Genomic DNA, 55231 nt, shown 5'->3' on the forward strand with positions numbered 1-55231 from the left:
GGTTACGATGTGGGTCGGGCGTTCCACTGCGCCCAAAGCGTCCGCGGTGACATACCCGACATACCCATCGGATCGGGCCTGCACATAGGCCCATCCGTCTGCTTCATCCAGCAGCGTCACATCGGCCCCATAGATCAACTGCCTGTCGCGTGGCCCATCAGGCCGGCGGCGCAGATCGCAGAGCGGCAGGGCGATACGGCGGTCTTGTTTGCAGGTGACCCGGGCCGGGTCCGGGGTCAGGCGCGGATCGCTCACAGGTCCAGCAAGGCGGGCAGGGCGCCGTAAAGCGCGCGTGTCGCCTGACCGACCCCGCCCTTGGCGCGCGCCGGGGCCTCGGCAGGCTGCCAGCCGTAGATATCGAAATGCGCATAGGCGCTGTCGGTCACAAAGCGGCGCAGAAAGAGCGCGGCAGTGATGCAGCCTGCGAACCCACCCTTGGGCGCGTTATCAAGATCCGCGATGCCGGGTTCGATCATGGTTTCGTAAGGCGCGTGAAACGGCATTCGCCAGACCGGGTCCGCATGCCGGGCCGCAGCCTCTTCCAATGCCGCGACAAAATCGGGTTCATCACTGAAATAGGGCGCCAGATCGGGGCCGACGGCCACCCGTGCGGCACCGGTCAGCGTCGCCATCGAGATGATCTGATCCGGCGCTTCCTCGTCGGCCAGCGCCAGCGCGTCCGCCAGCACCAGCCGCCCTTCGGCGTCTGTATTGTTGATCTCGACCGTCAGACCCTTGCGCGAGGTCAGGATGTCCTGCGGGCGAAACGCATTGCCGGACACGGCGTTTTCAACCGCCGGGATCAGCACCCGCAGCCGCAGGGGCAGCCCGGTGCCCATGATCATCCGCGCCAGTCCCAGCACCGCCGCCGCACCGCCCATGTCTTTTTTCATCAACCCCATCGAGGCGCCGGGTTTCAGGTTCAGACCCCCGGTATCAAAACACACGCCCTTGCCAACCAGCGTCAGCCGGGGCCCCGCATCACCCCACCGCAGATCAATCAGCCGGGGCGCCTGATCAGCCGCGCGCCCGACCGTGTGGATCATCGGCAGGTTCTGTTCCAGCAAATCATCACCGGTTATGACGTTGATCTCTGCACCGTAATGCGCCGCCAGGGCGCGCGCGGCTTTTTCAAGATCGGCGGGCCCCATATCAGAGGCCGGGGTGTTGATCAGATCGCGGGTCAGCGCCTCGCTGTTGGCAAGTGTCTCGATCCGGGCCGCGTCAATGCCATCTGGCGCTACCAACAACCGGTCCGCGGCGGATTGCTTGGCATAGCGGTCAAACCTGTATTGCGACAACAGCCATCCGAATGCTTCGGTCTCGCGCTGATCTTCGGGCAAACCAGCGGCAATGCGGTAGGTGCCAGCGGGCAGCTTGCCCGCCGCCGCCGCCAGATGAAACCGCCCGCGCGCCCGGGCCCGGGCTGTCCCGAACCCTGCCAGCGCCATCTGCGGCGCGCCGTCTGGCCCCGGAATGCTCAGCCCCTGACCAAGGCTGCCTTTGAAGCCCTGCGCGCGCACCCAGCCCTGCACCGCAGCATCGCTCTCCGACACCCACGCCTCAAAACCGTCTTCGGTAATCACGAAAAGGGGGATGGCCCCATCTTCCGACGGAGCAAACGAGAGGGACATGGCAGGCCTTTCAGCAAATGACGCGATGCCCGCAGCCTATCTGTTCTGCCACAACCCGCAAGCGGTCACGGCACCGGATCGTCGAAATCCCAGATCGCCGTCAACGACCGCTCCCCGATGCGCAGCAGGCGCGACAGGGTTGCCGCAAGCGCCGTGGCGTTCCCTTCATCAATGCAGTGGGTCACGTCACCCGCGACCTTGGACAGCATCAGCATCCCGATCTGATCCGCAATCGCGACCAGCGAGCGGGTGTTCTTGCGCAGGGCAGGCCAGTCTTGCGCATGATACAGCTCGTCGCACTGGGTCAGTCGCAGCGCCAGTTCCTCCAGCGCGCGGCACACGACGTCTTCGGCGCTGGATTCACCCAGCTGCGCATACAAGGACCCCAGCCGGTCCGGGTCCAGACGAACCCGTTCCGTCGGTCGGAATTGCAGAACCTGCGTCATCACTCACCCCTTCATCCACCCCCACGGCAGATCCGCATCATGCGCCTATCTGATGTGCAAATCATTGAGCCGTCGCCGCATTTGCCCTCGAAATGCAAAAGATTTTAAGTTATCGCAGGGAAAATTCCGTGTGGGGACCGACGTCATGAAAAGGATCAAACCGCTCCCGCCCTATCTGGTGCAGCGTTACCATGGCTGGAAAGCGACGGGCTATGCCGAGAACGCCGCCTGGCATCGCCACCTCGCTGCCGAAGGGCAGCACCCGCGCGCGATGGTCATCTCGTGTTGCGACAGCCGCGTTCAGGTCACCGCCATTCTGGGCGCCGATCACGGAGAGCTGTTTATCCACCGCAACATCGCCAATCTGGTGCCGCCCTACCAGCCAGACGGGCAGCAACACGGCACCTCGGCCGCGATTGAATATGCGGTGACCGCGCTGAAGGTCGCGCATGTGATCGTTCTGGGCCACTCAAACTGCGGGGGCGTGGCGGGCTGTGCGGCCATGTGCCGGGGCGAGGCACCGGATCTGGAAGCCAAAAACAGTTTCGTGGGCCGCTGGATGGACATCCTGCGCCCCAAATTCGGCAAGGTCGCCGATATCGCCGACGAAGCAGAACAGCTTCGCCTGCTGGAGCGGCAGGCGGTTGTCGTATCGCTTGAGAACCTGCTGACCTTTCCATGGGTCAAGGATGGCCTGACCGCCGGCACCCTCAGCCTGCACGGCCTGTGGACCGATATCGGCGAAGGCTGGCTTGAACAATATCTGCCCGAAGAAGAAACCTTCAAGCCGCTTTGACGCTTGACCCGGCCTGTCGCTTGGGCTCTGAACAAGGCGCGCGGGGGGGCGCGGCATCACCATGGATCAGATACTTTCGCTCGCGGCGACGAACCTGCTGTCCCCCATCATCCTGTGTTTTGTGCTGGGCGTGCTGGCCGCACTGGCCCGGTCCGATCTGCATTTTCCCGAAGCCGTGGCCAAGGGGATGTCGATCTATCTGCTCTTTGCCATCGGGTTCAAAGGCGGGGTCAGCGTTGCCGATCATGGCATTGACCTGAACCTGGGCCTGTCGCTGCTGGCCGGTATCTTTCTGTCGGCGCTCCTGCCGCTGATTGCCTTTGCGATCCTCAAGGCGCTGACCTCTCTTAGCAGGCTTGATGCCGCCGCGGTCGCCGCGCACTACGGGTCCATCTCCATTGTGACGTTCGTCGCCGCCACCTCTGTGCTTGAGGCCAGCGGGATCACATCCGAAGGCTACATGGTAGCCGTTGCCGCCGCCATGGAAGCACCCGCAATTCTGTCCGCCCTCTGGCTGATTTCCAGAGGGGGCGATGCGGAAGACGGTGCGCGCCGCATGGACAGCGCACTGCTGCGTGAAATCATGCTGAACGGCTCTATCGTCCTGCTGGTCGGCTCTTTTGTCATCGGCGGCATCACCGGTGCAGACGGCATGGCCCGGATCGAAAGCTTCATCGTGAACCCCTTTCAGGGCGTTTTGTGCCTGTTTCTGCTGGACATGGGGCTGGTCGCGGGCCGGGGCCTGCGCGAAGGCGGCGCGGTGCTGCGGCCGGGCCCGCTGGCCTTTGGGGTCATCATGCCGCTGGTGGGCAGCAGCATCGGGCTGGTGACCGCGCTGCTGCTTGGGGTCAGCACCGGCGGCACAGCACTCTTTATGGTGCTCAGCGCCTCGGCCAGTTACATCGCCGTGCCCGCCGCCATGCGCGTGGCCCTGCCCGAAGCCAATCCATCAATCTACCTGACCCTGTCGCTTGGGGTCACATTCCCATTCAACCTGACACTGGGCATTCCGCTGTACGTGGCCATCGCCCAGACCTTTGGCGGAGGCTGATCCATGAAGACACATCAGGCAAAACGGGTGGAAATTACCATCGAGGCGGTCATGCAATCCCGCCTCACTGAGGCGCTGAACAAGGCGGGGGTCACCGGCTATACCATTCTGCCCGTCTGGGGCGGATCAGGGCGGTCCGGCAACTGGACACGGCAGGGCCAGGTCAGTCGCGGGCAGGGCATGGTGCAGGTGATCTGCATCATCAAACCCGACCGGCTGGATACGCTGCTTGAGGCCGCCTTTGCCGTGGTTGAGCGGCACATCGGCGTGGTCAGCGTGGTCGATTGCGAGGTCCTCCGGGCAGAGCGTTTCTGACATCCGGGCGGCGCAATCAGCAGTCGTCATCTGGGGGAAAAAGCCGGTTCGATCATCGTGCGAACCCGGCACCAGCGCGGCCTTGCACGGGGGCAAGGGCCTGCCGGACCGAACGATATCCGGTCCGGCATCAGGTCAGGCAGCGATACGGTCTTCCATCAGGTCCATGCGGCAGGACTTGAACATCGGATGTACGATCCGGTCGACACGCATGGAGCTCAGGCAGAACACATTGTTGTTGGCTTCCAGCTTGGCGCGACGGGCCTTCAGCGTTTGCAGGGCGATGACACGGTTGTTACGGGCGGTTTCGAGCAGAGTGGCAGACATTTGATATTCCTTAGCAGCAAGAGGTGATTAAGAGAGAAGAGAGATCACTGGAGGGGCGTGATCAGGCAGCGTGCAACGGGGCACCACCGCCTGCGGTGATGAAGAAGATGCCATTGGGTGTGCGCAGTGCACGGGGCTTGGCTTTCCATTCAATCAGCGAAACGACATTGTCAGTTACCCGCTTTGCGACGGTGCTTTTCTGGGGCTTCTGGGCGTTCTTGAAGGTGATGATATTCGTCATGTCGTTTCCTTTCAAAGGTCAGGCGTTGAACCTGTCTTCCTGGTTGGTCGATCGCTGGGTGAGGAAACGTTTGTACATTCAAGGTACGTGCGTGTCACAACCAGCCATCAAGGCATTCTCATTGAACTTGGAGAACCACTGCTGCCCGTTAATCTTTGTTGTTGCGCCCCCCGGTTTGTTGGGGTGTTAGCGCTACCTCGAAGTGGGCAGGTACCGAATACAGTTATAATTTGGGTTTCGATCTGGGCGCGAATGGTGCGAGAATGTGTTCACATTCGGGCAAAACACAAAATTTGCACGTTACTGTCATCAATTATGCGCAAAAAGGGCACTGCTGTGCCTTCATTTTTCTTAATTCGGAAACAGCCTGTTTTTCCGCAAAGCTGCAGAACTTAACCGATTCTTAGTCGATTCGCGGATAGCGAGTAGAATTCGATGGCCGGAATGTGTCCCGCACGCCTTGATCCAGGGCGTGCAGGAAAGGGGCCTCAATAAGGCAGTTAGCCTTTTTTCAGAACCTCACGGCCCAGCAGCTCTGCGATCTGAACCGCATTCAGGGCAGCGCCCTTGCGCAGGTTGTCGCTGACACACCACAGGTTCAGGCCGTTATCGATGGTGCTGTCCTGCCGGATGCGGCTGATGAACGTGGCGAAATCACCCACGCATTCGATCGGGCTGACGTATCCACCGTCCTCGCGCTTGTCGATCACCATGATGCCGGGGGCTTCGCGCAGGATATCGCGGGCCTCGGCCTCGTCCAGATGCTCTTCAAACTCGATGTTGACCGCTTCGGAGTGTCCGACAAAAACGGGCACACGGACACAGGTGGCCGTAACCTTGATCTTGGGATCGACGATCTTTTTCGTCTCGGCGACCATCTTCCACTCTTCCTTGGTCGATCCGTCTTCCATGAAGACATCAATATGCGGGATCACGTTGAACGCGATCTGCTTGGTGAACTTCCGGGCCGGCTTGTCATCGGTGGGGTTGTAGATCGACTTGGTCTGGTCCCACAGCTCATCAATGCCTTCTTTGCCCGCGCCCGATACGGACTGATAGGTGCTGACCACCACCCGCTTGATCGTTGCGCGATCATGCAGGGGCTTCAGGGCCACAACCATCTGTGCGGTCGAACAGTTGGGGTTGGCGATGATGTTCTTCTTGGCATAGCCATGCACGGCCTCCGGGTTCACCTCGGGCACGATCAGCGGGATGTCGGGGTCGTAGCGATACAGCGACGAGTTATCGATCACCACGCAACCCGCCTTGGCGGCACCCGGCGCGTACTTCTTGGTCGCGTCAGATCCCACGGCGAACAGCGCCATGTCAAAGCCCGTGAAATCAAATGTATCAAGGTCTTTGCATTTGAGCGTCGTGTCCCCAAAGCTGACTTCCGTACCCAGGGAGCGGCGGCTGGCCAATGCGACCACTTCGTCCACAGGGAACTGGCGCTCGGCCAGAATGTTCAGCATTTCGCGGCCCACATTGCCAGTGGCGCCCACGACGGCGACGCGATAACCCATCTGAATTCTCCAATATATATGGGGTTGGTGCGCGGGCTTTAGCGGATGGACCGGCCAAGGGAAAGGCCCTGCGGCCAGATATCACGCCCGTGTGCTGTCCCGCGAAAAGAGATAGACCACCAATCCGACCGCCAGCGCGCCGCTCAGCAGGGTGAATACTGCCACATAAGGGGCCGCCACCGTCTCGGGCGGCAGCGCCGCGCGATATATGGCCCCAGACATGAATTGGAATATCCCGACGCCGCCGATGCTGAAAAGGTTCAGCATCGTTACCCCCCGCCCGATCAGATGGGGCGGCAGAAAGCTGCGGCCATGGGCCATGATCACCGGATAGGTCGCGCCAAAGAACCCAATCGCGCACAACAACGCGATCGATACCGCAATCGAGGTCGCAGGCAAAACGATCAGGCCAATCCCCGCCAGCAACGTCAATGCCGTACCCCCCGCGATCATCCACTTGCGCGACGGCAACACCCGGTCCAGCGGCCCGTAGGCCAACGTCCCGAGGATCATCGCGATCCCCATCAGCAGCGTCGCCTGCCCGATGCTGCCCGTGGTTGCGGCAAAGACATCCTCCAGATAGGGCCCGATCCACAGTCCCCGGGTCGCGCCGGAAATGGCATAGCAGACAAACATCAGCGGAAAGATCGCCCAAAGAACCCGCAGGCGGAAAAGCTCCAGCAGCGATCCTTGCACCTCACCCTCCACCCGCGCGGGATCACGCACCAGCAGCAGCGTGCCCAGAGCCACGGCAGCACAGATGCCCCCCAACCCCCAAAGGGCCGCGCGCCAGCCCATCGTTTCGGCCGCCAGCGCCATCGGATAAGAGGCCACCAGATTGCCCAGACTGCCCAGCCCAACCATCAATGAGGCCAGCACCGCGAACTGCGCCGGCGGATAGTCCCGCGCAAAGATATAGTACGACGCCATCAGCACCGGCGCGCAGCCCACCCCAATCAGCGCCATCGCGATGTTGATATGCAGCGCCGATGTCGCCAGCGCGAAGACGGCAGAACCTCCGGCCCCGCCCACAAGCAGCAACCAGGCCGCCGTGCGGCGCGGGCCAATCGTGTCCAGCGCCCAGCCCACAGGAATTTGCATGACGGCAAAGGCCAGAAACCACATGCCCGACGCATCCGCCAGATCATCCGGCGTCGCCCCGATATCGGTGCCCAGCACCGGTGCCAGAACCGCCAGAAAGGCGCGGAAGAACTGGCTCAGGACATAGGCAAGGCCAAGAAGGAAAATACCTGCATTCATAAGGTGCGTGCGATCCATTTTTCGGCCAGCGCCCGGGCCGTCTGACCCAGGATCAACACATCCGCCCCAACGGCCACGAACTGCGCGCCCGCTTCCAGTGCCGGATCGGTCATCGCGTCCACGGTGCTCAGCAGCCCCGGCGCCTTGCCTGCCGCCCGGATACGCGCAATGGCATCAAGAATGGTCGCCTGCACATCGGCGTGCATGGCGTCGCCCATATGCCCCATATCCGCCGCCAGATCAGCAGGCCCGATAAAGACCCCATCAACCCCGTCCACCGCAAGAATGTCATCCAACGCGGCCATCCCTCTGAGGTTCTCAACCTGAACCAGCAGACAGATCTGTGCGTCCGCCGTCGTGCCGTAATCTGCATTCCGTGAAAACGCACCCGCCCGGCTGACGGCATAGCCAACGCCGCGGTCCCCGTGCGGAGGATAGGTGATATCGCGCAACAACTGCCGCGCCTGTGCTGCACTTTCCACCATCGGGACCAGGACAGTCTGCGCGCCCAGATCGAGAACCTGTTTGATCAGATGGGTCTGACCCACCGGCACCCGCACGACCGGATCGACATCAAACGCTGCAAGCACCTGCAACTGTGCCAGAATGGACCGGATATCATTTGGCGCATGCTCTCCGTCGATGACCAGAAAATCAAAGCCCGCGCCCCCCATGATCTCGGCGGCATAACTGTCAGCCAGTCCCAGCCAACAGCCAAAGCTGACCTCACCTGCTTTGAGGGATGTCTTCAGGCGGTTGATCTTCGCGGGCATCGGTGTCGTCCTGTTGGTCGGCGTCACCGCACCCTAGACCCGCGTCGTCGGAATTGACCATAGGGGGCGATCCCTCTGGCTGCATTTCTGTTCTGACCCAGTCGCCCAGCCGCGTCGTGGCCTTGCGCGTCGCGGCGGGCTTGATGCCAGAGCCTGGCAGGGGGTGCACCGCCCGGGCCACCCCTGCCACCCCCGGTGCACGCAACACACCATCGCGGACCATCTTACCAAAAAGCTGCGTCGCCTCGTCTATACTCAGATGCAGATGCCGCGCCAGCATCGCCGGGCTACAGGTGGCCTGAGCCCGTGCGATCAACTGCCCCCAGGCATAGGCCCCCGGCGGCACGGCTGCGGGGGCGGTTGCAGAGGGCGCGGCGACCGGCAGGGCAGGTGACGCTGCCAAGGCAGCCAGCGAGGCGGTGAATGTGCGTCTGTTCATGCAGGTAATATAGAGACCTAGCGATGAAATTGCGAGTCGTTCGCAAGTGGATGCGTTGGAAATGAGTTTAACTGGAAAGATGAAGAGGGGCCCAAGGACTAGATGACCTTGATCACATCCTTGTCGATCGACAGCATGTAGCCGCGACGCGCGATATTCTTGACCAGCAATTCGCTGACGATCTGGTTGCCCAGCGTGTCGCGCAGCCGTTTGATCCGGGTGGCCCCGGCGGCTTCATCGCAGTCGGCGGCATTGCGCCCCGAAATCATGCCCTCGATTTCGGACCCCGACAGCACGTCATCATCCATACGCGCCTCGGCCAGCACGCTCATGGTTTCCATGGCCGCAGCGGTCAACTTGAATCCAAGGTTGTTGAGATAGACGGTGTTCTCTTCCCGGCTGATCAACAACGAAGATACCTGAATACCGGCGCGTTCAATCTGCGCCATGCGACGGTTGAACCCGACCAACATGATCAAAAACACCAAGGCCGCAATCAGCATGGCCGCGGCAAACACCAGCAACACGACAATCACCAGCCGGTAGCTGGCAAGCGTGTCGGAGAACGCGGTGCCGGACTGGGCGAGGATCTCCAGCAGCTTGATCTCGGAACCGGCAGTCAGGTCATCGTTTTCAACAAAGATCCGTTCAACCTGTGCGTTGAATGTATTTGCATCCGGCAAGGCCCAAAGCAGCAGGCCCGCGCCGACAAGCAGCACAAGCACCACGGCGGCAATCCCGCCACCCACAAAGCGCCCGCCAAAGCGACGCATGTCAGAAGCGGAGGTAGAACTGTCCTGCACTGTCTTTCCTTTGCGCCAACCCATCATCCCCGAACACCGAAAGAACATTCAGCAATGTCCATCCCTGCGCGGCCAGCCGTCGGGCCAGTTCAGCCCGCGCGGCCCCGGCATCGCAGGCCCCGGTGATCTGCGCCACACCGTAATGCAGGCGCAGCGGATTGTCCTGTTTTGCCTTGTAATCGGCATAGCACCCCGCCGCCGAAACCGGAACGGCAAGGCCGATCAGCACGGCAGCAAGAAGGGAAAGCGTTATATGTTTCATGATACCTTCATGCGCAGTTCCGACCTGTTATTCAATATCCAAAGGCAGTTAGCGCGGCTGATATCGGATAACAGGGCCCTGTTATTGCCTGTCTGACGCCCCCGACCCCAGATTGATCCCACGAGCTGACTTGTACGGCTCTGGCACGGGAGGTCTCCCCCCCAACCGGCGGTCTCCCGTGCCGTTCAACAGAAAGGATCACGCACATGTACCGTCGTTTCATTGGGATTATCGCCGCCGCTTCTATCGCGATCACCGGGCTGGGTGCTACACCGGCGTTTGCGGAACGCGACGACGAACTGGCACGCGCACTGGCCATTGTTCTGGGGGCCGCCATTGTCGGCAAGGTGATCCACGACAAGAAAAAGAAGAAACGACAGCACGTCACACGCCACGATCAGGATCCCTATTACACCCAACCGCGCCCGCGTCATGTAGAACCGTCCTATCCGCGCCATGTGCAACCGCATCGTCCGCGCCACGTTGATCCCTATCGTCCGCAACACATCCAACCCTACCGCCCATACAGCGAACCCGGCGTGCGCCCGCGCACCCATATCCAGCCGCATGTGCAACCACGCCCCTTGCCGCGCGCTGTGAACCGGCGCCTGCTGCCGCAGCAATGCTTCCGCAGCTTTCGCGGCCGCGGTGGCGATCACCGGATGTTCCCGCTGCGCTGCCTGGAAAACAACTATGCCTATACCCAGCGCCTGCCGCAGCACTGCTACGCCACCTTCAAGACCCCCAACGGCAAACGCCGTGGCTATAACGCCCGCTGCCTTTACCGCGAAGGGTACAGATTGGCGCTCCGGTAACGGCGCGTCATGACCCGGGGGGCACGTCCCTGCACCCCGGCGACAGGAGGGGAGGGACGTTCGGGCGTCCCTCCCCTCTCTTCCTTAATGAGTAGCTGCTTACAGACGGCCCGGACCTTGCGGTCCGGGCCGTCTTGTTGTCTGGATCAGGAATGGAGCCTGATTTCACCTTCGAACGTGCCGCCCATGACCGTGGCTTTCTACGGGTCGCCGGGGTGGATGAGGTCGGACGCGGACCGCTGGCGGGGCCGGTGACGGCGGCAGCGGTGGTGCTGGACCCCGCGCGCATCCCCGATGGCCTGCGCGATTCCAAGAAATTGACCCGCCGAGGGCGCGAACGGCTGTATCACCAGATCAAAGAGGTGGCCGACGTGAGCATCGCCCACGCCTCAGTCCAGGAAATCGACACCATCAACATTCTGCGCGCCAGTCACCTGGCGATGGAACGTGCGATTGCGGGGCTGAAAACCCCGGCGGACTATGCCCTGATCGACGGCAACATGCTGCCGCGCAACCTGGCGCTGCCGGCAGCGGCCATCGTCAAGGGCGATACCCGATCGCAATCGATCGCAGCGGCCTCAATTATGGCGAAAATCTGTCGAGATTATGTCATGTTGTCCCTGGCGCAACAGCACCCCGGTTACGGCTGGGAGACCAACGCGGGATATGGATCAAAAAGCCACATGGATGCGCTTCGAAATCTCGGACCAACCCCACACCATAGACGTTCGTTCAAGCCCGTCCACAACATGTTGTGACAAGGTTTTTTCTCAACACATTGATTCAAAAAAGAAATTGACCCGCGAATCTGTCTGACTCATCCTGAGGCCAACCAACGAGCACAAAATGTGCCGGGGACAGAGGCAGATAAATGAACGTGATGACAAAGGGCGCAGACGCGCTTCCCTTGAACCAAATACTTGCGGGTGACTGCATTGACGTGATGAACAGCCTGCCTGCGGGCAGCGTTGATCTGATCTTTGCCGATCCGCCCTATAACCTGCAGCTCAAGGGCGAACTGCACCGCCCCGATAATTCACGCGTCGATGCCGTCGATGACCACTGGGACCAGTTCGACAGCTTCCGCGTGTATGACCAGTTTACGCACGCCTGGCTCAAGGCCGCGCGGCGGCTCTTGAAGCCCAACGGCGCGATCTGGGTCATCGGCAGCTACCACAACATTTTCCGCGTCGGCGCTGAATTGCAGAACCAGGGATACTGGATCCTGAACGACGTGGTCTGGCGCAAGTCCAACCCGATGCCGAACTTCCGTGGCAAACGCTTTACCAATGCCCATGAGACGATGATCTGGGCGGGCAAGGATGAAAACGCCAAATACACCTTCAACTACGAAGCCCTGAAAGCATTGAACGAAGGCATCCAGATGCGCAGCGATTGGGTGCTGCCCATCTGCACCGGGCACGAGCGTCTCAAGGATGATGCCGGCGACAAGGCGCATCCGACGCAAAAACCCGAAAGCCTGCTGCACCGCATTCTGGTTGGCTCCACCAATCCGGGCGATGTGATCCTGGATCCGTTCTTTGGCACGGGCACCACCGGGGCGGTGGCCAAGATGCTGGGGCGTGATTTCATCGGGATCGAACGCGAAGAGACCTATCGCAAAGTTGCTGCCAAACGCATTGGCAAGGTCCGCAAGTTCGACCGCGACGCGTTGCAAACCACCACGTCAAAGCGCGCTGAACCCCGCGTGCCCTTCGGCCAGCTGGTCGAACGCGGCATGCTGCGCCCGGGCGAAGAGCTGTATTCCCTGAACGGACGTCACAAGGCCAAGGTGCGCGCTGACGGCACGCTGATCGGCGCCGATGTCAAAGGCTCCATCCATCAGGTCGGAGCCGCCTACGAAGGCGCGCCAAGCTGCAATGGCTGGACCTACTGGTGCTTCAAGAAAGATGGCAAACGCGTGCCCATCGACCTCCTGCGCCAGCAGATCCGCGCCGAAATGGCCAACTAGCCCCCAGATTTACCGAACACCGCCGGTGCCTGCGGCCTCCACATGAGGTCCGCCTTCAAAGGCACTTACCTTGACCCCGCTTTTCAAAGCGGGGTCTTTTTTGTGGATAACTGTCCGGCCCAACTGGCTATGCTGCACCTTGCAGCAACGTCTGCTTTTCCGTCTTTTGTCGTAGGCGCGCCTTACTTAGTCGGGATGAAAATCGCGTCGACTGCACCCAGATTCCAATACGACTGCGATCCAGTTTACTTTTGCCCGAAGACCACGTTCTCGCAGCCAATTATCCTGTAGGCGGTAGGCCGCTTCTTCCTGCGCACCGGGACAAAAGTAAAATCGTCCCACCTGCCGGGCATGTACGAGTTCATGAAGCAGAACGCTGGCGTCGTGTGGCTTCTTTCGGTCCCATGGAAGGATCAAGTAGATTGTATGCGTGTCCGGATCAAAAAATCCCCGTGTTCGACCAGAGCTCGACGCTGAGGAGCCTCGAAGTGACGCCGCGAAAGACCCGCTGACCAACTGTATTTCTGGGTTTGCGCCAGCGGGTTGAAGGTCCGTGTGTTGATCAAGCCAAGTGTCTAAAACTGCCACCAGTTCTGTGATGCTCTCCGTTTTGCGCCATTCCGGCTCCGGATCGAGACGAACAGTCGCCTCGGCAAAGGCAGAACCGGCAAACATCATCAGTAACCCCAGCCAAAGGCTGGCGGGAAGAGGGCCAGGCATCTTGCACTCCATCGTCGGTTTTTTGGAAATCTTGGAAATGATGTTAGGCTTGGCGCGCAGATCGCACAAAAGACGGTTTTTCATTGTGGGGTGAAAGGAATTCACGACCTATGAGACGCAAACTTCCGCCCTTTGCCGCAGTGCGCGCCTTCGAGGCAGCGGCCCGGCATCTGTCGTTTGCAAAGGCTGCAGACGAGCTTTGCCTGACACCGTCTGCGATTAGTCATCAGGTGCGCGCTTTGGAGGAATATCTTGACACCAAGCTGTTCGAGCGCCGCAATAACAGGTTGCAGCTAACCCTGACCGGGGATGCATATGCGGGAAAAATGACATCGCTTCTGGATGTATTTGAGGCGAGCACCCTGCATGCCGCCGGAACCACAAGCCAGTCTCTGCGCGTTCTGTGTACGCCGGGATTTGCAGCGCGCTGGCTTGTGCCAAGACTCGACCGGTTCGTCGAACCTTCGGCAGTGCGACTTCGCGTTTCTGTTGGTGCTCCATCTACAGATTTTCAGTCAAACGACGCTGACGTTGTCATCGGTTGGGCCGACGATCCCGTTCAGGGTGCTGAGGTCGTGCCCCTGATGCAATCGGGCAGGTATCCGGTCGCAGCCCCAAGCTTCGTGCGTGCGCAATGCATCAAGACCCCGGAAGACCTGCGCAACGTCACACTGATGCACGACGAAACGATGGATCAATGGGCCGAATGGTTCGCTGCGGCCGGCGTAGAACCGCCGGATTTTCCAAGTGGACCTGAGTTTCCGAATTGTGAACTTGCGACATCCGGCGTCGAACAAGGTCTCGGAGTATCGCTTGCCTACGACATAATGGTGCGCGAGACGGTCAAGTCAGGTCGCCTTGTTCGCCTTTTCGAAGCGGTCACTCTTCCGTTCGTGATCTACTCATTCGTGTGTCAACGCAGTCGAGCATCTGAGCCGTTAATTGCTGCATTCCGGGACTTTGTATTCAACGAAGTCGAAGCCGACGGACGGCCGTCGTTTGCAGTCGTCGCGGAATAGTGCGTGTTTTCTGATTGGCAGCGTCGAAAGCGGTCATTGGTTGAGATGCAGCGGATGGCAGCTTCATCCACCAGCCCGACCTCTGCAAAATCGCATGCCACGATCCGCGACGCTGGGCTGATGCGCAGGAACGGGTCTTGACCTTCAAGCGTCTGCGACGATCAACACAGGCACACTCCGCAAAAACCCCGGGACGTCAAACACCCTTCATCCGCGCGGCGGGCGCCATCTGCATCGGCCCCGCCTGTTTCTAACCACAGCATTGCGGCGGCCCTGTCACCTGGCCTCAATCGGCCCCGCCCTAATTCAGCCGCCCCCGTCTCTGGCGCGCGGCCTTGAGGGCGGCAAAGACATAGCGGGCGTCGAATTCCGACTTGTTCAACACGTAGTACACCCCGGCCGAGGCCGCCTTTTCCCACATAAACGGCGACGGCCAGTCGCTGACCATGATCACGGGGATCGTCGCCAGCCGGTCATTGCGCGCCAGTTCCTGTGCGAAATTCGCGCCCAGCCCGTCGGGCAGATTGTTGTCCAGCAAAATCAGGTTAACTTCAGCAGAGCCAAGGATCTCGCGTGCGGACCGCAGGGTTGTCGCCGTCCGGATCTGGACCGGCCCCAGCGACCGGTTCAGCACCCGCGACATCTTTTCACTGTCAAATTCGCTGTCTTCGATGATCAGGCAAGACGCCTGCGCCTGATGCGGCGTCGGAGATGTGGTGGATGGTGTCAGCTGCTGGTGCATGGCCGCCTCGTCTGCAATGGTACCCTTGGAAATGGCAGACAAAGTTTAAGATTGGGTTGTTAGCGCGGCATCGGGGTGGTGGCCTTGTTGTAGGCTTTCCAGTCGGTGATCTCCGGATAATACATCTGCCGCCAGCGCCGCACACGCGGGTTCATCAGGCGTTTCCACAGCGGCGGGATCATCGCAACCATTCCCATGATCGGATAGCTATGCGGCAGTTGCGGGGCTTCGTCAGGACCGTAGGTCTGCAACACCGGAAACCGGCGGTCGGGCTTGTAGTGATGGTCCGAATGGCGCTGCAGATTGATCAGCAACCAGTTCGACGCCTTGTGCGCCGCATTCCATGAATGGCGTGGCTGGACGGCCTCGTATTTCCCGTCCCCCAGATGTTTGCGCGTCAGCCCGTAGTGTTCGATGTAGTTGATCAGTTCCAGCTGCCACACCGCGACCCCGGCCTGCAGAACAAACAGCCCAAGACCAGACCAGCCGCCCAGGGCAACCGCGGCCAGCACGAACACAAGCTGCATCGCCCCGTACCGCCAGAAAGGATTGCCAAGGTCGGTCCAGGGCAGATCCTTGCGCGCCAGCATCGCTTTCTCTGCGCGAAAGGCCGACACCAGCGACCCGATCACCGCCCGCGGATAATAGCGGTGAAACCCCTCGTTATAACGCGCCGTGACAGAATCACGGGGCGTCCCGACATAGCGGTGATGCACCAACAGGTGCTCTGACCGGAAATGCGAATACAGAACTGACGCCAGCAGAATATCCGCACACCACCGCTCCAGTTTGTTCTTCTGATGCATCAATTCATGGCTGTAGTTGATCCCAACCGTGCCCGACATCACGCCAAGCCCGACAAAAAGCCCGATGCGTTCCCATGTGCCCAGATGTTCCGCCTGCGGGGCGTACCAGACCAGCCCCATCACCGTGACGATCTGCAAGGGCACCCAGGCGACCGTGATCACCCGGTACCAGAACATGTCCTCTTCCGTCGCCGACAGATCCGCGTTCTCCAGGTTCAATCCGGCCAAGGCATCCAGAATGGAAAACAGATACCACGTCATCACCACCAGCAGCAGCACCCACAAGCCGCCCCAAAAGGCCGACACCCACGCCAGCGGGATCAACAGCATCGACATGTAAAAGGGCAGCGCGCGGCCAAAGCGCGCAAGATCACCGGGCGGAACGGGGGTTGTGGACTGAATGCTCATCGCCTTGCCTCTGGCTTTGTTGCCAGAGGTATAGCGCACAAACCGCCCCGCACAAAGCCTGCCGCTGCGCTATTTCGTCGCCAGATCAAAGGCCTTGCGCATCACTGTCGGCAGGTCGGATGGCCGGAACTGACCCCTTGGCACAAATGCGCCCCGCAAAGGGTCTTCTTCGTGATCGACGCGGCCAACGTGAATGGTCAAAAGCAGATGAAAATGCGTGAAGGTGTGGCGCACATCGCCCGCCAGTACCTGCCAATCCGCGCCGATCGGCGGCGCCGTCTGGGGCAGGGGGTGTGCGCTGTCGACCCACTCCGACCCGGGCCAGCCCAGCATGCCCCCCAAAAGCCCCTTGTCGGGCCGCGTTTCCAGCAGCCAGGCGCCATCCGCCCTCTGCGCCAGATAGACCACACCGTGCCGCACGGGTTTGGCTTTCTTCGGGGTCTTCTTTGGCAAATCCGGCGCGGTGCCCGCAGCGCGGGCCGCACAGGGATCACGCCAGGGGCAAATGCCGCAGGCAGGCGATCTGGGGCTGCAGATCGTGGCCCCCAGATCCATCACCGCCTGCGCATAGTCACCGGGGCGCAGGTCTGGTGTCAGCGCATCTGCCCGCGCCATCAGTTCCGGCTTGGCGGCCGGCAAGGGCGTGTGAATGTTGTAAAGCCGCGCTATCACGCGTTCGACATTTCCATCCAGCACGGTGTGGCGCAGATCAAACGCGATCGAGGCGACGGCAGCAGCAGTATAGGGCCCGATCCCCGGCAGTTTGATCAAGGCGTCATAGTCTGCCGGAAAGGACCCCCCGTGTTCATCGACCACGGTCCGTGCGCATTTGAGCAGATTGCGCGCCCGCGCGTAATAGCCCAGGCCCGCCCATTCGCCCATGACATCGGCGTCCTCGGCGGCGGCCAGATCCTGCACCCGGGGCCAGCGCGCCATGAACCGCGTAAAGTAATCGCGCACCGTGGCGACAGTGGTCTGCTGCAACATGATCTCGCTCATCCAGACTGCATAGGGGTCTGACCGCTGACCGGCTTTGCGCGCTGCGGGGCCCACGCGCCACGGCATCTCGCGGGCATGCACATCGTACCACTCCAGCAGGATCTGCGGCAGGTCGTCTTGGGAAAGGTTCTCACGCATTCTTTATGGCTCGACGGCGTTCACGGGCTGGTGAACCGGGGGTAAACCCTTATGTTAGGTCCAATTGATCCGGGGACCATAGCCATGCCGCCACGGCGTACCAGTACAAAAGGGTTCAGACGCACCGACAGCCTGCTCAGCGGGCAGATCCGCAAGGCGTCGGAAACCCGTGGCTTTGCCCAATCACAGCTGCTGACCAAATGGACCGAGGTCGCAGGCCGTGACATCGCCGCCATCGCCAACCCCGTTGAGGTCAGCTATGGCCGCGGTGGCATGGGCGCGACACTGACACTGCTGACCAACGGGGCCAATGCCCCGATGCTGGAAATGCAAAAGGAACAACTGCGCGCCAAGGTCAACGCGGTCTACGGCTACAACGCCATCTCGCGCATAAGGATCACCCAGACAGCGGCCACAGGCTTTGCCGAAGGCAAGGTCGCCTTCATGCACAAGACGCCCGAGGCCCCCGCAAAAGCCCCTGATCCAGCGCTGCGGCAAAAAGCAGCAGAAACAGCACGCCCCGTGGCCGACGATGGCCTGCGCTGCGCCCTTGAACGTCTGGGCGAAAATGTATTGAACAGGAACAAACGCTGAAAAGCTGACAAAGGAAGACGACATGAAACGCAGAGATATGATCCTTGGCGGCTTTGCCGTCCTCGGCCTTGGCGGCTGGTACTTCACATCGCAGACCGGCACCGGCGCGATGCCCAACACCGAACTGCCCGGTGCGGCGAACGCCCAGACCAGCAGCGCCGATGTCGATACCTCCGGGATCGAGGAAATGGTGCTGGGCAACCCGGACGCGTCAGTGACTGTCATCGAATACGCGTCCTACACCTGCCCGCACTGCGCAAATTTCCACAATGGAAACTACAAGAAGCTCAAGGCGGATTACATCGACACCGGCAAGATCAAATTCATCTACCGCGAAGTCTATTTTGATCGTCCGGGCCTCTGGGCGTCGATGGTGGCGCGCTGCGGTGGCAGTGAGAAATTCTTTGGCCTGACCGATCTGCTCTACAAGGGCGAACAAGACTGGAAGCGCGCCGGCTCCCCGGCGGACATTGCGCAGGAACTGGGCCGGATCGGACGCCTTGCCGGTCTTGATGGTGACACGCTGGACGCCTGCATGCAGGATCGCGAAAAGGCCGAACAACTGGTCGTGTGGTTTGAACAGAACCGCGACGCCGACGGCGTCCAGTCCACGCCCAGCTTTGTCATCAACGGCCAGCTTTATCGCAACATGGACTACCCCGACATGAAAGCCCTGATCGACGCAGAAATCGGCAGTTGATGGCAGCCCCCCTCGCCGGCCTCAAGGTCATCGAAATGGCCCGGGTGCTGGCAGGCCCCTGGGCGGGCCAGACGCTTAGCGATCTGGGCTGCGAGGTCATCAAGGTAGAAAGCCCCGCTGGCGATGACACGCGCCAGTGGGGGCCGCCCTTCGTGACGCGAGACGAAGATGTCTCCGCCTCCTACTTCCACTCGACCAATCGCGGCAAGGCATCGGTCACCATCGACTTTCGCACCGCCGACGGCGTGGCGCGGCTCAAGGACCTGCTGCAGGACGCCGACATCCTGATCGAGAACTTCAAAACCGGCGGATTGGCGAAATACGGGCTCGACTACGCCAGCCTGCGCGATGAATTTCCGCAGCTGATTTACTGCTCCATCACCGGGTTCGGCCAGACCGGGCCCTATGCCCACCGCGCAGGCTATGATTTCATCATCCAAGGCATGTCCGGCCTGATGTCCATCACCGGGGAACCCGACCGCCAGCCGCAGAAGTCCGGCATGGCCATCACCGACATTTTTACCGGCATCTATGCCACCACCGCGATCCTCGCCGCCCTGCACCAGCGCAGCGAAACGGGGCGCGGGCAACACATCGACATGGCGCTGCTCGACAGTGCGGTGGCGATCATGGGCAATCAGGCCATGAACTACATGACCACAGGCACGCCCCCTGGCCGTATGGGCAACGCCCACCCCAACCTCACCCCGTACGAAGTCTTTGCCGCCAGCGATGGCCACCTGATCATCGCCACGGGCAACGATGGTCAATACCAGCGCCTCTGCCGCCTGCTGGGGCTGGACGACATGGCCGACGCGCCGGAATTTGCCAAAAACGCCGACCGCGTCGCCAACCGCCCCGAGATGATCCGCCGCCTGAACGACGCCACCCGCCAACGCACCCGCGATGACCTTCTCGCGGCCTGCGAGGCGCACAACGTCCCTGCAGGCCCGATCAACGATCTGGCAGACGTCATGGCAGACCCGCAGGTGATCGCGCGCGGCATGCAGATCGACCTGGACGGCGTGCCGGGGCTGCGCTCACCTTTCGTGTTCTCAGACGCCGAACTGGCCCTGCACCGCCCCGCCCCGAAACTCGGCGAAGACGACTGATCCCGGCCTGCCAAAGGATTGTAAGCGTTGGGTTCTCCAAAAACACAATCGTCAATTTCTCACCCAAATCCCCCTGATCCCCTGACCTCTGAACGGCACTACGCGACGGTGCATTTCCCGTCACCTTTACCTTTTATTAACAAAACAGAACCGCACGCTGTGTTAATCCAAGGGACGAGGCTGGATTTCGGTGAAAATACCGACGCAATACCGACGTTATACCGACGCGGTACCGATCTCTGACTCCCCTTGTTTTATGGCGTTAACGCCCGTTTCGCCGTCCCACCCGTTGCGCAGGCTACCGACCGTTGCGTCCTAGCCGCGCGGCAGGCGCGCAAGCGCCTCGAAAAGCGCGTTTTCCTCAGCCAGTTTCAGCCGCACGGGCAGGGTGATCACCTTTGACCGGAAGCTGGCGGGCAGGCGCACTGCGTCTTTCTCCGTGGTGACCAGTTGCGCCCTTCTGGCGATGGCATCCGCCTCCAACCGCGCCATCAGCGCCGGGGTCAGCGGCTGATGATCATCCAATGCCTCGCCACGTACCACGTTGGCGCCAAGCCCCTGTAATGAGGCGAAAAACTTCTCCGGATGCCCGATCCCGGCAAAGGCCAGCACCCGGTGATCCTGCCAGTCCATTCCGGTCATCAGCGGCTCCAGCGATGCGCGCACATGCGGCACCCCGTCGGGCAGCAGGCCGGGGTCAAAGCCTTGCTGGGCGGCCGCGTCTCCGATGCTCAGCAGCAGATCCGCGCGCGCCAGTCCAACCGCGACGGGCTCGCGCAATGGGCCTGCGGGCAGACACAATCCGTTGCCAAATCCCTTGGCCGCGTCCACCACCACGATGGACAGATCATAGGCCACCGCGGGGTTCTGAAACCCGTCATCAAAGACGATCACGCTTGCCCCGGCCTCCACTGCCGACCGGGCCCCCGAAGCCCTGTCGCGCGCCACCCAAACCTCTGAAAACGCAGCCAATAATAGGGGTTCATCGCCAACCTGAGACGCCTTGTGTTTCGCCGGGTCGACCCGCACCGGGCCTTCCAGCGACCCCCCATACCCGCGCGATACAACGTGCGGTTCGTGAAAAAGACCGCGCAGATACTCGACAACAGCCATGACTGTCGGCGTCTTGCCGGTGCCCCCTGCATTGATGTTGCCGACGCATACCGTCGGCACCTCCAGCCGCAGCGGTGTCCCCCGCGCCAGCCGCCGCGCCGTGGCAGCCGCATAAACCGCACCAAGCGGCGACAGCGCGCGGGCGCGCAGATCGGGCCGGGGTTTGTGCCAGAAGGCGGGCGCGCGTTTCATGTGTTTCCTGCCCGTTCATCAAGCATCGTCTGAACCAGTGCGACCACCTTATCCGTCAAATCCGCCCCTTGCGAGATCACATCCCACCCCGCATGTGCCATCGTCGCCGCCTGATCGGGCGCGATCAACCTTGATACTGCCGTACCAAGCGCAGGCGCATCATTGACGATCCGCGCGGCCCCTGCCGCCGCCAGACGGCTGTAGGACGGCAGAAAGCTCCGCACCTTAGGCCCATAAAGCACAGCTGATCCAAGGGCCGCCGCCTCAAGCGGATCGCATCCCCCTTTGTCCGGCACAAGCGAAGACCCCAGAAAGGACACCGGTGCCACCCGGTAAAACAAGCCCCGGTCGGCGGGATCTGCGGTCAGCATCACCTGGGTTGCGTCATCCGGTTCTTCCCCGTCGTCCCAAAAGATGACATCCAGACCCTGTTCAGCCACCTGATCGGCAGTGGGCAAAAGCTGGTCGCTCTCAGCTGGACCAAGGATCAGCAGCAACCGATGCGACAGGCGCAGCGCCTGTCTGTGCGCGGACAGCACGATCTGCACTTCATCCGGCTCTACCCTTGCGGCAAACCACACCGGGCGCCCGCCCAATGACTCTGAAAGATCAGACAGATCACTGTCATCGCAGGGCAAGGCCTGCCCGCCCGCCAGCAATGGCGATGTGACCTCGATCTTGCGCGGCGCCAGCCCCAGTTGGGCCAGCCGCTTCTGACCTGCCGCTGACCGGGCGAACACGTGTGAAAAGGTGCCCAGCAACTTGCGCGTCAGTTCCGGCAGCCAGCGATCGCGTCGGCCATCATACCCCTTGGCATCGGCGTCTATCAGCATCAGCGGGCAGTCCCGGTCGGCGGCGTCCAGTATCAGATTGGGGCGCAGACCGCCCCAGACCCAAACCCCCAGATCAGGTGCCCAGTGATCAAGAAACGCCGTCACAGCCTCGGGGTGTTCGCTGGGCGCATGCTGTGCGATCAAGACCTGTTCGGGCTGTTCTCGCAACACCGGCACGGGGTCCGTCCCTGGCACTGTGATCAGGACGCTCACATCGCCGCGGGTCGCACAGATCCTCCGCGCAAGGTCCTCTACCGCGATCAGCGATCCTGCCTCGCCTGCATGTATCCACACCAGCTCTCCGACGGGGCGCGCGACATCGGGCGCTGCAGTCAACGCCTCGCGCCGCCGGGTCAACGCCCGGTACGCCGTCAGCCCCAGCGACCGCGCCATGGTGGGTTATCCCAGCTCTTCGGTCGAAGACGCCGCTGCCTCTTCATCGCGCAGGCGGTGAAGGTGAGCGATGAAGTAACGCATATGCGCGTTGTCCACTGTCCGCTGTGCCTCACTTTTCCAGGCGTCATAGGCTGCCTGATAGTTGGGAAAAATCCCGACGATATGAATGTCATCAACGTTCTTGAAGGCCGTTTCGGTCGGCGTGACAAGTTCTCCGCCAAAGACAAGGTGAAGGCGTTGGGTCATGGGCGCATCCTATTCCAAAGGTTCCCATCTTGGGTATCAGATAGGGTCCGTCACGCAAGGGCAGAGGTCAGAGCGGCATGGGCATGCGCACTGCCCGCAACCACCCCGTCAGTGCGCGGATCGGCATTGTTGAACCGCAAGGGCGCGGCCAGACGATCAGATGCGCCGCCGCCCGCTTCGGTCACGATCAACGTGCCGGCTGCGATGTCCCATTCCCATGTGGGCCGTAGCGTAAGCATCCCGTCAAACCGCCCTTCGGCCACTAGCGCAAGGCGGTAGGCCAGCGAGGGGCGATAGGTGCGCTGAAACGTCGGGGACACCGCCCCGCGCCAGTGTTTCACGGCCATCGTCGGACGCGCGGCAAGCACCGTCATCCGCGCGATCTGATCTTCGCCATCGGCCCGGATCGGGACGGCGTTCAGCGTGGCACCCCCGTCCAGAGATGCCGCATAAAGCTTGTCACGCATCGGCAGGTAAACCACCGCCGCCGTGACCACGCCGGCCTCTGCCACCGCGATGGAATGGGCCCAGGTGTTCGAACCTTCGACAAAGCTGCGCGTGCCGTCGATGGGATCGACGATAAAGACCCGCTCGCGATCAAGGCGCGCGGTGCTGTCCTCAGTCTCTTCTGACAGCCAGCCATAGTCGGGGCGCGCGCCGATTAGTGTCTCGTGCAACAGATCGTTCACCGCCAGATCGGCTTCGGTGACCGGGCCTGCATTGTCCGGCTTGTCCCACCGCTGCGCTGTCTTTCCGACAAATCCGCGCGCAACGTCTCCTGCCTTGCGCGCGGCGTCAATCAGCAGGTCCAGATCATGCGCCGGCAAGGGTCATTCCCGGCACCAGAAGGGATGGGACAACGCGGCTGAGGTGCACACGCGCGTCATTGGCAGGCACAATACTGGCCAGCATCTCGCGCAGATTGCCCGCGATGGTGCATTCGTTGATCGCATGGGTGACCTCGCCGTTCTCAACCCACAGCCCAGCGGCCCCGCGCGAATAATCGCCCGTATTGGGATTGATCGTGCTGCCGATCATCGACGTCACCAGCAGGCCCGTTCCCATGTCCCTGATCAGGTCGTCGCGCGACGCGCTACCTTGGGTCAGCGACACATTCCAGTTCGTGGGCGTCGGCGCAGCGCTTGTCCCCCGCGCCGCATTCGCGGTCGAGGAAAGCCCAAGTTTGCGCGCGTTCGCCAGATCCAGCGTCCAGCCTTTCAGAACGCCATCCTTGACCAGCGCACGCCGGGCGGTTGGCAACCCTTCGCCATCGAAGGGGAGCGAGCCCGTGGTACGAACGCGGTGCGGATCTTCTTCAAGGTCAAGACCCGCAGGCAACACCATCTCGCCCATCGCATCACGTAGCCATGACGCGCCGCGCGCAATCGCAGCCCCGTTGATCGCGGACAATAGATGCCCGATCAGGCTGGCGGAAATGCGTTCGTCAAACAGAACCGGAAAGCTGCCCGTCGGCGGCTTGCGCGGGTTCAGCCGCGCCAGCGCGCGGTGGCCGGCCGAGGTTCCAATATCAGCAGGCCCGCGCAGATCACTGCGGAAAATACGGCTGTCACCATCATAGTCCCGCTCCATCCCCAGACCTTCGCCGGCAATGGCCACGCAGGAATGCCCGCTGTTGGTGCGCCGGTAGCCGCCTTCAAATCCGTTCGAGGCGGCCATCCAGATCTGCTGACTGCCATAACTTGCGCTGGCCGACTGCACCTGTGTGACGCCCTTGACGGCAAGTGCTGCGGCTTCTGCCTGTGTGGCGTCCTTCTGCAGGGTGGCGGGCGACGGCTCTTCCGACGGGTCGTGCATTTGAAGGGCATTCACGTCCCAGTTCCGCGCAATCTGATCGGCATCCGCCAAGCCCGCATAGGGGTCTTCGGGCGCTTCACGGGCCATGGCAACAGCACGGGCGGCCATTTCCTCGATGGTGCGCGATGAGGTATCTGACGCCGACACATTGGCAAATCGCCTGCCCACGAAGGCGCGCAATCCGATGTCGATTCCTTCGGCGCGCTCCGCCTGCTCAAGCGCACCGCCACGCACATCTGCTGTCAGCGCTGTTTCCTCGACAGCCAGCGCATCAGCGCTGTCGGCACCGGCCTTGCGGGCCGCGTGCAAAAGGGACTGTGTCAGCTCCGAGAGTGGCTGTGTCATGAATGCGGCTCCTTGGCGGGGGACACGGCACAGGTAATCCGCACACGCGCGCAGGGCAAGGGCCTGACCCTAAGCAGGTTTCGGCAAAAAAAACAGGCGCACCCTTCGGCGCGCCCGCTTTGTAACTGTATCTGGGCTATTTGATGCGCTGGCCGTTTGCCAAAACCTGGCCGTCCTGCGTGAATTCAACAGTGGACTTCAGCGTGTCAGGCGCATCGCCCGGCACCGCGAAAAGCCCCATCATCATGCGCGCACCCATCGCCTGCTCTTCCGGCAAAAGACCCATCGCGACCAACTTGTCCATCAGACCGTTTGCCCCCGCCAGCGAGAGGTTTACCGCGCCAACCGGCTTGGGCATGCCGGGAAAGGTGGTCATGTCGGTGTTATCAAATGTGACATCGCCCGTGCCTGCCAGCCGCGCGCCAACCGCATCGACCAGCACTTCGCTGATGCTCAGCGATCTCAGCTCGCCTGGTGCGCTGCCAGCCATCTGCGCGGCTGCATCCGGATCCATGATGTCGATGTCCAGCTTGGCCTGACCCGACAGATCCAGTTTGATCGTTGCGGGATCACGCGGAAGCTGGCTGGCGGGATCAAAGATCGACCAGATCATGTCGGACATCACAAAATCCGCCATTGTGATGCCAAAGGCAAAATCCTGCGGGTCGTCTGATTTGCTGACCGGCATCGCAAGGTTGAACGCACCCTGCGCCATGCTGATGTCGATCGGGAAGGGCAGCTCAGCCACCTGAACATTCATCTTCAGATCGTTCTGCTGGCCTTGATAGGCAAGCTTGTCCGCGCTCATCTCGACACCAAGCGTGCCGCCGGAGGTTGACGTCGTCGCCGCGAAATTGCCGTTCTGGGGGTCGGTCACATTGGTCTGCGAATTGCCCGCGCCATAGGTAAACCCACCGGCAACGGCAAACCCTGCTTTCATCATCGCAGACATATCGCTGGCATCCGTGATCGTCATCGGAATGTCGCCACCACCGTCAAAAGCCAGGTCTGCAACGGACCCGATTATGGAAAACGTCCCTTCCTGCTTGGGGTCCTTGACGGCAATATCGTATGAAAGATTCTGAAGCTGGCCGGTCTGCTGGTAGCTGCGCTTGTCAGACACCGTCATCACGGTGTTGCTGCTCAGCCCGGTGCCCTGCATGCGAACTTTGGCATTCTCTTCGCCGAAATCTTCATCTTCCACCTGCAAACCTGTCAGCGTCAGGCTAAAGCTGTCGGCGGTGTGGTCATAGGTCATCTCTTCGGGGGAACCGCTGACCATGAGGCTGTGTCCCGAATGGCCATAGACAAACGACATCGACAACTGCTTGTCCCCCTGTTCAGCAACCTCGATTGCAAAGGGCAGATCTTGCGGAAACACAACTTCAACCGATCCATCGCCGTTCTGGACAAAGGACAGCGATCCCATGGACATCGACATCGCGCCGGCATTATCTGGCAAATCAATTGACATCGTGATGTCGCTGACCGTCAGATCACTGCCGCTGGCGGTTTCGCCAGCGCTGATCTGATAGCCCATGGTCTCAAGATACTGGCGCCAGTCTCCCCATACCTGAGCGGGGGTCAAATCAGCCAGCGCGGCCTGTGACATCATGACAATCGGCAGGGCAAGGCCGAAACGAATAGGGGTAATCCGAGACATGGGAGATCCTTTTTACTGAAAGTTGCACATAAAGTCCGATAATCCATGCCCAGCGTCAAGCAGGCTTGGGGCTGGACCCTCCGCGGGGCAAGGATTACCAATGGGTCTGCGAAACACTCTCCCATCCGACAAGATTGATTGGAAACTGCCATGGACATGACAGGCAAGACCGTAATGATCACCGGCGCCAGCCGCGGCATCGGCGCCGCCGCAGCCCGCGAGTTTGCGGCCAACGCGGCCAATGTGGCTCTGCTCGCGCGCTCGCAGGACGCCATTACCGAACTGCAGGGCGACATCGGCGACAAGGCCATCGCCATCCCCTGCAACGTCGCCCGCTATGCCGAAATGTCGGCGGCCGTAGAAACCACTCTGCAGGCGTTCGGCAGCCTTGACGTGCTTATCAACAACGCCGGCGTGGTAGAGCCGATTTCCCACCTCGCGGATGCCGATCCCGACGCTTGGGGACAGGTGATCGACATCAATCTCAAGGGCGTTTTCAACGGCATTCACGCGGCCCTTCCGGCGCTCAGGGCATCGGGCCGCGGGTCGATCCTGAATATCTCGTCGGGCGCGGCACATGGCCCGGTCGAAGCCTGGAGCCATTATTGCGCGTCAAAGGCCGCCGTGAACATGCTCAACCGCTGCGTGGACAAGGAAGAGCGCGCCAATGGCATCCGCGCCATCGGTCTGTCGCCCGGAACGGTTGCTACCGAAATGCAGCGCGAGATCAAGGCCTCGGGCATCAATCCGGTCAGCCAGCTGGCATGGGAGGATCACATCCCCGCCGAATGGCCCGCCAAATGTCTTGTCTGGATGTGCTCGCCCGATGCTGATGCCTACATCGGCGATGAGATATCCCTGCGTGACGAAAGCATACGCAAGGCTGTTGGCCTGATATGATCCGTCTGGACCAGACCGACGGGGTCTGGACGGTCACCATTGACCGCCCTGACAAGGCCAATTCGCTGACCCACGCCATGCTGACCGAACTGTCCGAAATCATGGAGGCAGCACAGGACGCCCGTGCCGTGATCCTTACCGGCAACGGCAAGGTCTTCAGCGCCGGGGCCGATCTCGAGGCCGCGCGCGCGGGCCTCGCCACGTCGGATGTCTGGGAACGACTGTCGGGCGCCATCGCCGCCCTGCCGGGGCTTAGCATTGCTGCCCTGAACGGCACACTGGCGGGGGGTGCCATGGGCATGGCGCTGGCGTGCGATCTGCGGATTGCCGTGCCGGGGGCCAAGTTCTTTTATCCGGTGATGAAACTTGGCTTTCTGCCGCAGCCCTCGGACCCAGCGCGCATGGCGGCACTCATCGGACCAGCACGCACCAAGCTGATCCTGATGGGCGGGCAGAAAATCACGGCAGAGGATGCGGTTTCAATGGGTCTGATTGACCGCATTGTGGGTCCTGAGGACCTGCTGGTCACAGCCAGAGAGCTGGCCGCCGATACCGTGGCTGCCGATCCGGATATTGCACGCGGCATCAAATCGCTTTGCAACGGGGGCCAGCGACAGGCCTAGATCAGCGGCACGAACGGCACGTCACAGGCACTTAGCAAGGTCAGGGCAGCAAGGGTCAGGAATAGTCGCATTTGGGTGCCTCATGATTGTCTTGCCCCAGCCTGTGGCGTTGGCCCTCAGGTGTCAATCAGCACTTCGCCTTCAATCTCCATCGCAAATCCCATGGGCAGACCCGCAACCCCGAGTGCAGACCGGGCATGCCGCCCGATCTCGTCGCCGAAAAGGTCGATCACCAGATCGCTGAATCCATTCACCACGACATGCTGTTCGGTATACCCCGGTGCGGACGTGACCATTCCAAAGACCCGCATCCAGCCGGTAATCCGCGACAACTCACCGATCTCAGCTTTGATGTTGGCCAACACAGACAGGCCGATTGCCCGCGCGTGCGCATAGCCTTCGTCGGTTGTGACATCATCGCCAAGCACCCCAAAGGGCCCGTCAATACTGCCGTCCGCGGCGCTTTTGGGGTGCCCCGAAAACAACAGGCGATTGCCCCGGACATTGATGAAAGAGAAGGGCAGGCGCAGCCCCGGGGGCAAAACAGTCGGGGCGGGCAAGGTCAGTCCAAGAGAGGTCAGTTTTTCCTCGGGGGTCTGCATGTCGGGCATCCTGTGAAGTTGCGGGTACGCCCAGACTAACGCGCATCCGGCGCGATGTCCCCCAGTCCGGCAAGGCGCAGCCCCGAAACCAGCTTCTTCCAGTCATCGACGTTGCGCCACATGCTGCGAAACCCGCCAGCCAGCGCCGCGACAGTCTCTTCCGGCGGGTCGAGATCGCGACTTGAGCATTCCTCCCGGCGGTGCTGGATGAAAACGCGCAATGCGGCTTGCGCATCGTCACGCCGGCCCGCGTGCGCATAGGCGCTAGCCAGAAAGGCATCTGCCAGCGAATTCAGCCGTGCCTCTCCAATCAGTTTGCTGACCGCATCGTCATACCGCCCCTGAAAGAAATAGATCTGGCCCATGATCCAATCCAGTGATGGCGGATGCAGCGGATCAAGCCGCATCGCTTCGATCACCACATCTGCCGCCTTGTCGTGCTGGCCCAATAGCAAAAACCCATAGCCGCACCAGGCCATCGATTCCGCTTCGTTCACTATCAGCGACAGCGTCTTGGAAAACTGCGCATCGGCTTGGTCCCACTGGCTTGCGCACAGATAGGCATATCCAAGCTGGTCCTGAATATACACATCCCGATTGTCGAGTGCGGCCCCCCTGCGCGCAATCTCCAACGCGTGCAGTGGCGCGTCCGGGTCGGCCAGTCCCAGCCAAAGATCAACCACATAGGTATCGGCAAGATACATGTAGACCCGCGCATAGGCAGGGTCGATATCCAGTGCGGCCTTGAACAACGTACGCGCTTCTGCGGTGTCAGCCGCATTCAACCCGTCCCGCAGCGCCTTGCCCCTGAGCAGCAATTCATAGGCCTTCATGTTCTCGGTGGGCTTATGAGCAACCTTGTCGGCCACGTCGCGCTGCACCCTGCCGGGCAGAACAGCGACAATGCTGCGGGTCAATTCATCCTGAACCGCAAAGATATCCTCCAGTTCCCGGTCATACCGATCGGCCCAGATATGCTGGCCCGTTGCGGCATCGATCAATTGGGCAGAAACCCGCACGCGGTTTCCGGCTTTCCGGACGCTCCCTTCGACCAGATATCCGACGCCAAGCTTGGCGGCGATGTCTTGTTCGCTCAGTTCAGTGTCCCGGAACTGAAACGAAGAATGGCGCGCCAGAATGACAAGCGTCTTGAAGCGCGATAGCCCGGTGATGATGTCTTCTGAAATCCCATCACTGAAATACTGCTGCTCTGCGTCTCCACTCATGTTTGCAAAGGGCAGAACGGCAATTGTGGGCTTTTCGCTCTCGGCGGGGCGGGGGGGTGTCGCGCGTCTGTCTGTGCGGGGCCAATGAAACAGGCGCACGGGCGCGGGGATGTTTTTCAACTGTACCTCGCCTGCGTCCTCGAACCCATCCTCGACAAGGTTTCCAAGGCTTTCGTACACAATCGACGAAATACAAACGCCCCCCGATTTCGCCGACGCCTCCAGACGGGACGCCAGGTTCACCCCATGCCCATAGATGTCATCGCCTTCCACGATCACATCGCCCAGATGCACCCCGATCCGCAGCCTGAGGCCTGCGTCCTGTGCGTTGACATCTTTCTGAATGCGGATGGCACAGCGCACCGCCTCGACAACCGACGGGAACTCAACAAGCGTCCCGTCGCCGATCAATTTGATGATGCGGCCGCCAAATCTGGAAACTGTGGGGAAAAAGACCGTATCGCGGTGGTCTTTGAGCAACTGCAACGCGCTGCGCTCATCTTCGGCAACCATCGAGGAATATCCGACAACGTCAGCTGCAAGTATGGCTGCAAGCCTGCGTTCCAAATCTTACCCTCCGATCGCGAAAAGTATTCAACGGACGCCCCGGAAACACCATAGCTACTTTATCCTCGCGGCGGGACTTACCGTTTGCGCATCCCACCGGGCACCTTTGACGAAAACCCGGGTGGGCGCTTGGCCACCCACTTTGCAAACCGCGCCAGCCGTGGATGACGGCGGAGCGCCTCTGGCGTGTTAAAGTCGCGGGCCAACTCTGCCTCCGTCAGGCTGGCGTGCACCTCGCGATGGCAGATGTGATGCATCAACACGGTCGGGCCGCCCTTGCCCCCTTTCAGCTTTGGGATGAGGTGATGCAGGCTTTGCTTAACCTCAGGCGGTATTTCGCGCCCACACAGGGGGCATATCGGGTGCGACATCGGCTTGGCCCTTGATCCTTTCAGGTTTGGCGGGCAAGAGGATGGACCATTATCCGCGCAAGACAAGGCAATCTCATGGAGCTTGATCTCTCCGATCAGCCGGAAATCGTTCAGCAGGCCTATGGCTACGCCGTTCAGGCCTATGAACTGGCGCTCAGCTGGTTGCTGAGCCCTGCGGCCTGGTCGCAGTTTGCCCTGCTGGTGGCGGCTTACCTTCTTGCGGTGCTGATCACACGGCGCCTCCGCCCCGCCTTGGCGCGGGTTATCGACCCCGGTGACAAAGAAAACATCCTGACCGCGCCGCGCCGTTTCGTGTTGCAGTTCCTGCCATTGCTCCTGCCCCTGCTGGCCTATGTGCTGACCGGTGTCGGTGAAGGCATTGTGCGGTCGATCTTTGACAGCGGATCGGTGATTGCCTTTGGCAAACGTGTGTTCCTATTCATGGCGGCGCGTGCGCTGGTTCGCGACATCATCACTGATCCGTTCCTCAAGCTTCTGGGTCGGTACGCCCTGATGCCGATCATGGCGCTTTATGCGCTGGGGCTTCTGGAGGTGGTCAACACGCTGCTGTCCGAGACCGTTGTCGGCGTTGGTAATATCCGCTTTTCGCTGATCACGGTGGTGCGCGGGATCATCTTTGGGTCGCTTTTGTTCTGGCTTGGCCAATGGTCCAATACCCAAACCTCGGCACTGATCGAAAAGAACCAGGAACTGCGTCCTTCCATCCGGCAATTGTCGATCAAGGTCGTGGAATTCCTGATCTTCGGCGTCGCGTTCATCTTGTTGATGAACATCATGGGCATCAACCTCAGTGCGCTGGCCATTCTCGGCGGTGCCATCGGCGTGGGCCTTGGCTTTGGTCTGCAAAAGATTGCGTCGAACTTCATTTCCGGCGTGATCCTTCTGCTCGAGGGGCAGGCGACCGTGGGTGATTTTGTGTCGCTTGACGGCGGCGAGGAAGGTACGATTGTCAAAATGACGGCCCGGGCTGTCATTCTGGAAACCTTCGACGGACGCTGGATTGTCGTGCCGAACGAAGACTTCATCATCACGCGCGTGGTGAATTATTCCGACAGCGGTTCTGCCAACCGGTATGAGGCACCCTTTTCGGTCAGCTATGACACCGATATCAACCTTGTTCCGGACATTATCGAAAAGGCAGTGGCGCAGCATCCCGAAGTGTTGGACGATCCCTATCCGCCGGATTGCGAATTGCGCGGCTTTGGCGACAGCGGCATCGATTTTGCCGTCGAATTCTGGGTTAACGGGCTGGATGATGGCCCCAACAAGTACACCTCTGATGTGCTGTTCCTGATCTGGAACGCCCTCAAGGACGCCGACATTGAAATTCCGTATCCGCAGCGTGTGGTCGAGATTAAAGGCGGGTTGCCGCAATCCTCTCCGTGAGCCGCGCGGTCGTCATCGGCGCGGGTCCGGCAGGCCTGATGGCCGCAGAAGTGATGGCTGATGCCGGGCTTGCCGTCACCCTCTGCGACAGCAAACCATCGGTGGGTCGCAAGTTTCTGATGGCGGGCAAATCCGGCCTGAACCTGACAAAGGACGAAGCGCGCGCGCCTTTCCTCACTGCTTTCACCGACCGCCAGGCCCCCCTGCGCCCGATGCTGGACGCCTTTGATGCATCCGCCGTGCAGGACTGGGCCCGAGGGCTGGAACAAGACGTTTTTACCGGGTCAACAGGCCGTGTTTTTCCCAAGGCCATGAAAGCCTCGCCGCTGCTGCGTGCGTGGCTCGGGCGGTTGGCAGGCAAAGAGGTGCAGATCAACACTCGCTGGCACTGGCAGGGTTGGCACAAGGGCGCACTGCAGTTTGACACACCGGACGGCCGCCAGACGCTGAGCCCCGCAGTCACAGTTCTGGCGCTGGGCGGGGCCAGCTGGGCCCGACTGGGGTCAACAGGGGCATGGGCGGATATCCTGCGCGCGGCCGGTGTCGCGGTCGTCCCCTTTGCCGCCGCCAACGCCGGGCTGTCGGTCAACTGGTCACCGCACATGCAAAAACACCTTGGTGCGCCGTTGAAAGGTGTCGCCTGGACCAGCGGCCCCTACCGCTCGCGCGGCGAGGCGACGCTGTCTGAGCGGGGACTGGAAGGCGGTGGCATCTACAGCGTGTCGCGCGGGGTGCGCGAAGGCCATGGCGTGTCGGTGGATCTGCTGCCGGATCTCACGGTGCCCGAGATCACGGCCCGGCTCAGCAAATCGCGCGGCAAAGCCAGCCTGTCAAACCACCTGCGCAAGACGCTCAGTCTGACACCCGCGCAGATCGCATTGGTACAGGAAATGGCCCGCCCCCTGCCCGCGGGCCTGCGGGCGACTGCACGCCTGTTGAAGGCCCTGCCGATTGTGCACACCGGTCTGCGCCCAATTGACGAAGCAATCTCAACGGCAGGCGGTGTGTCTTTTGAGGCGCTCGATGCGGGCCTGATGCTGTGCGACATGCCGGGGGTTTTTGTCGCAGGTGAAATGCTGGACTGGGAAGCCCCCACGGGGGGTTATCTGATTTCTGCGTGCCTCGCCACGGGACGCTGGGCCGGCCAGCACGCGGCCGACTGGGTCGCGCACCGGAAAATTTGACATTTTCCGAACCGTTTTCTTTCAAAGATAACGGTTCGGATTTTTTGGAAAAATCCGCTTATGCCCGTGCCTGAACCGCAGTGAAGGCGGGGCGCTCGCGCAAGCCTTTGGCCCAGAGGTTCAACTTGTCATCGACGCGGGGAAACTTGGCGCCAATGGACCAGTTCAGGCAGTGCACGGCCATGATGTCGACGATCGTCATCTCATCGCCCATCAGGAACGGCCCTTCCAACCGGTCGGACAGCACCGCGGCAGAGCGTTCGAATTCCGCTTTCAGGGCGTCCTTGATTTCTGGCACACGTCGATCTTCGGGAAAGACAAACGCGTGTTTGGCGTACGTCCACAGGACCGCGTCGAATTCATCGATGAGCCACAGCATCATCGCATCCTGCCGGGCGCGCGCCGGGGTGCCTGCAGGGGCCGTCAGCGCGCCGTGCTTGTCGCCCAGATAGGTCATGATCGCGACACTGTCGGTCAGCACCTCGTCACCGTCGACAAGCGCGGGGATCTTGCCCAGAGGGTTGTATTTCATCGTTTCTGCGCTGCGCGGCCCGGACGGCACATGCTCAAAGGGTTGGCCGATTTCTTCGAGCATCCACATCACGCGGAAACCTCGGGATTTGATGGTGCCGATCACGGTATACATGATGTGTCCTTTCTTGGATCGCAGTGTTTTGGGCGGGTGTCAGAGATGAGTTTACGGGAAAGATGAAGCGGGGTGCCTTTTATTGTCTCAGCGTTGGGCGCCCAGCATCGCCAGACGGATAAAAGCGCGTTCAACAAGTGCCAGCGCAGGGGCATGTTGTCCGGCGGATCGCAGGGTAAGGTCGGTGTCTGTCAGGACTGTCAAAGCGGTTTCCAGTTTGGCCGCGCCCCAGCTTTTGGCCTGACGTTGCGCGCGGTCGCGATCCCGCACCCCCCAGATCGGCGCGCCGGGGCTGGCGGCGATACGGTAGAGCGTGCGGAAGTGGCGCGTGGCCATGATGGTCAGCGTCACAGCATTGACCCCCTGCGCCTGCAGCTTGGCCATGACGGGCCCGATGTCGCCCGTACGGGCCTCTGCCACCACGTGCAGGATGTCATCCACATCCGCCTCGGTCGAGGTCGGCGCACAGGCGGCAACATCATCCGTCGTCAGCGGTGTGGAATCGTTCAGTTTGTAGAGCGACAGTTTTTCCAACGTCTGGCGAAAGTCACCGGGATCAATGGCGCGAGCCAGATCGCTGAGCAGTTCCATGGCGTCGGCCTCTGGCGACAGTCTGGCCTCTGCCAGCATGCGCTCGATCTCGGCTCGGTCGGGCGGGGAATCATAGATCGCGGCGGCATAGGCGTTCTTGTGCCCTTCAAAGGCTTTCAGCACTTTCGAGGTCTTTTTCAGATCCCCCCCGGTCACAACGATCTGCGCATCGCCGGGCTGCCAGTCGGCCAAGGCATCCACGAGGATTTTGGCGATGTTGTCATTGGCCTCTTCAACAAGGGCCGCGCGCGGGCCGGGGAAAAACCCGACCGCCTTGATGGCATCCAACAGCATCGCCGGGTCGCGCCGCAACTCGCCTGCAGACATCCGCGTCAGACGCATTTCCGTTTCGGCATCCGGGCCCAGCAGGTTTTTCAGGAACTCCTGCCGCTTCAGCGCCACCCGCATCGCATCGCCGCCGTAGATCAGCAGCCCGGTCTTGCCTGCGTCGGGCCGCGCGAAATAGGCATTGGCGTCGCGTGTGTTCAGCTTCATGAAATGCCGGTCGTGATCAGCCGCGTCACAATCTGGTCCGCAAGGATATTCATCAGCCGCTCTTGCGCGTCCTCTTCGGCGGCCAGCGTCGCGACGGTGGTGCCGGTGGCAGAATATCCGGTGAAATTCTCGACCCGGCCAGATGTCACCACCTGCCCGGTGGCCAGATCGCTCAGGGCATAGTCCACTGCCCCAAGCAGATTGAAGCGCCGTGTGTTGCCCTCAGGGTCAATGGCCAGCCCTTCCTGGGTCGTGGCGATTGTCAGCGACAGCCCGTAGGCCGGGACGGCGGCGCGGCCCAGCCTTTCTTCGAGTTCGCGCACAAGCAGAAAGCTTTCGCGGTCCTCGGGGGCATCGACCAGCACACGGTTTCGCAGGGCGGCGCCGCTGCCGCCGGGGCCATAGACGGGCTGGAACCCGCAGGCAGCCAGCGCCAGCGGCGCCAAAAGCGCTGTTCTACGCGACCACATTCACAATCCGTCCCGGCACAACGATCACCTTTTTCGGCGCAGCCCCATCAAGGGTGCGAATGACAGCTTCGTGGGCGAGGGCGATTTTTTCAACCTCTTCTTTGGAGGCCTCCGCCGCCACCTGTATTTCCGCCCGCCGCTTACCGTTGATCTGAATGGGCATGGTGATCGTGTCATCCTTGAGCATCGCCTCATCGGCCTGCGGCCAGGGCGCATGCACGATCAGGCCCTCACCACCCTGGTGGGCCCAGATGTCTTCGGCCAGATGCGGTGTCATCGGCGACATCAGTTGTGCCAGCGTCATGATGGCCTCGCGTTGGGCGCCATGGCTGGCCTTGGATTTCTGCAGTGTCGCGGTGAAGGCATAAAGTTTGGCGATGGCCGCGTTAAAGCCAAAGGATTCCACGCCCATCGTCACATCATGGATCGTCTTGTGCATGGCGCGCAGAAGATCCTCATCCCCGTCGCCAGCGGCATTTTTGTCCATGTTCCCAATACGGTCACACAGGTTCCAGACGCGGGTCAGGTGCTTGAATGCGGCCTCCGCCCCGGCGGCGGTCCATTCCACATCCCGTTCGGGGGGTGAATCGCTCAAAACGAACCAGCGCGCGGTATCCGCGCCATAATTCGAGATGATGTTCAGAGGATCGACAACATTGTTTTTGGACTTGGACATCTTGGCCGAGGGAACGACCTCTACCTCAGCACCGCCGTCCCTGAGAAATGCCTTGCCGTCGCGCAGATCAACCTCTTCGGGATAATGATACGTCGGACGACCATCCTGTGTCGGCGTCTGATAAATCGCGTGGGTTACCATGCCTTGCGTGAAAAGCGCGTCAAAGGGTTCTTGCGCAGATTTGGGCAAATGTCCGGTGATCTGCATCGCGCGGGCGAAAAAGCGGGCATAAAGCAGATGGAGAATCGCATGCTCCACCCCCCCGATATACTGATCCACGTTCATCCAGTACGCAGCATCTTCGGCAATCGTCGGCGTATCAGCACGCGGCGCCGTGAACCGCGCGAAATACCAAGACGAATCGACAAAGGTATCCATCGTGTCGGTTTCACGCTTGGCATCTGCACCGCAGGCGGGGCAGGCACAGTCGCGCCAGGTCGGGTGACGATCCAGCGGGTTGCCGGGCACGTCAAAGCTGACGTCATAGGGCAGCTCAACCGGCAGATTCTCTTTCTTTTCAGGCACCACGCCGCAGCCATCGCAATGGACGACCGGGATCGGGCAGCCCCAGTAGCGCTGGCGGCTCAGACCCCAGTCACGCAGGCGGAATTTGGTGACGCCCTGGCCCACGCCATTGGCCTCGCAAAAGGTGATGGCCGCGTCGATGCCTTCAAGCCCGGTCTGCCATTGGTCGCCTGCAAAGCCACGATTGTAGAAGACTTTGTCGGTTTTGGGGGGCACGTAGGCTTCGGTCAGTTCTTCATCCGCGTCCTCGGACGGCAGGTAGGTCGAGATGATCGGCAACCCGTACTTGGTCGCAAATTCAAAATCGCGCTCGTCATGGGCGGGGCAGCCGAAAATCGCGCCGGTGCCGTAGTCCATCAGGATGAAATTGGCGATATAGACAGGTAATTCATGGGCGGTATCAAAGGGGTGACGCACGCGGATGCCAGTGTCAAAGCCCAGCTTTTCCGCCGTTTCGATGGCTTCTTCGGTGGTGCCACCTTTGCGGCAGTCAGCAACAAAGGCAGCGACGTCTTCATTGTCGCGCTCCAACACCTTGGCAAGCGGGTGATCCGGCGAGATACCAACAAAGGACGCCCCCAGCAGCGTATCGGGGCGGGTCGTGTAGACCTCGATCTTTTCATGACCATCCGGTGCATCAACGGTGGAAAAGGCAAACTGAAGCCCGCGCGATTTGCCGATCCAGTTGGCCTGCATCAGCTTGACCTTGGCGGGCCAGTTATCAAGCGAATCGAGCGCCTCCAACAACTCCTCGGAATAGTCAGAGATCTTGAAGAACCACTGCGTCAACTCGCGCCGTTCGACCAAAGCGCCCGACCGCCAGCCGCGCCCGGCCTCGACCTGTTCATTGGCCAGCACGGTCATATCGACCGGGTCCCAGTTCACGATGGCATTCTTGCGGTAGACCAGGCCGGCCTCAAGAAAATCAAGAAACAACGCCTGCTGTTGGCCGTAATAGCCCGGGTGGCAGGTGGCCAGCTCGCGCGACCAGTCGATCGACAGGCCCAGCGGCTTCATCTGCTCTTTCATGTCCGCAATGTTGCTGTAGGTCCAGTCAGCCGGGTGGCCACCAATGGCCATGGCGGCGTTTTCAGCGGGCATGCCAAAGGCATCCCAGCCCATCGGATGCAGCACGTTATGACCTGTTGCGATCTTATAGCGCGCGATCACGTCGCCCATTGTGTAGTTGCGCACGTGTCCCATGTGGATGCGGCCCGAAGGGTAAGGGAACATCTCAAGCACATAGTACTTTGGCTTGTCGGCGTCGCGTACGGCCTTGAAGACCTCGTTTTCGGTCCACGCCGCTTGCCAGCGGGCTTCGATTTCGGCGGGTGTATATCGGGGCATCGGAACGGGTCTCGTTTTACGTGAAAGCGCCGGGCTGTCTGATTCACAGGGCCCGGCGCATCAATGGGGTGACTAAGGGTGGTGGGCCTAAAGCTTGTTGTCTCTGATCCGTAGTTCGCGGGCACGCGACAGAATCGCATCTTCAACGGCGCGCGAGGTGGCTCTGCTCACGGCGGCACCGCCACGGGTCTGCAAGGCGACGTTCAAAGACCGCGCATCAAGCGCGGGATCGTCGATCAATACCGTCGCGCGATAGGATCGTCCCCCGCCGGGCGGTGTGCCATACCCTGTCACGATGACACCGGTGAAGGGATCCACCGATTGGACGGGTAAGAAATTCAGCACTTCAAGCGACGCAGACCAGAGATATTTGTTCACCAAAACATTGGTTTCATTGCTGCGGCGGTTGAAAATGGACCAGATGGTATTGTTCGGGTTGGTCTCAATGTTGCTGCGCACATTGGCATCAGTATAGACATCGGGCCGTGCCGTGGCCGGACTGCCGAAGGTCCGCCCGGGACCGCACGCGCCGATCGTTGCGACAATGATAAGCGCTGCAGTGATTCTGAAGGCGGTCTTTTGCACCATTTCAGCTGTCCTTTGCCTGTTTGGCCACTGGTCTACCCAAGCAACTGCACGTGGGCAAGGTATATGTAACAAGCGATTCTTTGCTTGCTCGCGCCGCTCTGCACCCGATTCCAATAGATTATGCCAATCGGGGTCCGGGAAACTGTGGCAAAGGTGCACCATTGGCGGCGACATTGCGGCCCCGAAGTGTTGGCCGCTTGCATTGGTCCCCACCCGAGGTGCAAACACCCTGCATACCCTTTCCGGATTCCCCGGTCTGGGCGTATGAATTCAAACCGAGGGAAAACTCATGAAAAAAGTTCTCTTCGCTACAACAGCCCTGGTCGCGACCGCCGGCGTTGCAGCAGCAGACGTTACCTTTGGCGGCTATGGTCGTTTTGGTATCTACTACGATGAGCTGACAGACAGCACAGACATCACTTCTCGTTTCCGCCTGCAGATCGATGCAACAGCTGAAACAGACGGTGGCGTGACTGTTGGTGCGCGTGTTCGCATCCAGCAGAACAACACAGACACAGGCGCACACGGTGGCGGCATGGGTCCGACTGCTGGTCCTGCCGGCACAGGCATCAACGGCGTTCGCTTCTTCGCGCGCTCCGGCGGCTTTGAGCTGGGTGTTGGTAACATCTTCGGCGCTCTGGAATTCATGCCTGGCATGTACCCGATCGACCTGGGTCTGACCGGTCTGGGCTATGACTACACAGCCTACAACTTCCGCGCTGACGCGTACTCCTCCGGTGGCAACGGTTCCGCTGGTTCCAACGGTGTTGAAGTTCTGTACTCCGCTGGTGACCTGAGCGTGCATGTGTCCGCTTCCGACACAAGCGACCGTGTTGCAGCACACATCGCCTACACATGGAACGGCTGGACATTCGCTCTGGGTGGTCAGGACTCCGACAACGCAGGTGACACCGAGATGGCTGTCTCTGTTGGTGGTTCCTTCGGCCCAGCCGACGTGACACTGGCCTATGCCGACAACGGCACCGGCGGTGACCGCATCGTTCTGGCCGGTCGCTTCGACGTTGGCGCAGCCACAAACATCGAAGTCTACTATGCCGACGACGAGTTCCTCGATGACTCCTACGGTATCGACTTCAACCACGACCTGGGCGGCGGTGTCTCCCTGCGTGGCGGTGTTGCTTCCCGCTTTGGCGACCGTACAGTTGCCGACCTGGGTGTTCGCTTCAACTTCTAAGTTGATCTGAACTCAGACGATTTGGGGCAGGCCTTTGGTCTGCCCCTTTTCTTTTGCCCGCAGGCTTTGTTATCTCCGCGCTACCTGAACCAAGAGGAAACACCATGGGCCTAAGCGAAATTTCCGAGCGCATCGCCAAAGCCGAAGCCGACGCAGGGCGCGCGTCTGGCAGCGTGACCCTGATCGCCGTCAGCAAAGTGCAGCCCAACGCGCGGGTGCGCAGCGTTTTGCAAGCAGGCCACCGCAGCTTTGGCGAAAACAAGGTCCAGGAAGCTCAGGGCAAATGGCCCGGCTTTGCGGAAGAGTTTGATGACATCGATCTGCATCTCATCGGCCCGCTGCAATCCAACAAAACCCGCGCCGCGATGGAGCTGTTTAACGCGATCCATTCGGTGGATCGTCCAAAGCTTGCCAAATCCATCGCCCGTCTCGCGCAGGATATCGGTCACTGCCCTGATCTGTTCATCCAGGTCAACACCGGCGAAGAGCCTCAAAAAGCCGGTGTTCTGCCCGGCGAAGCCGACGCTTTCGTGTCAGAGTGCCGTGCGCTGGATCTGCCTGTCAGGGGATTGATGTGTATCCCGCCGCTGGATGAAGAGCCATCGCTGCATTTCGCGCTTTTGGCCAAGATCGCGGCACGCAATGAGGTGCACGGGCTGTCGATGGGCATGAGCAGCGACTTTGAACGCGCCATCGCGCTGGGCGCGACCCATGTTCGAGTGGGGTCCGCAATTTTTGGCGAACGAACACCTTCGGGTCAGGCGTGATCCAAAGGAGCGCGCTGCGCGCGCACGCCCTTCGGTGATTTGTCGCTTTGTCACTGGTGCCGCGCCGGGCCGGAAACGTCAGACCACGATCAGCCTTGAGCGCGGTGTCAGCGCGCGGGCAATGCGGTGCAGGTGGACCCTGTCCAAAGCGATGCACCCTTCGGTCGGATATCCCGGGCGTCGCCATTGGTGGATAAAGATCGCTGATCCGCGCCCCGGAACGGCATAGGGCCAGTTCCAGTCCGTCAGAATAATCAGATCATACAGCGGATCGGCACGGCACAGTCTTTCGTGACTGAAGGGATAAGGGGCCCGGACCATCATGTTGTAGTCTTCGGCCTGCGGATCATCGGACCACAGATCCAGGGGCCCGATGGGCACGGCCCAGGACGTTGGGGCCGACAGCCGGTCAGGCCGGTACAGCAATCCGACAATGCGATGACTGCCCAGCGGCGTCGCACCATCCCCTTCGCGCTTGCGCTTGTGGACGCCGCCCTTGCCGATGGTACACGGATACACCTGCCCACGATGGCGCAGACCCTGCCGTGTCAGCACCAGATCGTCCGGTGTCACAGCAAGTGGCCGGATTTCTTGGCCTTGGTGGCCAGATAGGCGCTGTTGTGGCGATTCTCACCCACTTTGAGCGGCACGCGTTCGGCGACCTCGATCCCGCTGGCGGTCATCATCTTGACCTTGCGCGGGTTGTTGGTCAGCAGGCGCACGGCCGAGAACCCCATGGATTTCAGGATATCCGCGCCCAGCCGGAAATCCCGTTCGTCATCCTCAAACCCCAGCCGATGATTGGCCTCCACCGTGTCAAACCCCTGATCCTGCAGCGAATAAGCACGCATCTTGTTTGCCAGCCCGATACCGCGGCCCTCTTGGTTGAGGTACAAAAGCACCCCGTGCCCCTCATCACCCATTTGCGCGAGCGCCGCGCGCAACTGGGGTCCACAGTCGCATTTGAGGCTGCCCATCAGGTCACCGGTAAAGCAGGCCGAATGCAGTCGCGCCAGCACCGGGGCGGACCGATCAGGGCGCCCTATTTCAATGGCATAATGTTCCTCGCCGCCGTCATCGGGGCGGTAGATGTGCAACCGCCCGGCCTCGGACACTTCCATCGGCAGGCGCGCGTTCACGACCGGATGCAGGGGGCTGCGCGCCGTCAGGGCAGGCGTCGCAGCAGCCAGATCCAGCAGAGTGAGCCCATGCCGGGTGGCGAATTCTGATCCGTCCGGTACCTCCAGCACCAGTGCTGCCGGCAACAACCGCGCCGATTTCACCAGATCAAGCGCGGCACGATGCGCGTCCGCGTTCCCCCCTCGCGCGCAGGTGAACGGGCCTTTCATGGGCGCGCGCAGATCATCGGCGGGGTCTGCAATGCTTTGCACCCACGCAGGTGTCGCATCTTCAGGCAGGGCGATGCGCGCCAGATCGCCGTCATAGGCGCGCGCCTTGAGCGTCTGCGCCCGCCGGGCGGTGATGGCCAGAACCGGGGCGCCCCCAAGGGCCAGCAAATCCGTCAATCGCTGCGCGCTCAGCGTCTCTGCGGCCATCACCAGCGCTGATGGCGCGCCGCAAAGCACAATGGGCACGCCCATGCGCAGATCGGCCCGCGCGCGCGCCAGTTGTTCGATTATGTCCGGGGCAAGGGTCATGTGATGTTACAACGCAGCAGTGTCATTGAAAGATATCTATGCCAGCCGCACCGGAATTGAAACATTTGACCGCTTTCGCAACACGAGCCCGTGAAACACAGGCCGCAAACCTTGCTGATGGACGTCCCAGATCGCATCTATGATCCAACAGCAACGGAGGGCCCCATGGCGCAACTCAAGAAAATCCTGCTTGTCGACGACGATGATGACCTGCGCGAAGCGCTGAGCGAGCAGCTTATCATGACCGAGGATTTCGACGTCTTCGAGGCCGCCAACGGGTCTGACGCGATGAGCCGGGCCAAGGAAGCGATCTACGATCTGGTGATTCTCGACGTGGGTCTGCCGGATACAGACGGGCGCGAGCTGTGTCGCCTGATGCGCAAACAGGGCGTCAAAAGCCCGATCATGATGCTGACCGGCCACGACGGGGACGCCGATACCATTCTCGGATTGGATGCAGGCGCCAACGACTATGTTGCAAAGCCTTTCAAGTTTCCGGTCCTGCTGGCCCGTATCCGCGCCCAGTTGCGCCAGCATGAGCAGTCCGAAGATGCGGTGTTCCAGCTTGGGCCATACACTTTCAAACCCTCCATGAAGATGCTGATCACCGAGGACGAAAAGAAAATCCGCCTGACTGAGAAAGAGACGAACATCCTCAAGTTTCTCTACCGCTCAAACGATGGCGTCGTCGCACGGGATGTGCTGCTGCACGAGGTTTGGGGGTATAACGCGGGCGTCACAACGCACACGCTTGAGACACACATCTACCGCCTTCGCCAGAAAATAGAACCAGAACCGTCAAATGCGCGCCTTCTTGTGACCGAATCTGGCGGTTACAGATTAATGGCCTGAACGGCGGAACCATCCCTGGGTTTATGGCGTTCACGCTGTGGTTAACCTGTTCTTCAGGCCCTACCACATCCCAACCCGACTTTTGTGTCCGGGCATAGACACATACCTCCCTGTTGTACTGGGCCGGACTTGTTCCGGCCCCTTTTTTTCGCACAACCTCTGATGACGTCGCGACGTCGGGCTGGCCTGTGGCCCGCAGGTACGCCATGCTGCGCCAAATGGAGGAAACGCGCATGAAAAAAGTCATCTATGAAGAATTCGGGAACCCGGCAAAGGTTCTGAAAGTCATCGAAGAGCCGTCGCAGGATCTGCAAGAAGGCCAGGTGCGCGTCGAAGTTCTGCGCTCACCGGTCAATCCCTCCGACCTGATCCAGATCGCCGGGGATTACGGCATCAAGCCCCCGCTTCCCGCTGTGGCCGGGAACGAAGGACTGGGCCGCATTGTCGAGGGCGAAGGCAAGGGGCAACTGGTGCTCTTGCCGGCAGGGCAGGGCACATGGGTCACCGAAGTTGTGTGCAATCCGCGCCACTTGGTGCCGATGCCCGATGGCGATCTTGATCAGCTGTCGATGCTGCTGGTCAATCCGGCCACGGCACATTTGCTTTTGACGGATTTCGTGGACCTCAAGGAAGGGGACTGGGTCATCCAGTCTGCTGCCAATTCTGCGGTCGGTGGCTATCTGGTGCAACTGGCCAAGGAACGCGGCATCAATGTCGTGAACGTGGTACGCCGCGAAGGGGCGATTGCGGGGCTCAAGAAACTGGGTGCTGACATCGTGCTGATCGATGGCCCTGATCTGGCCAAAGAGGTGAAGGCGGCGACCGGCGCCAAGATGAAGCTGGCGATCGATGCAGTAGCAGGTGAAACCTTTGGCCGTCTCGGCGAAACGCTGGAGCGTGGCGGCACGCTTGTCAACTATGGCGCAATGTCATTGCAACCCTGCCAGATGGAGGCGGGCGCGATGATCTTCCGCGACATCCGTGTGCGTGGGTTCTGGTTGATGAACTGGTTCGAAAACGCCTCGAAGGAGGATCGCATGGCCACCTATGCCACGCTGACCAAATCGGTTCTTGGTGGCACGCTCTATGCCCCCGTCGACAAACACTTCGGGCTGGACGAGATCAACGAGGCCGCCCGGTATTCCTGGGCTGGCGGGCGTGACGGCAAGGTGATCATCGCACCCAACGGGACCTGATTTCGCGATGGTGAAACGGCAGATCGAAAGGTAGGGTGCGGACAGACTTTCAAGGAGCCCGCAACATGCCTTTCTCTCTCGCCACGTGGAACATCAATTCGGTGCGTCTGCGCGAACCGCTGGTGCTCAGGATGCTGGCCGAGTATGGCCCGGATGTCCTGTGTTTGCAGGAATGCAAAAGCCCGGTTGAGAAAATTCCGTTGGAAGGGTTCAAGGCCGCGGGCTACACCCACATGGTCGCGCGCGGGCAAAAGGGCTACAATGGGGTCGCGATCCTGTCCAAACTGCCAATCGAAGAAGCCGGGGCCGAAGATTACGCGTCCCTTGGCCACGCCCGCCACATCGCGGGTCGGCTGGAAAACGGCGTGACGATCCACAACTTCTATGTCCCTGCAGGCGGTGACAAACCCAACCGTGAGATCAACGACAAGTTTGGCCAGAAACTCGACTATCTGACCGAAATGCGCGATGCTTTTCACGCGGACAAGCCGGAAAAATCCATTCTTGTCGGTGACTTGAACATCGCACCGCGCGAAGATGACGTCTGGGATCACAAGAAACTGCTCAAGGTCGTCAGCCACACGCCGATCGAGGTCGAGACGATGGCCCAGACACAGGATGCAGGCAATTGGGTCGATATCACCCGGCAGGATATTCCCGATGGCAACCTCTACAGCTGGTGGTCATACCGATCCCCCGACTGGGATACCGCCGACAAGGGGCGACGGCTCGATCATATCTGGGCGACACCCGATATTTCCAACGCGGCCCACTCCAGCCACATCCAGCGCGTGGTGCGCGGATGGGAGCAACCCAGCGACCACGCCCCGGTATTTGCCACATTCGACCTTTGAATTCCCCCGGCGCGCCCTCATATAAGGGCAAACCCGCATATCGAGGACAAGCCCCATGGAACTCAATCTAGGCACCGCCCCAGACGCCGACCTGATCAAGGACACCACCGAAGCCACTTTTATGGCCGATGTGATCGAGGCCTCTCAGACCACGCCCGTCATCGTGGATTTCTGGGCCCCATGGTGCGGCCCGTGCAAGACGCTTGGTCCGATGCTTGAAAGTGCTGTTCAGGCAGCAAAGGGCGCGGTGAAGATGGTCAAGCTGAACGTGGACGAGGCCCAGATGATTGCGGGTCAGATGCAGATCCAGTCGATCCCGACCGTCTTTGCCTTTTTCAAGGGCCAGCCCGTCGACGGCTTTCAGGGCGCGCAACCTGAATCGGAAATCAAGGCTTTTGTGGACCGCGTGGTGAAAGCCGCCGGTGGCGAAGCCCCCGGTGATCAGCTTGCTGATGCCGTGGACGCCGCCGAAGAAATGTTGGCTGAGGGTGCGGCAAGCGACGCGGCACAAACATTTGCCGCCATTCTTGGCGAAGACCCCAATCACGCAGGCGCCTATGGCGGCATGGTCCGGGCGCACATCGCGATGGACAACCTCGATCAGGCCGAGGCGCTGTTGAACGGCGCGCCCATCGAAATCTCTGAATCGCCTGAATTGGAAGCGGCCCACGCGCAACTGCAACTTGCCCGTCAGGCCGCAGATGCGGGCCCAGTGGCCGAATTGACCGCGGCGGTTGAGGCCGATCCTCAGAACCAACAGGCCCGATTTGATCTGGCCCAGGCGCTTTATGCCAACGGTGATGCCGAAGGGGCCGTCACCCAACTGCTGGAACTCTTCCGTCAGGATCGCGAATGGAACGATGGCGCCGCCAAAACCCAGCTTTTCACTATTTTTGACGCGCTCAAGCCCAATGACCCGGTGGTTCTGAACGGACGCCGTAAATTAAGCTCAATGATATTTGCCTGATCGTTCGGGCGCGCTAGGTCAAAGGTCATGATCAAGCCAACCGAACTACCCGACGATATTGCGGTGTTTCCTTTGGGCGGCGCTCTCCTGCTGCCACGCTCACGGCTGCCGTTGCATATCTTTGAACCCCGATATCTCCAGATGGTCGAGGATGTGCTGAAAACCGACGCGCGGATCATTGGCATGGTTCAACCAAACCCCCGGCCGGGCCGCGATAGTGCCGGCCTGCATACCATTGGCTGTGCCGGGCGGCTTACCCAGTTTTCCGAAACCGAGGACGGCCGGTATATGATCACTCTGGGCGGTGTGTCCCGTTTTCGGGTCGTCAAAGAGATCGAGGGTTTTCAACCCTATCGCCGCTGCACCGTTGACTGGAACGGCTTCGAACGTGATCTGGGAAAAGACGAAGAAGACTTCGGGTTCCAGCGCGAATCCTTTCTAAAGCTGCTGGGCCGCTATTTCGATACCCGCAACCTTTCGGCCGATTGGGACACTCTCAAAGAGGCTGACGACGAACTGCTGATCAACTCGCTTTCCATGATGTTGGAATTCGACGCCGAAGATAAGCAGGCCCTGCTCGAAGCCCCGTCGCTGGAGACCCGGCGCGAAACACTGGTCACACTGATCGAATATACCCTGCGGGGCGGACAGGAAGAGGGGATCATGCAATGACCGATGACACATCGCCACCCGCCAACGAAGTTGTCTTTGATCGCCGCATGCTTGAGGCACTGATCTGTCCGCGCACGCAAGCGACCCTTGAATATGATGCAGACCAACAAGAGCTGATTTCAAAGCAGGCAGGGCTTGCCTACCCGATCCGCAACGGAATTCCGGTGATGCTGGAAGACGAAGCGCGGGTGCTCAAGTAGCCAACACTCAGATTGGCTTGCCGCGCATCAGCCGTGGCAGATCGCCCGTCAGACCTGCTGCCTCGCGAATAAACCCACGCCGCAAACCCGGCAGCGCATTGATCGCGGCCATTCCCACGTCGCGCGCCATGCGCACCAGTGGATTATCGTTGGAAAACAATCGATTGAAGCTATCCGTCGCCAGTGCCAGCGACGCATTGTCAAATCGCCGCCACTCCTGATAGCGCGTCAGCGCGGCCTCTGACCCGATGTCTTCACCACGCCGCGCGGCATCTGCGACCACCTCAGCCAGTGCTGCCACATCCCGCAGGCCCGCGTTCAACCCCTGACCCGCAATCGGGTGCATCCCGTGCGCCGCATCCCCCACCAGTGCGACACGCGCGGCGACCATCTGATGCGCCAGCGACAGGCCCAGCGGATATGTATAGCGCGCCCCGGCCAGCGAAATTTCCCCCAGAAAGTCCCCGAACCTGGGCCTCAGCACCTCAAGATAGCCCGCATCATCGAGCGCATGTATGCGCGCGGCATTTCTTTCGGACTCGCTCCACACGATAGACGACCGGTTGCCGGTCAAGGGCAATATCGCCAGCGGCCCGGGCGGCATGAAGAACTGATGCGCGATCCCGTTGTGGGGCTCTTCATGCTGGATCGCACAGACCAGCGCGGTCTGTGCATAGCGCCATTCAACCCGTTTGATCCCGGCCCGCGCGCCGGTACCCGTGCCGCGCCCGTCTGCCCCGACCGCAAGGCGCGTGCGCACGGTTTGCCCGTCGTCAAGCGTCAGGGTGATCCCGGCAGGATCAATGTCCTGTGCAACAACCCTGCGCCCGTTGATCTGCGTGATGCCGTCCGTGTCTTTCGCCGCCTCCAGCAAAGCCCGCCTCAGGTGACGGTCTTCAACCATCTGACCCATCGGGCCTTCCTCGATCTCGGCGTGATCGAAATGCATGAACATCGGCGATGGCCCTTCGCCTGCGCGTCCATCCGTGACCTTGATTTCCAGCATCGGCTGGGCGTGCTCAGCGATCCTTTCCCAGACGCCGATCCCCTCAAGCAACCGGGTTGAGGTCAGCGCCAGCGCATAGGACCGCCCGTCAAAACCCGCGTCCTTGCGCACCGTCACCCCCAGCGCGTCGATCAGGATCACCTTCTGCCCGGCGGTCGCCATTGCAAGCGCCAGCGCAGGCCCGTTCAAACCGCCACCAACAATGGCAATATCCGCGTCAAAATCCATGTGGCAGATATGGGGCGGCAGGCAGGGATTGTCCATGTGCCCAAGCGTCGCTACCGTCACCAAAGATCAAGGGGGATGCATCCATGCAAGAGTGGCTGACAATGACAGCGGCAGATCTGGGCCGCGGGATTGGCGCGGGCAACATCGACCCGGTTGCGCTCTGCCAAACCTATCTTGATGCCATTGACGCGCACCCATTGCGCGACCGCATCTATGCCCGCGTCACCCACGACCGTGCGTTGGCCGAAGCCAGCGCTGCCGCGTCCCGTGCCCAATCCGGCCATCGCCTGTCACTGCTGGACGGGGTCCCGATCTCGTGGAAAGACCTCTTTGACACGGCTGGAGTCGCGACCGAAGCCGGGTCAAAGCTGTTGGAAGGCCGCGTGCCTGATGCGGACGCCACCGTGCTTTCAAATGCCACCGCCGCCGGGTTGGTCTGTCTTGGCAAGACCCACATGAGCGAGCTGGCCTTCTCCGGCCTTGGTCACAACCCGTCAACCGCGACACCGCCGTCGGTGAATGATCCTTTGGGCGTGGCGGGCGGCTCATCCTCCGGGGCAGGGGCGTCTGTCGCCTTTGGGCTGGCGGCGGCGGGCATTGGGTCAGACACCGGCGGGTCGGTGCGTATTCCATCCGTGTGGAACGATCTGGTCGGTCTGAAAACCACGTCGGGCCGCCTGACCCTCGAAGGGGTCGTGCCATTGGCTTTGAAATTCGACACCGTGGGCCCGCTTTGCCGCTCGGTTGAGGACGCAGGCCTCCTTCTGGCCGCGCTTGAGGGCAGCAAACCTGCTGATCTGACCGCCGCCAGTCTTGAGGGCCGCCGTTTCGCCGTTATCAAAACGGTGATGATGGAAGGTCTTCGCGACGGGCCGAAAGCGGCCTTTGACGCAGCGATTGCCAGGATCGAAGCGGCGGGTGCCACGATCGACTGGATCGACATGCCTGAACTGGAACAGGCATTGGAATTGGCCACATGCCTTTTCACATCTGAGGCTTACGGCCTGTGGCGCGACGTGATCGAGGCGAACCCGGACAAAATGTATTCCGAAATCCTCAATCGCTTCCGATTGGGCAAGGGGTTCTCTGCCGCCGATTACGTCTCTTCCTGGGCCAAGCTGGATGTCTTGCGACACGGCTATGATCATGCCACGGCGGGCTATGACGCCGTGCTGGCCCCGACCACCCCGATCTTGCCCCCGAACCTTGCGCGGCTTGAGCAGGATGCAGATTATTATGTCACCGAAAATCTGCTGGCCCTGCGCAACACAAGGCTGGGCAACCTGATGGGCATTTGCGCGCTGACGCTGCCCACGGGCACGCCGTCATGCGGGCTAATGCTGATGTGCCCACCGGATATGGAAGAACACCTGTTGCGTATCGGCGTCGCAGCAGAGACCGCGTTGGCCTAAAAGCCACAAACACCTGACCTCCTTCGGAATTTTGATGGACGGGATGCGCCCGCTTGGCTACTTTGGTGTCAAACGGGGCGATAATGATCCCGATCCGAGGCAGTTTTGATGTTGTACCCCGACCGGTTTTCGAACCTTCCGGCCCATGCTTGGCCGCGCCTGCGCGCTTTGCTCCGCGATGCGGATTGGGATGGCGACGTCATTCAGATGACCATCGGAGAGCCAAAGCACGCCTTCCCGGCATGGGTCACGGATAAAATTGTCGAATATTCTGAGGGCTTTAACAGCTACCCGCCCAACGATGGCTCCCCCAAACTGAAACAATCCATCTCGGACTGGATCAAGCGGCGCTACGGCGTCGCTATGGACCCCGAGACTGAGGTCATGGCGCTGAACGGCACCCGAGAAGGGCTCTACAACGCCATTGTCGCGCTCAGCCCCGAGACCAAGAATGGCCAAAAGCCAGCCGTTCTGATGCCCAATCCCTTCTATCAGGTCTACATGATCGCCGCGATTTCAGGCAACGCGGACCCGATCATGGTCAACGCGACCGAAGCCACCGGGCATCTGCCAAACTTCCACGATGTCCCAACCGACGTACTGGCGCGCACCACTGCGGCCTACATCTGTTCGCCTGCCAACCCGCAGGGCGCTGTCGCGCATTATGACTACTGGGCGTCCTTGATCGATCTGGCCGAGACTCATGATTTCATGATCCTCGCCGACGAATGCTATTCCGAGATCTACCGCGACAGCCCGCCCATCGGCGTACTTGAAGTCGTGGAAAAGCTGGGCACGGACCGCAACCGCGTCGCCGTTTTCCACAGTCTCAGCAAACGCTCGAACCTGCCGGGGCTGCGCTCTGGCTTTATCGCCAGCGGCGCCGATACCATTCGCGAGGTCAAGCAGTTGCGCAACTACGCGGGCGCACCGCTGCCTTTGCCCCTGCAACAGGCCGCCGCCGCCGTCTGGGATGATGAGACACATGTGCAGGAAAACCGCGCGATGTATCTGGAAAAGTACCAGATTGCGGATCGTATCCTGGGCAATGTCCCGGGCTATCAGAGCCCCGAGGCCGGGTTTTTCCTGTGGTTGCCTGTCGACGATGATGAAGCAGCCGCCGTCAAGCTATGGCGCGAGACGGGCGTCAAGGTGCTGCCCGGGGGCTATCTGGCACAAGACGTACCGGGCGAGGAAAATCCCGGCAAAACATACATCCGGGTGGCTCTTGTCGCCCCAAAAGACGAAACGGCACGTGGATTGGAACTGATCCGCGACTGCCTGTATCCGGCATAAAGAGGAACCGAGGCGATGGCATACCAGACACGGCAGCGTAACCCCTTGCTTGACAGTAACATGAGCCAGGCATTGGAAAAACGCAGCAAGGAATTGCTGGGTCTGGCGCTGATCGGGCTGGGCGTAATGGCTGCGATGATGATCGGCAGCTACACGCCTGATGATCCCAATTTCATGGTCTCGACCGATGCGCCGGTGCAGAACTGGCTGGGCCGGATGGGGGCCTCCATCGCCGCACCGCTCTTCATGATCGTGGGCTGGGGCGCGTGGGGCATTGCCGTTGTGTTGCTCACGTGGGGCACACGTTTTGCGCTGCACTGGGGCCAAGAACGCGCCATGGGGCGGCTGATCTTCGCGCCTATCTCTGTGGCGCTTGGCTCCATCTATGGGGCCACGCTCACCCCTGACGCGGCATGGCTACAGACCCACAGCTTTGGGCTGGGGGGGCTGTTTGGCGACACCGTCATGGGCGTCATACTCAACGTTTTGCCCATCGGGTCGACCTTTGCGATCAAGTTGATGTCGCTGGTCATGGCCGTCTGCATCATCACGCTTGGTGCCTTCGTACTTGGCTTTACCAAGGTCGAGGTGAACCAGATCATCCGGTTCCTGCTGCTGGGCCTGATCATGGCCTATGCGACCTTGATGAATGTGCTCGGCCGGGGCGCCATGGGCGCGGTCCACGTGGCTCAGAACCTTCAGGCACGCACCAATGAACGCCGCGAACAACGCCGGATCGCAGCAGAGGAAAACGCGGCCTTTGTCGCAAGTGAACCCGCACTCACTGCTGCCCCACACGCTCAGGAACCCCTGCTTGAAACCCCGGCTGAGGTCAAAACAGGTCTGTTGGCCCGCATGCCCGGCCTGATCAAACGCCCCGACGCAATGCCCGAGCCGGAACTGGTTGAACCGCAATACGACGGGGTAATCGATGACGAAATGCCCGGCGATGATCGGATCAAAAGCAAGATCGCGGATGTGATCAAGAACCGCGTGCGCAGTACCACGGCTGTCCACACCGCAACAACCGCCCCCCTGACGCGCGGTCGCGGGCGCGGCCCCGACGCGCTGGTGCTTGATACCAGCGGCCTGCCGCCCGAACCGCCGCTGACAACGCCGCAGCGGGCAGAACCCCCGTTGACCGCCCCGCGTGTCACGCTGGATACCGCGGCGTCTACCCCCGCCGTTATACCGCAGGATGCGGCACCAACTGACTTGCCGCTGGCCCCCGAGCCACAGGCCGCTCCGCTCTCCATCCCCGTGGCAGAACCACGCAAGGTGGTGCAACAACCTCTGCGCAAGCCCGTGCAACCATCCAAGCAGGCCCAGGCCGAGGCGCAGCCAACACTGACCTTCGAAGACACGCACCCGGGGTTTGAACTTCCCCCGCTGGCCTTGCTCGAAAGCCCCGATACCGTGCAGAAACTGCACCTCAGCGATGAAGCGCTGGAAGAAAATGCGCGTATGCTTGAAACGGTGCTGGATGATTATGGGGTCAAAGGCGAAATCATCGCCGTGCGCCCCGGCCCAGTCGTGACGATGTACGAACTTGAACCGGCACCGGGCCTCAAGGCATCCCGCGTGATCGGTCTGGCCGATGACATCGCCCGCTCCATGGCAGCCCTTTCCGCGCGTGTGTCCACCGTGCCGGGCCGCAGCGTGATCGGCATCGAACTGCCCAATGAAAACCGCGAAAAGGTGGTCCTGCGCGAAATCCTCAGCAGCCGCGACTTCGGCGACGGCAACCAGCGCCTGCCGCTGGCCCTGGGCAAGGACATCGGCGGTGAACCCGTCGTGGCCAACCTCGCCAAGATGCCCCACCTGCTGATCGCAGGGACAACCGGTTCCGGCAAATCCGTGGCGATCAACACCATGATCCTGTCGCTGCTCTATAAACTGAGCCCCGAGGATTGCCGCATGATCATGATCGATCCCAAGATGCTGGAACTCAGCGTCTATGACGGCATTCCACATTTGCTAAGCCCCGTTGTGACGGACCCCAAAAAGGCGCTGGTGGCGCTGAAATGGACCGTCGGCGAGATGGAAGAGCGTTATCGCAAGATGTCCAAGATGGGCGTGCGCAACATCGAAGGCTATAATGGTCGCGTCGCTGAGGCGCTGGCGAAAGGCGAAAACTTTGAGCGGACCGTGCAGACCGGATTTGACGAGGACACGGGCGAACCGATCTTCGAGACCGAAGAAAACACACCCGTAAAACTGCCCTATATCGTCGTGATCGTCGACGAAATGGCCGACCTGATGATGGTCGCGGGCAAAGAAATCGAAGCCTGCATCCAGCGCCTCGCCCAGATGGCGCGTGCCTCTGGCATCCACCTGATCATGGCCACACAGCGCCCCTCGGTCGATGTGATCACGGGCACGATCAAGGCAAACTTCCCCACCAGGATTTCCTTTCAGGTGACCTCAAAGATCGACAGCCGCACGATCCTTGGTGAGATGGGTGCCGAACAGCTTCTGGGCATGGGCGACATGCTCTATATGGCGGGCGGCGCCAAGATTACGCGCTGCCACGGGCCGTTCGTTTCGGACGAAGAAGTTGAGGAAATCGTCAACCATCTCAAGCAGTTCGGGGAGCCTGACTATGTATCCGGCGTGGTCGAGGGACCAGCGGAAGACAGCGAAGCCTCGATTGATGCGGTGCTGGGCCTGAACACCGGCGGCAATACCGATGGCGAAGATGCGCTTTACGACACCGCTGTTCAAGTGGTGATCAAGGACCGCAAGTGCTCGACCTCCTACATCCAGCGCAAACTGGCGATCGGCTATAACAAGGCCGCGCGGCTGGTCGAACAGATGGAGGACGAGGGCCTTGTGTCCCCTGCGAACCACGTGGGCAAACGCGACATACTGGTGCCGGAGCAAGCCTAAGACTTACTCCCCCTCCAAGGGTCCATCCGGCACCACAAGAGCACCGTCAGGCCCTCCACCTGACGGTGTTTTTTCGCGCACAGGGCAAAAACAGCGCTGCTGATATCGCATAACAGGGGCAACCGCCCTATGTCTTTGCCAAGCCAAGAAGGAAAGTATCATGCGTTTCACTATTTCGGCGGTTCTTGCGCTGGGTCTGATGGCCCTGACGCCCCTCGCAGTCGCGGCACAGCAACTTCCGCTGGCGCAATTATCGAGCTATCTCAATCAATTGCAGACAGCGAAAGGCGAATTCACCCAGATCAACGATGATGGGTCAATCAGCACCGGCACGATCTATATCAAGCGACCGGGGCGCGTGCGGTTTGAGTATAATCCGCCCGAGGCAACGCTTGTGGTAGCTGGGTCAAACACCGTGGTGATCTATGACAAGAAATCCAACCAACCGGCAGAAACCTACCCGCTGGACCGCACCCCGCTATCGATCATCCTGGCACAACAGGTCAACCTGGGGCAGGCCCGCATGGTGACTGGTCACTCTTATGACGGCACCGCGACGACCGTCACCGCTCAGGACCCGGCGCACCCGGAATACGGCAATATCCAGCTGAAATTCACCGGCAACCCGATCGAACTGCGCCAGTGGATTATCAATGACGGCAACGGCAGCAAGACGACGGTCATTCTTGGTGATCTGGAAAAGGGCGGCAACCTGCCCAACAGCCTCTTTGATGTGGGCGACGCCAAGATAGAACCATCGCGGTAGAATGGGCAAACCCCCACCCGGCGCATGACATCACCGGCGCAAACGGCATCCGGCGATTTGATCGCGGTACATCTCTGACCGGGCGGCCACCTTGGCAGAGACCCCCACCAGCCAGCTTTTGCGGTTGTAGGACCCGCGCGCATATCCCGTATGACCCTCGTGATAGGCCAAATACTGATTGCGCGCATCCGTCAGCGGGATCCCGTTGCGTTCCTGGCTGACATTCATGTACCAGCCCATGAAATCGCTGGCGTCCTTGATCCGGTCCCGCTTGGCGGTGCGCCGGTTCTGGTCGCGGCGGTATTCATCCCACGTGGCATCCAGCGCCTGAGAATAGCCAAATGCACTGGACTGGCGGCCCATCGGCAACACCCCGAGCACGTATTTGAAAGGCGTGCGCGCATCCGCCACAAATCTGCTTTCCTGATGGATCGTCGCCATCTGGACGTGGATCGGCACGCCCCATTTGCGCTCGACGGCGCGGAATGCTCTGAGGTATTCGGGGCGCTCCTTGAGAAGGCTGCAGGCGTTGTCCAGATTGCGCGGCGCGGACGTCT

At 60.9% G+C, this 55231-nt stretch carries 59 protein-coding genes (2 of these 59 cut by a window edge); 26 read left to right on the forward strand and 33 right to left on the reverse strand.

Annotation, left to right across the window (positions count from 1 at the left end; all coding sequences use genetic code 11):
* The 3 genes from H9Q16_RS16965 to H9Q16_RS16975 all read right to left on the reverse strand — a co-directional run.
* Window positions 1-255: the 5' portion of an NlpC/P60 family protein gene (locus tag H9Q16_RS16965; RefSeq protein ID WP_191076593.1), read on the reverse strand. Its footprint begins 534 nt before the window's first position; the window shows 255 of its 789 coding nt (coding positions 1-255); its start codon is at window positions 253-255; the stop codon falls past the left edge of the window.
* On the reverse strand, window positions 252-1634 hold the full coding sequence (locus H9Q16_RS16970) for a leucyl aminopeptidase family protein (RefSeq protein WP_191076594.1): 1383 nt from the start codon (window positions 1632-1634) through the stop codon (window positions 252-254). The genes H9Q16_RS16965 and H9Q16_RS16970 overlap by 4 nt, the downstream gene beginning before the upstream one ends.
* A gap of 65 nt (window positions 1635-1699) precedes the next feature.
* On the reverse strand, window positions 1700-2080 hold the full coding sequence (locus H9Q16_RS16975; protein WP_191076595.1) for a hypothetical protein: 381 nt from the start codon (window positions 2078-2080) through the stop codon (window positions 1700-1702).
* A gap of 145 nt (window positions 2081-2225) precedes the next feature.
* Between H9Q16_RS16975 and H9Q16_RS16980 the strand changes: the two genes are divergently transcribed.
* The 3 genes from H9Q16_RS16980 (at window position 2226) to H9Q16_RS16990 (ending at window position 4242) form a co-directional block, all read left to right on the forward strand.
* Window positions 2226-2876, forward strand: coding sequence for a carbonic anhydrase (locus H9Q16_RS16980; protein WP_191076596.1), 651 nt, complete (start codon window positions 2226-2228; stop codon window positions 2874-2876).
* A 61-nt stretch (window positions 2877-2937) separates the two neighbouring features.
* Window positions 2938-3927, forward strand: a complete 990-nt coding sequence (locus tag H9Q16_RS16985) for a sodium-dependent bicarbonate transport family permease (protein ID WP_191076597.1) — start codon at window positions 2938-2940, stop codon at window positions 3925-3927.
* A gap of 3 nt (window positions 3928-3930) precedes the next feature.
* Window positions 3931-4242, forward strand: coding sequence for a P-II family nitrogen regulator (locus tag H9Q16_RS16990; RefSeq protein WP_191076598.1), 312 nt, complete (start codon window positions 3931-3933; stop codon window positions 4240-4242).
* A gap of 135 nt (window positions 4243-4377) precedes the next feature.
* On the opposite strand, the gene H9Q16_RS16995 is transcribed toward H9Q16_RS16990, so the two are convergent.
* From H9Q16_RS16995 to H9Q16_RS17030, 8 genes are all read right to left on the reverse strand, one after another.
* On the reverse strand, window positions 4378-4569 hold the full coding sequence (locus H9Q16_RS16995) for a hypothetical protein (protein ID WP_191076599.1): 192 nt from the start codon (window positions 4567-4569) through the stop codon (window positions 4378-4380).
* A gap of 61 nt (window positions 4570-4630) precedes the next feature.
* A complete protein-coding gene (locus tag H9Q16_RS17000) occupies window positions 4631-4810 on the reverse strand; it encodes a hypothetical protein (protein ID WP_191076600.1) in 180 nt (59 codons plus the stop codon).
* A gap of 500 nt (window positions 4811-5310) precedes the next feature.
* The gene (locus H9Q16_RS17005) at window positions 5311-6333 is read right to left on the reverse strand and encodes an aspartate-semialdehyde dehydrogenase (RefSeq protein ID WP_191076601.1); all 1023 of its coding nucleotides are present in this window, start codon (window positions 6331-6333) and stop codon (window positions 5311-5313) included.
* Between the two features lie 81 nt (window positions 6334-6414).
* On the reverse strand, window positions 6415-7593 hold the full coding sequence (locus H9Q16_RS17010; RefSeq protein WP_191076602.1) for an MFS transporter: 1179 nt from the start codon (window positions 7591-7593) through the stop codon (window positions 6415-6417).
* Window positions 7590-8366 (reverse strand): aldolase/citrate lyase family protein, encoded by a 777-nt coding sequence (locus H9Q16_RS17015; protein WP_191076603.1) that lies wholly within the window; start codon window positions 8364-8366, stop codon window positions 7590-7592. Before H9Q16_RS17015 ends, H9Q16_RS17010 begins: the two co-directional genes overlap by 4 nt.
* Window positions 8320-8805, reverse strand: coding sequence for a hypothetical protein (locus tag H9Q16_RS17020; protein ID WP_191076604.1), 486 nt, complete (start codon window positions 8803-8805; stop codon window positions 8320-8322). The genes H9Q16_RS17015 and H9Q16_RS17020 overlap by 47 nt, the downstream gene beginning before the upstream one ends.
* Before the next feature lie 98 nt (window positions 8806-8903).
* Window positions 8904-9578 carry a winged helix-turn-helix domain-containing protein gene (locus H9Q16_RS17025; protein WP_191076842.1) on the reverse strand — a complete coding sequence of 225 codons (675 nt, stop codon included), beginning with the start codon at window positions 9576-9578 and terminating at the stop codon, window positions 8904-8906.
* Window position 9579: 1 nt separating this feature from the next.
* Window positions 9580-9870 (reverse strand): hypothetical protein, encoded by a 291-nt coding sequence (locus H9Q16_RS17030; protein WP_191076605.1) that lies wholly within the window; start codon window positions 9868-9870, stop codon window positions 9580-9582.
* 206 nt (window positions 9871-10076) lie between these two features.
* On the opposite strand from H9Q16_RS17030, the gene H9Q16_RS17035 reads away from it, so the two are divergent.
* The 3 genes from H9Q16_RS17035 to H9Q16_RS17045 all read left to right on the forward strand — a co-directional run bounded on the left by H9Q16_RS17035 (window position 10077) and on the right by H9Q16_RS17045 (window position 12657).
* Window positions 10077-10685 (forward strand): hypothetical protein, encoded by a 609-nt coding sequence (locus tag H9Q16_RS17035; protein ID WP_191076606.1) that lies wholly within the window; start codon window positions 10077-10079, stop codon window positions 10683-10685.
* 152 nt (window positions 10686-10837) lie between these two features.
* Window positions 10838-11443, forward strand: a complete 606-nt coding sequence (locus H9Q16_RS17040) for a ribonuclease HII (RefSeq protein WP_191076607.1) — start codon at window positions 10838-10840, stop codon at window positions 11441-11443.
* A 113-nt stretch (window positions 11444-11556) separates the two neighbouring features.
* Window positions 11557-12657, forward strand: a complete 1101-nt coding sequence (locus tag H9Q16_RS17045) for a site-specific DNA-methyltransferase (RefSeq protein ID WP_191076608.1) — start codon at window positions 11557-11559, stop codon at window positions 12655-12657.
* Window positions 12658-12843: 186 nt separating this feature from the next.
* On the opposite strand, the gene H9Q16_RS17050 is transcribed toward H9Q16_RS17045, so the two are convergent.
* Entirely contained in the window at window positions 12844-13461 is a 618-nt protein-coding gene (locus H9Q16_RS17050) for a DUF6647 family protein (protein ID WP_191076609.1), read from the reverse strand.
* Between the two features lie 26 nt (window positions 13462-13487).
* Between H9Q16_RS17050 and H9Q16_RS17055 the strand changes: the two genes are divergently transcribed.
* Window positions 13488-14396, forward strand: a complete 909-nt coding sequence (locus H9Q16_RS17055; RefSeq protein WP_191076610.1) for a LysR substrate-binding domain-containing protein — start codon at window positions 13488-13490, stop codon at window positions 14394-14396.
* A 301-nt stretch (window positions 14397-14697) separates the two neighbouring features.
* Here the strand turns inward: H9Q16_RS17055 and H9Q16_RS17060 are convergent, their stop codons facing one another.
* The 3 genes from H9Q16_RS17060 to mutY all read right to left on the reverse strand — a co-directional run bounded on the left by H9Q16_RS17060 (window position 14698) and on the right by mutY (window position 17489).
* Window positions 14698-15138: a response regulator gene (locus H9Q16_RS17060; RefSeq protein WP_191076611.1), complete on the reverse strand. Its 441-nt coding sequence runs from the start codon at window positions 15136-15138 to the stop codon at window positions 14698-14700.
* A gap of 59 nt (window positions 15139-15197) precedes the next feature.
* Window positions 15198-16352, reverse strand: coding sequence for an alkane 1-monooxygenase (locus tag H9Q16_RS17065; RefSeq protein WP_191076612.1), 1155 nt, complete (start codon window positions 16350-16352; stop codon window positions 15198-15200).
* A gap of 69 nt (window positions 16353-16421) precedes the next feature.
* Window positions 16422-17489: an A/G-specific adenine glycosylase gene (mutY, locus tag H9Q16_RS17070; protein WP_191076613.1), complete on the reverse strand. Its 1068-nt coding sequence runs from the start codon at window positions 17487-17489 to the stop codon at window positions 16422-16424.
* 84 nt (window positions 17490-17573) lie between these two features.
* Here mutY and H9Q16_RS17075 point away from each other — a divergent pair, with 84 nt between their 5' ends.
* Genes H9Q16_RS17075 through H9Q16_RS17085 form a run of 3 tightly spaced genes read left to right on the forward strand, consistent with a single transcriptional unit; the run spans window position 17574 to window position 19895 of the window.
* Window positions 17574-18083, forward strand: a complete 510-nt coding sequence (locus H9Q16_RS17075) for a DUF721 domain-containing protein (protein WP_191076614.1) — start codon at window positions 17574-17576, stop codon at window positions 18081-18083.
* 22 nt (window positions 18084-18105) lie between these two features.
* Entirely contained in the window at window positions 18106-18783 is a 678-nt protein-coding gene (locus tag H9Q16_RS17080) for a DsbA family protein (protein WP_191076615.1), read from the forward strand.
* Window positions 18783-19895 (forward strand): CaiB/BaiF CoA transferase family protein, encoded by a 1113-nt coding sequence (locus H9Q16_RS17085; RefSeq protein WP_191076616.1) that lies wholly within the window; start codon window positions 18783-18785, stop codon window positions 19893-19895. The genes H9Q16_RS17080 and H9Q16_RS17085 overlap by 1 nt, the downstream gene beginning before the upstream one ends.
* A 315-nt stretch (window positions 19896-20210) precedes the next feature.
* Here the strand turns inward: H9Q16_RS17085 and lpxK are convergent, their stop codons facing one another.
* The 6 genes from lpxK to H9Q16_RS17115 form a co-directional block, all read right to left on the reverse strand.
* Window positions 20211-21200, reverse strand: a complete 990-nt coding sequence (gene lpxK / locus H9Q16_RS17090) for a tetraacyldisaccharide 4'-kinase (RefSeq protein ID WP_191076617.1) — start codon at window positions 21198-21200, stop codon at window positions 20211-20213.
* The gene (locus tag H9Q16_RS17095) at window positions 21197-22426 is read right to left on the reverse strand and encodes a 3-deoxy-D-manno-octulosonic acid transferase (RefSeq protein WP_191076618.1); all 1230 of its coding nucleotides are present in this window, start codon (window positions 22424-22426) and stop codon (window positions 21197-21199) included. Before H9Q16_RS17095 ends, lpxK begins: the two co-directional genes overlap by 4 nt.
* A gap of 6 nt (window positions 22427-22432) precedes the next feature.
* On the reverse strand, window positions 22433-22675 hold the full coding sequence (locus H9Q16_RS17100; RefSeq protein WP_191076619.1) for a DUF4170 domain-containing protein: 243 nt from the start codon (window positions 22673-22675) through the stop codon (window positions 22433-22435).
* 50 nt (window positions 22676-22725) lie between these two features.
* The gene (locus H9Q16_RS17105) at window positions 22726-23502 is read right to left on the reverse strand and encodes a 3'(2'),5'-bisphosphate nucleotidase CysQ (protein ID WP_191076620.1); all 777 of its coding nucleotides are present in this window, start codon (window positions 23500-23502) and stop codon (window positions 22726-22728) included.
* Window positions 23489-24835 (reverse strand): TldD/PmbA family protein, encoded by a 1347-nt coding sequence (locus H9Q16_RS17110; protein ID WP_191076621.1) that lies wholly within the window; start codon window positions 24833-24835, stop codon window positions 23489-23491. Before H9Q16_RS17110 ends, H9Q16_RS17105 begins: the two co-directional genes overlap by 14 nt.
* 136 nt (window positions 24836-24971) lie before the next feature.
* Window positions 24972-26498 carry a DUF2125 domain-containing protein gene (locus H9Q16_RS17115; protein ID WP_191076622.1) on the reverse strand — a complete coding sequence of 509 codons (1527 nt, stop codon included), beginning with the start codon at window positions 26496-26498 and terminating at the stop codon, window positions 24972-24974.
* A 150-nt stretch (window positions 26499-26648) separates the two neighbouring features.
* On the opposite strand from H9Q16_RS17115, the gene H9Q16_RS17120 reads away from it, so the two are divergent.
* The gene (locus tag H9Q16_RS17120) at window positions 26649-27398 is read left to right on the forward strand and encodes an SDR family oxidoreductase (protein ID WP_191076623.1); all 750 of its coding nucleotides are present in this window, start codon (window positions 26649-26651) and stop codon (window positions 27396-27398) included.
* A complete protein-coding gene (locus tag H9Q16_RS17125; RefSeq protein ID WP_191076624.1) occupies window positions 27395-28021 on the forward strand; it encodes an enoyl-CoA hydratase/isomerase family protein in 627 nt (208 codons plus the stop codon). Before H9Q16_RS17120 ends, H9Q16_RS17125 begins: the two co-directional genes overlap by 4 nt.
* Window positions 28022-28137: 116 nt before the next feature.
* Here H9Q16_RS17125 and H9Q16_RS17130 read toward each other — a convergent pair whose 3' ends face one another.
* From H9Q16_RS17130 to H9Q16_RS17140, 3 genes are all read right to left on the reverse strand, one after another.
* Window positions 28138-28623 carry a RidA family protein gene (locus tag H9Q16_RS17130; protein ID WP_191076625.1) on the reverse strand — a complete coding sequence of 162 codons (486 nt, stop codon included), beginning with the start codon at window positions 28621-28623 and terminating at the stop codon, window positions 28138-28140.
* 35 nt (window positions 28624-28658) lie between these two features.
* Window positions 28659-30416, reverse strand: a complete 1758-nt coding sequence (locus H9Q16_RS17135) for an adenylate/guanylate cyclase domain-containing protein (RefSeq protein WP_191076626.1) — start codon at window positions 30414-30416, stop codon at window positions 28659-28661.
* A 77-nt stretch (window positions 30417-30493) separates the two neighbouring features.
* Window positions 30494-30787, reverse strand: coding sequence for an HNH endonuclease (locus H9Q16_RS17140; protein ID WP_191076627.1), 294 nt, complete (start codon window positions 30785-30787; stop codon window positions 30494-30496).
* A 75-nt stretch (window positions 30788-30862) separates the two neighbouring features.
* Between H9Q16_RS17140 and H9Q16_RS17145 the strand changes: the two genes are divergently transcribed.
* Entirely contained in the window at window positions 30863-32194 is a 1332-nt protein-coding gene (locus tag H9Q16_RS17145; protein ID WP_191076628.1) for a mechanosensitive ion channel family protein, read from the forward strand.
* Window positions 32191-33378 carry a TIGR03862 family flavoprotein gene (locus H9Q16_RS17150; protein ID WP_191076629.1) on the forward strand — a complete coding sequence of 396 codons (1188 nt, stop codon included), beginning with the start codon at window positions 32191-32193 and terminating at the stop codon, window positions 33376-33378. Before H9Q16_RS17145 ends, H9Q16_RS17150 begins: the two co-directional genes overlap by 4 nt.
* A 58-nt stretch (window positions 33379-33436) precedes the next feature.
* On the opposite strand, the gene H9Q16_RS17155 is transcribed toward H9Q16_RS17150, so the two are convergent.
* The 5 genes from H9Q16_RS17155 to H9Q16_RS17175 all read right to left on the reverse strand — a co-directional run bounded on the left by H9Q16_RS17155 (window position 33437) and on the right by H9Q16_RS17175 (window position 38716).
* A complete protein-coding gene (locus H9Q16_RS17155) occupies window positions 33437-34024 on the reverse strand; it encodes a glutathione S-transferase family protein (protein ID WP_191076630.1) in 588 nt (195 codons plus the stop codon).
* Between the two features lie 87 nt (window positions 34025-34111).
* Entirely contained in the window at window positions 34112-35110 is a 999-nt protein-coding gene (gene holA / locus H9Q16_RS17160; RefSeq protein WP_191076631.1) for a DNA polymerase III subunit delta, read from the reverse strand.
* A complete protein-coding gene (gene lptE / locus H9Q16_RS17165) occupies window positions 35107-35580 on the reverse strand; it encodes an LPS assembly lipoprotein LptE (RefSeq protein ID WP_191076632.1) in 474 nt (157 codons plus the stop codon). Before lptE ends, holA begins: the two co-directional genes overlap by 4 nt.
* Entirely contained in the window at window positions 35567-38128 is a 2562-nt protein-coding gene (gene leuS, locus H9Q16_RS17170; RefSeq protein ID WP_191076633.1) for a leucine--tRNA ligase, read from the reverse strand. The genes lptE and leuS overlap by 14 nt, the downstream gene beginning before the upstream one ends.
* An 87-nt stretch (window positions 38129-38215) precedes the next feature.
* On the reverse strand, window positions 38216-38716 hold the full coding sequence (locus H9Q16_RS17175) for a DUF3576 domain-containing protein (RefSeq protein ID WP_191076634.1): 501 nt from the start codon (window positions 38714-38716) through the stop codon (window positions 38216-38218).
* 289 nt (window positions 38717-39005) lie between these two features.
* Between H9Q16_RS17175 and H9Q16_RS17180 the strand changes: the two genes are divergently transcribed.
* Window positions 39006-39911 carry a porin gene (locus tag H9Q16_RS17180; RefSeq protein ID WP_191076635.1) on the forward strand — a complete coding sequence of 302 codons (906 nt, stop codon included), beginning with the start codon at window positions 39006-39008 and terminating at the stop codon, window positions 39909-39911.
* Between the two features lie 104 nt (window positions 39912-40015).
* Window positions 40016-40678, forward strand: a complete 663-nt coding sequence (locus H9Q16_RS17185) for a YggS family pyridoxal phosphate-dependent enzyme (protein ID WP_191076636.1) — start codon at window positions 40016-40018, stop codon at window positions 40676-40678.
* A 78-nt stretch (window positions 40679-40756) separates the two neighbouring features.
* Here the strand turns inward: H9Q16_RS17185 and H9Q16_RS17190 are convergent, their stop codons facing one another.
* Both H9Q16_RS17190 and ribA read right to left on the reverse strand, forming a co-directional pair.
* A complete protein-coding gene (locus H9Q16_RS17190) occupies window positions 40757-41251 on the reverse strand; it encodes a L,D-transpeptidase family protein (protein WP_191076637.1) in 495 nt (164 codons plus the stop codon).
* Entirely contained in the window at window positions 41248-42336 is a 1089-nt protein-coding gene (gene ribA / locus H9Q16_RS17195) for a GTP cyclohydrolase II (protein ID WP_191076638.1), read from the reverse strand. Before ribA ends, H9Q16_RS17190 begins: the two co-directional genes overlap by 4 nt.
* Window positions 42337-42501: 165 nt before the next feature.
* On the opposite strand from ribA, the gene H9Q16_RS17200 reads away from it, so the two are divergent.
* The 6 genes from H9Q16_RS17200 to H9Q16_RS17225 all read left to right on the forward strand — a co-directional run bounded on the left by H9Q16_RS17200 (window position 42502) and on the right by H9Q16_RS17225 (window position 47077).
* Window positions 42502-43188: a response regulator transcription factor gene (locus H9Q16_RS17200; RefSeq protein ID WP_191076639.1), complete on the forward strand. Its 687-nt coding sequence runs from the start codon at window positions 42502-42504 to the stop codon at window positions 43186-43188.
* A 233-nt stretch (window positions 43189-43421) separates the two neighbouring features.
* Window positions 43422-44384 (forward strand): zinc-dependent alcohol dehydrogenase family protein, encoded by a 963-nt coding sequence (locus H9Q16_RS17205; RefSeq protein ID WP_191076640.1) that lies wholly within the window; start codon window positions 43422-43424, stop codon window positions 44382-44384.
* A gap of 65 nt (window positions 44385-44449) precedes the next feature.
* A complete protein-coding gene (locus H9Q16_RS17210) occupies window positions 44450-45238 on the forward strand; it encodes an exodeoxyribonuclease III (protein WP_191076641.1) in 789 nt (262 codons plus the stop codon).
* Window positions 45239-45293: 55 nt separating this feature from the next.
* Window positions 45294-46205, forward strand: a complete 912-nt coding sequence (gene trxA, locus H9Q16_RS17215) for a thioredoxin (protein WP_191076642.1) — start codon at window positions 45294-45296, stop codon at window positions 46203-46205.
* A 27-nt stretch (window positions 46206-46232) separates the two neighbouring features.
* Window positions 46233-46877: an LON peptidase substrate-binding domain-containing protein gene (locus tag H9Q16_RS17220; protein WP_191076643.1), complete on the forward strand. Its 645-nt coding sequence runs from the start codon at window positions 46233-46235 to the stop codon at window positions 46875-46877.
* Window positions 46874-47077, forward strand: a complete 204-nt coding sequence (locus H9Q16_RS17225; RefSeq protein WP_191076644.1) for a Trm112 family protein — start codon at window positions 46874-46876, stop codon at window positions 47075-47077. The genes H9Q16_RS17220 and H9Q16_RS17225 overlap by 4 nt, the downstream gene beginning before the upstream one ends.
* A 7-nt stretch (window positions 47078-47084) precedes the next feature.
* On the opposite strand, the gene H9Q16_RS17230 is transcribed toward H9Q16_RS17225, so the two are convergent.
* Window positions 47085-48311: an FAD-dependent monooxygenase gene (locus H9Q16_RS17230; protein ID WP_191076645.1), complete on the reverse strand. Its 1227-nt coding sequence runs from the start codon at window positions 48309-48311 to the stop codon at window positions 47085-47087.
* An 83-nt stretch (window positions 48312-48394) separates the two neighbouring features.
* Between H9Q16_RS17230 and H9Q16_RS17235 the strand changes: the two genes are divergently transcribed.
* The 4 genes from H9Q16_RS17235 to H9Q16_RS17250 all read left to right on the forward strand — a co-directional run bounded on the left by H9Q16_RS17235 (window position 48395) and on the right by H9Q16_RS17250 (window position 54674).
* On the forward strand, window positions 48395-49723 hold the full coding sequence (locus H9Q16_RS17235; RefSeq protein ID WP_191076646.1) for an amidase: 1329 nt from the start codon (window positions 48395-48397) through the stop codon (window positions 49721-49723).
* Window positions 49724-49831: 108 nt separating this feature from the next.
* Window positions 49832-51019 carry an aminotransferase class I/II-fold pyridoxal phosphate-dependent enzyme gene (locus H9Q16_RS17240; protein WP_191076647.1) on the forward strand — a complete coding sequence of 396 codons (1188 nt, stop codon included), beginning with the start codon at window positions 49832-49834 and terminating at the stop codon, window positions 51017-51019.
* Window positions 51020-51034: 15 nt separating this feature from the next.
* Complete coding sequence (locus H9Q16_RS17245) at window positions 51035-53908, forward strand: DNA translocase FtsK (RefSeq protein ID WP_191076648.1); 2874 nt, start codon at window positions 51035-51037, stop codon at window positions 53906-53908.
* Between the two features lie 160 nt (window positions 53909-54068).
* Window positions 54069-54674: a LolA family protein gene (locus H9Q16_RS17250; RefSeq protein ID WP_191076649.1), complete on the forward strand. Its 606-nt coding sequence runs from the start codon at window positions 54069-54071 to the stop codon at window positions 54672-54674.
* Window positions 54675-54704: 30 nt separating this feature from the next.
* Here the strand turns inward: H9Q16_RS17250 and H9Q16_RS17255 are convergent, their stop codons facing one another.
* Window positions 54705-55231, reverse strand: the 3' portion of a protein-coding gene (locus tag H9Q16_RS17255) for a transglycosylase SLT domain-containing protein (protein ID WP_191076650.1). The gene runs 61 nt beyond the window's last position; 527 of the gene's 588 nt are visible here — the last part of the coding sequence; the start codon falls outside the window, past its right edge — the gene reads right to left on this strand; the stop codon is at window positions 54705-54707.

The sequence above is a fragment of the Sulfitobacter aestuariivivens genome, from assembly GCF_014763045.1.
GTDB lineage: Bacteria > Pseudomonadota > Alphaproteobacteria > Rhodobacterales > Rhodobacteraceae > Sulfitobacter > Sulfitobacter aestuariivivens.

Excerpts from the sequence above, each read along its gene's own strand:
- H9Q16_RS16970 (WP_191076594.1), bottom strand. The coding sequence starts at position 1,634 with ATGTCCCTCTCGTTTGCTCCGTCGGAAGATGGGGCCATCCCCCTTTTC.
- H9Q16_RS16975 (WP_191076595.1), bottom strand. The coding sequence starts at position 2,080 with ATGACGCAGGTTCTGCAATTCCGACCGACGGAACGGGTTCGTCTGGAC.
- H9Q16_RS16980 (WP_191076596.1), top strand. The coding sequence starts at position 2,226 with ATGAAAAGGATCAAACCGCTCCCGCCCTATCTGGTGCAGCGTTACCAT.
- H9Q16_RS16985 (WP_191076597.1), top strand. The coding sequence starts at position 2,938 with ATGGATCAGATACTTTCGCTCGCGGCGACGAACCTGCTGTCCCCCATC.
- H9Q16_RS16990 (WP_191076598.1), top strand. The coding sequence starts at position 3,931 with ATGAAGACACATCAGGCAAAACGGGTGGAAATTACCATCGAGGCGGTC.
- H9Q16_RS16995 (WP_191076599.1), bottom strand. The coding sequence starts at position 4,569 with ATGTCTGCCACTCTGCTCGAAACCGCCCGTAACAACCGTGTCATCGCC.
- H9Q16_RS17000 (WP_191076600.1), bottom strand. The coding sequence starts at position 4,810 with ATGACGAATATCATCACCTTCAAGAACGCCCAGAAGCCCCAGAAAAGC.
- H9Q16_RS17005 (WP_191076601.1), bottom strand. The coding sequence starts at position 6,333 with ATGGGTTATCGCGTCGCCGTCGTGGGCGCCACTGGCAATGTGGGCCGC.
- H9Q16_RS17010 (WP_191076602.1), bottom strand. The coding sequence starts at position 7,593 with ATGAATGCAGGTATTTTCCTTCTTGGCCTTGCCTATGTCCTGAGCCAG.
- H9Q16_RS17015 (WP_191076603.1), bottom strand. The coding sequence starts at position 8,366 with ATGCCCGCGAAGATCAACCGCCTGAAGACATCCCTCAAAGCAGGTGAG.
- H9Q16_RS17020 (WP_191076604.1), bottom strand. The coding sequence starts at position 8,805 with ATGAACAGACGCACATTCACCGCCTCGCTGGCTGCCTTGGCAGCGTCA.
- H9Q16_RS17025 (WP_191076842.1), bottom strand. The coding sequence starts at position 9,578 with ATGCGTCGCTTTGGCGGGCGCTTTGTGGGTGGCGGGATTGCCGCCGTG.
- H9Q16_RS17030 (WP_191076605.1), bottom strand. The coding sequence starts at position 9,870 with ATGAAACATATAACGCTTTCCCTTCTTGCTGCCGTGCTGATCGGCCTT.
- H9Q16_RS17035 (WP_191076606.1), top strand. The coding sequence starts at position 10,077 with ATGTACCGTCGTTTCATTGGGATTATCGCCGCCGCTTCTATCGCGATC.
- H9Q16_RS17040 (WP_191076607.1), top strand. The coding sequence starts at position 10,838 with ATGGAGCCTGATTTCACCTTCGAACGTGCCGCCCATGACCGTGGCTTT.
- H9Q16_RS17045 (WP_191076608.1), top strand. The coding sequence starts at position 11,557 with ATGAACGTGATGACAAAGGGCGCAGACGCGCTTCCCTTGAACCAAATA.
- H9Q16_RS17050 (WP_191076609.1), bottom strand. The coding sequence starts at position 13,461 with ATGAAAAACCGTCTTTTGTGCGATCTGCGCGCCAAGCCTAACATCATT.
- H9Q16_RS17055 (WP_191076610.1), top strand. The coding sequence starts at position 13,488 with ATGAGACGCAAACTTCCGCCCTTTGCCGCAGTGCGCGCCTTCGAGGCA.
- H9Q16_RS17060 (WP_191076611.1), bottom strand. The coding sequence starts at position 15,138 with ATGCACCAGCAGCTGACACCATCCACCACATCTCCGACGCCGCATCAG.
- H9Q16_RS17065 (WP_191076612.1), bottom strand. The coding sequence starts at position 16,352 with ATGAGCATTCAGTCCACAACCCCCGTTCCGCCCGGTGATCTTGCGCGC.
- mutY (WP_191076613.1), bottom strand. The coding sequence starts at position 17,489 with ATGCGTGAGAACCTTTCCCAAGACGACCTGCCGCAGATCCTGCTGGAG.
- H9Q16_RS17075 (WP_191076614.1), top strand. The coding sequence starts at position 17,574 with ATGCCGCCACGGCGTACCAGTACAAAAGGGTTCAGACGCACCGACAGC.
- H9Q16_RS17080 (WP_191076615.1), top strand. The coding sequence starts at position 18,106 with ATGAAACGCAGAGATATGATCCTTGGCGGCTTTGCCGTCCTCGGCCTT.
- H9Q16_RS17085 (WP_191076616.1), top strand. The coding sequence starts at position 18,783 with ATGGCAGCCCCCCTCGCCGGCCTCAAGGTCATCGAAATGGCCCGGGTG.
- lpxK (WP_191076617.1), bottom strand. The coding sequence starts at position 21,200 with ATGAAACGCGCGCCCGCCTTCTGGCACAAACCCCGGCCCGATCTGCGC.
- H9Q16_RS17095 (WP_191076618.1), bottom strand. The coding sequence starts at position 22,426 with ATGGCGCGGTCGCTGGGGCTGACGGCGTACCGGGCGTTGACCCGGCGG.
- H9Q16_RS17100 (WP_191076619.1), bottom strand. The coding sequence starts at position 22,675 with ATGACCCAACGCCTTCACCTTGTCTTTGGCGGAGAACTTGTCACGCCG.
- H9Q16_RS17110 (WP_191076621.1), bottom strand. The coding sequence starts at position 24,835 with ATGACACAGCCACTCTCGGAGCTGACACAGTCCCTTTTGCACGCGGCC.
- H9Q16_RS17115 (WP_191076622.1), bottom strand. The coding sequence starts at position 26,498 with ATGTCTCGGATTACCCCTATTCGTTTCGGCCTTGCCCTGCCGATTGTC.
- H9Q16_RS17120 (WP_191076623.1), top strand. The coding sequence starts at position 26,649 with ATGGACATGACAGGCAAGACCGTAATGATCACCGGCGCCAGCCGCGGC.
- H9Q16_RS17125 (WP_191076624.1), top strand. The coding sequence starts at position 27,395 with ATGATCCGTCTGGACCAGACCGACGGGGTCTGGACGGTCACCATTGAC.
- H9Q16_RS17130 (WP_191076625.1), bottom strand. The coding sequence starts at position 28,623 with ATGCAGACCCCCGAGGAAAAACTGACCTCTCTTGGACTGACCTTGCCC.
- H9Q16_RS17140 (WP_191076627.1), bottom strand. The coding sequence starts at position 30,787 with ATGTCGCACCCGATATGCCCCCTGTGTGGGCGCGAAATACCGCCTGAG.
- H9Q16_RS17145 (WP_191076628.1), top strand. The coding sequence starts at position 30,863 with ATGGAGCTTGATCTCTCCGATCAGCCGGAAATCGTTCAGCAGGCCTAT.
- H9Q16_RS17155 (WP_191076630.1), bottom strand. The coding sequence starts at position 34,024 with ATGTATACCGTGATCGGCACCATCAAATCCCGAGGTTTCCGCGTGATG.
- holA (WP_191076631.1), bottom strand. The coding sequence starts at position 35,110 with ATGAAGCTGAACACACGCGACGCCAATGCCTATTTCGCGCGGCCCGAC.
- lptE (WP_191076632.1), bottom strand. The coding sequence starts at position 35,580 with ATGTGGTCGCGTAGAACAGCGCTTTTGGCGCCGCTGGCGCTGGCTGCC.
- leuS (WP_191076633.1), bottom strand. The coding sequence starts at position 38,128 with ATGCCCCGATATACACCCGCCGAAATCGAAGCCCGCTGGCAAGCGGCG.
- H9Q16_RS17175 (WP_191076634.1), bottom strand. The coding sequence starts at position 38,716 with ATGGTGCAAAAGACCGCCTTCAGAATCACTGCAGCGCTTATCATTGTC.
- H9Q16_RS17180 (WP_191076635.1), top strand. The coding sequence starts at position 39,006 with ATGAAAAAAGTTCTCTTCGCTACAACAGCCCTGGTCGCGACCGCCGGC.
- H9Q16_RS17185 (WP_191076636.1), top strand. The coding sequence starts at position 40,016 with ATGGGCCTAAGCGAAATTTCCGAGCGCATCGCCAAAGCCGAAGCCGAC.
- ribA (WP_191076638.1), bottom strand. The coding sequence starts at position 42,336 with ATGACCCTTGCCCCGGACATAATCGAACAACTGGCGCGCGCGCGGGCC.
- H9Q16_RS17200 (WP_191076639.1), top strand. The coding sequence starts at position 42,502 with ATGGCGCAACTCAAGAAAATCCTGCTTGTCGACGACGATGATGACCTG.
- H9Q16_RS17205 (WP_191076640.1), top strand. The coding sequence starts at position 43,422 with ATGAAAAAAGTCATCTATGAAGAATTCGGGAACCCGGCAAAGGTTCTG.
- H9Q16_RS17210 (WP_191076641.1), top strand. The coding sequence starts at position 44,450 with ATGCCTTTCTCTCTCGCCACGTGGAACATCAATTCGGTGCGTCTGCGC.
- trxA (WP_191076642.1), top strand. The coding sequence starts at position 45,294 with ATGGAACTCAATCTAGGCACCGCCCCAGACGCCGACCTGATCAAGGAC.
- H9Q16_RS17220 (WP_191076643.1), top strand. The coding sequence starts at position 46,233 with ATGATCAAGCCAACCGAACTACCCGACGATATTGCGGTGTTTCCTTTG.
- H9Q16_RS17225 (WP_191076644.1), top strand. The coding sequence starts at position 46,874 with ATGACCGATGACACATCGCCACCCGCCAACGAAGTTGTCTTTGATCGC.
- H9Q16_RS17230 (WP_191076645.1), bottom strand. The coding sequence starts at position 48,311 with ATGGATTTTGACGCGGATATTGCCATTGTTGGTGGCGGTTTGAACGGG.
- H9Q16_RS17235 (WP_191076646.1), top strand. The coding sequence starts at position 48,395 with ATGCAAGAGTGGCTGACAATGACAGCGGCAGATCTGGGCCGCGGGATT.
- H9Q16_RS17240 (WP_191076647.1), top strand. The coding sequence starts at position 49,832 with ATGTTGTACCCCGACCGGTTTTCGAACCTTCCGGCCCATGCTTGGCCG.
- H9Q16_RS17245 (WP_191076648.1), top strand. The coding sequence starts at position 51,035 with ATGGCATACCAGACACGGCAGCGTAACCCCTTGCTTGACAGTAACATG.
- H9Q16_RS17250 (WP_191076649.1), top strand. The coding sequence starts at position 54,069 with ATGCGTTTCACTATTTCGGCGGTTCTTGCGCTGGGTCTGATGGCCCTG.